The sequence below is a fragment of the Pseudomonas sp. FW305-25 genome (assembly GCF_017351415.1).
GTDB lineage: Bacteria > Pseudomonadota > Gammaproteobacteria > Pseudomonadales > Pseudomonadaceae > Aquipseudomonas > Aquipseudomonas chlororaphis.
Genome location: NZ_JACNDE010000015.1, coordinates 54019 through 110720 on the forward strand (window position 1 = coordinate 54019; position 56702 = coordinate 110720).

The window sequence follows — 56702 nt, forward strand, 5'->3', positions numbered from 1 at the left end:
CAGGCGCTGACGGATGCTGGTCTTGAGCACTGGCCGTTGCAGCACCAGGGAGAAGATGCTCACCGCTTCGGGGGCGCTGAACTCGCTGCCGAGAAACATCAACGGCAGGCTGCTGTACAGGGATTTGGAAAACAGCCGCTCGTGCACCTGGGCCACCAGGCTGTTGTGGTCGAAGGGCAGCTTGAAGCTGCCGCTGGCCACGTCGCCGAGGGTAAAGAAACCCTGCTGCGGGCCGGGCTCCACCGGCTCGCTGACGATCCCCAGGTAGAAGGTCGAGGACGACCAGCAGCGCGGGTCGCGAAAGGCGTCGCCGACCGTCCCCACCTGCTCCAGCCAGGCCAGGGGCATGTCCACCTTGCTGGAGCGCCGCAGCCGCTGCACCGCATCATTCAGGCTGCGGTCCTCGACATCGCCGTTGACCACGATGCCCGGCAGGGCCCAGTGCCCGGCGAAGGGCTCGCTGTCGCGTTGATGGAGGAGGATTTCCAGCTCGGAGCGTTCGCGGTTATAGCGCAGCAGGCACAGGTCGATGGTGTGCAGGTAGGCGCTGGGGGAGAGGGGGCGATCGGGCATATCAACTTCCGTGGACGGCGTAGAGGCCGTAGTTTAGCGGATTCATGCCCGGTGCCAGCCATTGGCTTGGCGGGGTTTCGCCGCGGGCCAGGCATTGGCGCAATACGCTGCTGCGCACCCCCGGTTGTTCTTCGATCCGCAGGATGGAAAAGCGCTGCAGCAACTCCTCGCCGCGATGGAATCCGGGCAACTGGCGCGCCACGTCTTCACCCACCACCAAGGCAATGCGCTTGCCGTCCAGAGCCAGGTCGTCCGCCAGCCGTTGCAGCAGGGTGTAGCTGTAGACCGGGGCGGGATCGGCCAGGCCCAGTTGCTGCTCCAGGCGGCTCACTGCCAGTTCGGCGGGGCACTCGGGTTGCAGATGCCGGGTGATGGCCTGCAACCAGTTCACCCGTTGCTCGAAGTCGGCCATGCGCTTGCCGTCCGGATGGCGAAAGCTGGGGGCCACCAGCACGCGCCGGGCGTGGCGGGCGGCTTCAAGCATGACCCGGGCGTGACCGGCGTGGGGCGGGTTGAAGGCACCGCCATAGAGGGCCAGTTCAAACATCTGCATCTCCTGATTTGGTACATGACGTGTACCTTATCATTGCTTGTGTGCGCAGGGAATTGGCATGCCATGCACTATTTGTATTGTTTGATTTGGATCGCTGAAATAAAAACAGAGTCAAAGGGGGTTGTCATGAAAGTACATGACATGTACTTTGTGTTCCATGCAAAGGAGAGAACCAGCATGAACAGCCAAACGATGAAGACCGCTTCCTTCGATGTCGATGCACAAAAGAGCTTTACCCCGCTGTGCCCGGACGAGCTGCCCGTGGCCGAGGGCGACCGCATCGGTGGCGAGCTGAACTTCATGGCGACCCTGGCCAGCCTGCGCATCGGCAGCAAGGACGCCCACAGCCCCCAGGCCCCCTGGGTGGTGAACGAGCCCGGGCAGATGCTCCAGCCCACCGGCCTGGAGCATGCCGACCTGACCTGGGTCAGCCACTGCGTACCGGGCACCGAAGGGTTCGCCCTGCTGGACGAATTGCCGACGCCCTATGACTACGACTACTTCGTGTGGAAGGGCGTGGAGCCGGACCTGCACCCCTACGGCGCCTGCTACCACGACCTGCACGGCAAGCTGTCCACCGGGGTCATCGAGTACCTCGCCAGCCAGGGTGTGCAACGGGTCATCGTCGGCGGCCTGGCCCTGGATTTCTGCGTCAAGACCACCGCCCTGCAACTGGCCGCCGCCGGCTTCAAGGTGATCATCCATCTGCCGGCATGCCGCGCCATCAGCGCAGAGGGCGCCACCCAGGCGATCGACGAGATGCAACAAGCGGGTATCACGGTGGCCGCGACCCGCGAAGAAACCGCCAGATTGGCCAGTGCCTGAGGGGTCACCATGGAAAGTGCATTTGACCGTAACAATGGCGTGATCCAGGGCCTGCTGGACACCGACTACTACACCTTCACCATGATGCAGGCGGTGCTGCACCAGCACCCCAATGTCGATGTGGAATACCAGTTCATCGTCCGCTCCAGAGAGTCCCTGGTGCATCTGATCCCGGAGATCCGCCAGGAACTGGAAAAGCTCGCCAGCCTGCAGATGCGCGAAGGCGAACAGCGCTTTCTGTTCAACAAGCGTTTTCGCGAGTACCTGACCCCGGACTTCGAGCAGTTTCTCGGCCTGTTCCGTTTCAACCTGCGCTACATCCACGTGGCGGCGGTCGATGGCCAACTGAGCATTCGCGTCCGTGGCCCGATGTTGCACTGCATCATGTTCGAACAGCCGGTGCTGGCCATGGTCAGTGAGTTGCGCAACCGCGACAGGTATCCGGAGGTGGAGCTTGCGGACGTTACCCGCCGGCTCTATCAGAAGTTCGAATGGCTGGAGAAAAACGCCAGCCGCGAAGAACTCGCCGGGCTGCGGGTGTCGGACTTCTCTACGCGTCGGCGTCTGTCGTTCAAGGTCCAGCGCGAGGTGGTGAAGATCATGCGCAGCGACTTCCCCGGGGTCTTCGTCGGCACCAGCAACGCCCACCTGGCCTATGAGTTCGACCTGCCGCTGATCGGCACCATGGCCCACCAGTGGCTGATGGTGCACCAGCAACTGGGACGGCTGCGGGAGAGCCAGAACGCGGCCCTGGAAAACTGGGTGCGCGAATACCGCGGACGCCTGGGCATTGCCCTGACCGACTGCATCAGCACGGACTTCTTCCTCAAGGACTTCGACCTGTACTTCGCCAAGCTCTACGACGGCCTGCGCCAGGATTCCGGGGACCCGATTGCCTGGGCCGACAAGGTCCTGGCGCGCTACCGGGAACTGGGCATCGATCCACGGACCAAGGACCTGATGTTCTCCGACGGCCTGAACTTCGAGAAATGCCTGCCGATCCTGCGTCACGTGCGTGGCCAGGCCCGGTTCGGTTTCGGCATGGGCACCAGCCTGGCCTGCGATGTCGAAGACGTCGAGCCGCTGAGCATTGTGATGAAGCTGGTGCGAGTGCATGGCGAACCGGTGGTGAAGTTCTCCGATGACCCGATCAAGAACGTCTGCGAAGACCCGTCGTTCCTCAGGTACGCGGCGCAGGTGTTCAACGTCAACCTCAGTAACTCGCCCCTGGAGGCCTGATATGAGCAGCCAAACCCAAGAACGAATTGCCCGGGAGCTGGGCATCGATCGGCAACTGGCGCGTGGAGACGAAGCCGCGGAAATCGTCCGGCGCGTGGCTTTCATCCAGCAGGTGTTGCGCGAGTCCGGCGGCAAGGCCCTGGTGCTGGGCATCAGCGGCGGCGTCGATTCCCTGACCGCCGGCCGCCTGTGCCAGCTGGCGGTGGAGCAGATGCGCGGGGCAGGGCACGACACCCGTTTTATCGCCATGCGCCTGCCCTATAAAAGCCAGGCTGACGAAAGCGATGCCCAGGCCTCCCTGGACTTTATCCGCCCGGACTCGGTCAGCACCTGCAACATTGCCGACAGCGTCGACGGTCTGATGAGCCAAGTGCGGATCGATGGCTTGCGGCCGTCGGCCGAACTGACCGACTTCGCCAAGAGCAACGTCAAGGCGCGGGCGCGGATGCTGGCGCAGTATGCGGTCGCCAACTTCAGCAACGGCCTGGTGGTGGGAACCGACCACGGTGCCGAGGCCCTGATGGGGTTTTTCACCAAATACGGCGACGGTGCCTGCGACCTGGCTCCGCTGTCGGGCCTGACCAAGACCCAGGTGCGCGCGCTGGCCGAGGCGCTTGGCGCTCCCGGGCACCTGGTGCACAAGGCCCCCACGGCGGACCTTGAAGAACTGGCGCCGGGCAAGCTGGACGAAACGGCTTATGGCTGCAGCTACGCCGAGATCGACGCCTACCTGATGGGCGAGCCGGTGTCCGATGCCGTGCGCCATCTGATCGAAACCGCCTACCACCGCACCGCCCACAAACGCGCCTTGCCGCGCACCCCTGCCTGACCCGCCTTGGCTTGCCGGCGATGGCGATCTCAAGGATGCCATCGCGAGCAAGCTTCGTTCCTACGGGAGGGTCGCGGATTGCTTCTGTAGGAGCCAAGCTTGCCGGCGATAGCGGTCTCAAGGGCGCTATCGCGAGCAAGCTTCGCTCCTACGGATACGAGGAGGGCTGGGGCCTTAGCGCAACCGTTCGAGCATCTGGTAGTACCACATGCCCGCCGCCAGCATCGGGTTGCCCAGCTGGTCGCCGAAGGGCACGCGGATGTGCCGGCAGGCGGCGAAGGTGTCGTAGTGCTCGAGGTGCCCGGTGATGGCCTGGGCCATGATCTCGCCCATGATGTGGCTGGTGGCGATGCCGTGGCCGGAGTAGCCCTGGCAATACCAGACGTTGTCCGAGAGCTTGCCCAGCTGCGGGATGCGGTTGATCACGATGCCCATGGCGCAGCTCCACTGGAAGTCGATGGCCACGCCCTTGAGCGCCGGGAAGGTGCGTTCGATGCAGGGGCGCAGTTCGCCAGCGATGTCCCGCGAATCCTTGCCGCTGTAGTTGGCGCCGCCGCCGAACAGCAGGCGGCCGTCGGCGGTCATGCGGTAATAGTCGAGCACGAAGCGGCAGTCGTAGACCGCCAGGTCCTGGGGGTTGAGGCGCTTGGCCAGGTCGCCCAGGGGCGCGGTGGTGACGATGCCGCCCATGGCCGGGAAGATCTTGCCCTTGAGCTGTTTGGGCTCCAGCTTGTGGTACACGTCGCCGGCCAGCAGCACCTGCTTGGCGTCGATGCGGCCCTGGGCGATGATCACCGCCGGGCGCTCGCCGTGGACAATCTGCAGCACTTCGCTGTGTTCGAAGATCAGCGCGCCGAGGCTTTCGGCGGCGCGGGCTTCGCCGATGCACAGGTTCAGCGGATGCAGGTGCAGGTTGCGGGTGTTCTTGATCGCGCCGTGGTACAGCTGGCTTTCCAGCACCTCGCGCACCTGTTGCCGGTCCAGCAGGCTGACCTCGTCGCCCATGCCGCGGCGCACCGCTTCTTCGTAGTCGGCGCGCAGGCCGGCGAGGTGGCTGGGCTTGTAGGCGGCGTGCAGGTGGCCGTGCTTGAGGTCGCAGGCGATGGCGTATTTGTCCACGCGCTGGCGAATGATCTGGTGCCCGCGCCAGCGCAACTGCCAGATGAAATCGTCGACTTCGTCGCCCAGGGTGCGGCGCATCTGCTTGCGCATGGCCTCGTCGCCGGACAGGCTGCCGGTGACCTGGCCGCCGTTGCGCCCGGTGGCGCCCCAGCCGATCTTGTGGCTCTCGACTATGGCCACTTTCAGGCCTTTTTCCGCCAGTTCCACGGCGCTGGCGACGCCGGTGAAACCGCCGCCGATGATCACCACGTCGACCTGATGGGTGCCTTGCAGGGGCGGGTAATGGGTTTCCTGATTCAGGGTGGCGCTGTAATACGAAGGGCAGCGTTCGGCTGCCGGTGTGACCGGATTGAGTGCGGCTGTCATGGGCTGTTCTCGAATTTTTGTTGGGGCCGGGCCGGCGCCGTGACGCCGGCCAGCGCGTCACGCCTGGGTCAGGTACCAGCGCCAGTCCTGCTCGCCGACTTCGGCCATGAACTGGCGGTATTCGGCGCGCTTGACCGCCAGGTAGACCCCGAGGAATTCGCTGCCCAGGGCGTCGAGGGCCCAGGTGGAATTTTCCAGGGCGGTCAGCGAGGTCAGCCAGTCGGTGGGCAGCAGTTCGCTGGCCTGGGCATAGCCGTTGCCTTGCACCGGATCGCCCGGATCGAGTTGTTCGCGCAGGCCGCGATGGACCCCGGCGAGGATCGCAGCCGCAGCCAGGTAGGGGTTGGCGTCGGCGCCGCAGATGCGGTGCTCGATATGCCGGCTGTTGGCCGGGCCACCCGGCACCCGCAGGCTCACGGTACGGTTGTCGACGCCCCAGGTCGGCGCCAGCGGCGCGTAGCTGTTGGCCTGGAAGCGGCGGTAGGAGTTGGCGTTGGGGCAGAACAGCAGCAGCGAGTCGAGCAACGACGCGAGCATGCCGCCCACCGCCTGGCGCAGCAGCGGGGTGCCGGCCGGGTCTTCGGTGGCGAACAGGTTGTGGCCCTCGGCGTCGGCGATGCTCACGTGCATGTGCATACCGGTGCCCGCCAGGTCATCGAAGGGCTTGGCCATGAAGGTCGCCTGCATTCCGTGCCGGTGGGCCACCGCCTTGACCAGGCGCTTGTAGCGTACCGCCTGGTCCATGGCCTCCAGGGCGTCGCCGTGTTCCAGGGTGATTTCCACCTGGCCCGGGGCGTATTCGGAGATCGCCGTGCGCGCCGGGATGCCTTGCAGTTTGCAGGCGGCGTAGAGGTCGGCGAGGAAGGGTTCGATCTGTTCCAGCTCGCGCAGGCCATAGACCTGGGTGTGCCGTGGCCGGCCGCCGTCGGCGTCCAGTGCCGGTTGCGGGCGGCCGCTGCTGTCGCGCTTGGCATCCAGCAGGTAGAACTCCAGCTCGCAGGCCATCACCGGGTAATAACCCTCGGCCTTGAGTTGGTCGATGACCTTGATCAGCAGGTGGCGCGGGTCGGCGATGCTGGCGGGCAGGCCTTCCTGCGGGTGCATGCTGACCTGCACCGCGGCGGTGGGGATCTGCCGCCACGGCAGGCGCACCAGGCTGCCGGCCAGGGGGTAGGCGCGGCAGTCGATATCGCCGACGTCCCAGACCAGTCCGGAGTTTTCCACGTCGTCGCCCTGCAGGGTCAGGCCGAGGATGGTGCTGGGCAGTGGCCGGCCGCTTTCATAGACCGCCAGCAGTTCCTCGCGGTGCAACAGCTTGCCGCGCGGCACGCCGTTGGCGTCGAGGATGAACAGCTCGATCATGTCGATATCGGGGTTGGCGGCCAGGAAGCTACGGGCCTCGTCAAGGGCTGCAAATTTCATGGTTCTCTCGCTTGCGCCATGGCGGCGCGCAGGTTCGGTTCATGCAGCGGCGCCGGCAGGGCCCGGTTGCAATGGCAGATAGCAAGGCGGCAAGGCTCGACGCGCAGAGGGGCGCGTTCAGAGCGAAAGCAAGAGGTCCGGAGGGCGCGAGGAATGACGCAGGCGGGAGCGGCACAGGGCCATGGGCAGGTTGACCAGCAGTTTCATCGCCGGGACCTGGGGTTGCCGTGGAGATCGCCGTGGGTGCGTTGCGTTGTTGCCGTTCCAATGCCGATGCCGAAGCGGCTGCACGGGGCAGCAGCGCGGGTCTGGCAGAGCGGGCGGCAACACAAGGCGTTCATCGGCCGGCGGATCTCGTCAAGAATTCACGGACATTTCGTGCAAGTGAGGCTCACCGTTTTACCGGGACTGGTCCTCGCTGCCAAGGGGCGCGTCACAAAATATTTAACACCACCCCCGGCAACACGGCGGAAAAAATCCTCAGTAAACCCACGGCACCAGGCGCCAGGTGTAGGCGCAGTAAGTGTCGTATTGCTTGCCGAATTCTTTGCGCAGCAAGGCTTCTTCGGCGTGGATGCGGGCAATCAGCGGGATCAGCATCAAGGCGGTCAGCAGCAGGCCGACCCCGGAGCGGAAGGCCAGGGCCCAGCCCACGCAATTGATCAGCAGCCCCAGGTAACTCGGGTTGCGCAGGGTGCCGTAGATACCAGTGGTCACCAACTGGTGGCCGGGCTGGATCGCCACCAGGCCACTGAAGCGCTTGCCCAGCACGAACACCGGCCACAGCCGCAATATGCCGCCGCCGATAAAGAACACCACGCCGAACCAGCGCACGTCGGCACTACCAAAGGTCCAGAAATGCAGGCGGTCGGTGTAGGCGGGGAGAAAGGCCAGCAACAGTCCGAGAATGCCGAAGGCGACGAGGACCCAGCGGTTTTCCCGGTCTTCCTGTTTGCCGGGGCTCAGGTTGCCTTCGCTGAACTGGGCAACAAAGGCCATGGCCAGCAGGGACAGGGTGATGACCCACAGCGCCGGGTGGGAGAAGAACGCCACCGGTCCGCCCATGCCGAGGATGGCCAGGCCGAGGTAGGCGAGGGTAGCGATCAGGCTGAGCGCCGCGAGTTGGGGAGAGTTACGCATGATGGCCCCTCACGAATGCCGAGGTGTATGCCTTCAGTGTAGGTCCATCGCCGCCACATCCCGCGCCGCCCGGCCTCTGTAGGAGCGAGGCTTGCCCGCGAAGCACTGTGGCTGATGCACTGCGTCGTTTGCATCGCGTGCCTACGGCAGCACGGGCGCTTTGTCGGCCAGTTGGGCGACCAGGAACTCGATAAAGGCCCGGGTCTTCTGCGGCACGCGCCGGGCGGACGGGTACACCGCGTGGATGCTGATCGGCGGCGCCTGCCATTCGCACAGCACGGGCACCAGGCGGCCGGCGGCCAGGGCGTCGGCGACGATGAAGTCGGGCAGCAGGGCGATGCCCATGCCGGCCTCGGCAGCCTGGGCCAGCAGGTCGCCGTTGTTGGCGTGCAGCGGGCCGGTGACGTGGACGCGCTGGGTGTCCTTGCCGTTGCTCAACTGCAGGCTGACCCCGCTTTGCAGGTAGCCGTAGTTCAGGCACTGGTGGGCGGTCAGGTCGCGGGGCGTCTGCGGGGTGCCGGCGCGCTTCAGGTAATCCGGCGAGGCCACCATGATCCGCGGGGCCGGGGCCAGCAGCTTGGCGACCATCGACGAGTCGGCCAGGCTGGCGATGCGGATGGTCACATCGAAACCGCCGCGCACCGGGTCCACTTGCTGGTCGCTGAGCACCAGCTGCAATTCGATGTTCGGGTGCTGCTCATGAAACAGCGGCACCAGCGGCCCGAGACGACGCAGGCCGAAGGACATCGGCGCGTTGACCCGTAGCACCCCGCGCAATTCGCCGATGCCGTCCCGCGCCCGCTGTTCGGCCTCGTCCACGGCGGCCAGGACTTCCCGCGCCGACTCGTAGTACTCGGCGCCGGCTTCGGTCAGGTGCAGGCTGCGGGTGGTGCGGTGCAGCAACTGCACGCCGATGGCTTCCTCCAGCGCCTGGATCTGTTTGCTGACTTTCGAGCGCGGCACGTCCATGGCCCGGGCTGCGGCGGCGAATCCGTTGGCATCGACCGTGACGACAAACGCGCGCATGCATTCGATGCGATCCATGACTGTCCCTTTTTTGGAATCAATGATTCTCGATTTTAGGGAATTGTTGCTTTTTATTCCAACCCCTAAATTAGCCATCAAGCCGGCCGCACAGCCTCCCGCAGCGGAACCCGCGCCGAGCTCCCGAATTGTGCAACTCAACGCTTGAACCCACTCGACAGCAAAAGGAACGCGCCATGTCTATCCGTGAACTGCTCAACCCAACCAATTCCGCCCTGATCCTGATCGACCACCAGCCGCAGATGTCCTTCGGCGTGCAGTCGATCGACCGCCAGACCCTGAAGAACAACACCGTGGGCCTGGCCAAGGCGGCGAAGATCTTCAATGTGCCGACCATTTTCACTTCGGTGGAAACCGAGAGTTTCAGCGGCTACATCTGGCCGGAACTGCTCAGCGTGTTCCCCGACCACCAGCCGATCGAGCGCACCTCGATGAACTCCTGGGAAGACAAGAAACTGGTGGACGCGGTGAAGGCCACCGGCCGCAAGAAACTGATCATGGCCGCGCTGTGGACCGAGGTCTGCCTGAACTTCCCGGCCCTGGAAGCCCTGGCCGAAGGCTACGAGGTGTACATCGTCACCGACGCTTCCGGCGGCACCACCCAGGAAGCCCATGACATGTCGGTGCAGCGCATGATCCAGGCCGGCGCGGTGCCGGTAACCTGGCAGCAAGTGCTGCTCGAATTCCAGCGCGACTGGGCGCACAAGGAAACCTACGACGCGGTGATGGACCTGGTGCGCGAGCACAGCGGCGCCTACGGCATGGGCGTGGACTACGCCTACACCATGGTGCACAAGGCGCCGCAGCGGCAGGTCAAGTAAGGCTGCCGCCAAGGGTAACGCGGTTTAGCAGAAACACCGCGTCATCCAACTAACTGGCAAGTTGCAATAAAAAAGGGACGCTCTTATTGGAGCGTCCCTTTTTATTTAATGGATCAACGGTTAGCGACAACGACAAGTTGCACTTAGCAGAACCGATCAATCACCCGAACTTCCGACTTGTTCTGCAGCGATTGCCATTCATTCTTCAGGGTATCGAATACCCGTCCGATGAAGTCCCTGTCGGCGGCGGCCTTCTTGCCGACGTAGCCCTGGCCACGGCGGTACATCTTCAGGCGGGCCAGCAGGTCCTGGTTGTTCTTGTCGAACTCTTCTTCATGGGCGTGGGGCGACAGGCAGTCGATATGGACCTGGCCAGACTTGGCAATCCACAGGATATGGCTGTCATGGCTGTCTTTCTGTGCCGCGAACAGATGAGACAGTTCATCAATAGTAGGTTGATTGTTCAGATTCATTTGTAAGCCCCTTGACCATTTCGATCTATCTAGTTGAGTCGCTAATTGATATCGCTACATCGGTAAGTTGAACCCTGATACCGGAAACAGGGCGACAGAGGGTGTCTGTCGGATACAGATAAGGCCCAGAGCCTGATGCGTGTAGTCGTCTTGATTAACTGCTACGCAATAGCGTCACAACGAAGAGAAGCAGCGTAAACCTGGATCAAGCTGCCGAAGTTTTCAGTTTCGGCCACAAGCATCTTGAGGAGTTTTCGCCAGCTTCCCGCCCTTTGTACTGGACGTTCATGCCAGGTCAGTTTCATCAATCTGCCTTGTGGGCAGTACACATCCGGGTTAACAGCTCGGCGGTCAGACGAGCTTGCTCATAACACCTTTGCCAAGTCTCCCGATCGGGGAGACGCCTGCATCATGCAAGGGCAAATTCGCCTCGTCAACGGTTTTGTAGTGAAAATTTTAAAGCACTACATATTGTCCGACAAAACCTTTCGGCACATGAGTGGAACGGGCTATCGCGACCGAGGACAGGTAGAATCGAGGCCTTGAAACAGGTGCTTGAGGTTGCAGTGGTGGATTTACAGCAGGGCTTCGTCCTGACCCGGCATTGGCGTGACACGCCGGCAGGCACGGAAGTCGAGTTCTGGTTGGCGACCGATGCCGGGCCGCGCCAGATCCGCTTGCCGGTGCAGACCTCCGTGGCTTTCATTCCCGCCGAACAGCAGGAACAGGCCCAGCGCCTGCTGGCCGACGATCGCGATGTGCAATTGCGGCCCCTGGGCCTGTGCGACTTCCAGCACCGCCGGGTGCTCGGCCTGTACTGCCCGCAGCACAATCAATTGATCCGCCTCGACAAGACCCTGCGCCGCGCTGGGGTCGAGGTGCTCGAGGCCGATGTGCGACCGCCCGAGCGCTACCTGATGGAGCGTTTCATCACCGCGCCGGTGTGGTTCGGCGGCACCCCGGGCGAGGGCGGGATACTGCTGGAGGCGCAGATGAAACCGGCGCCGGACTACCGGCCGGCGTTGAAGCTGGTGTCGCTGGATATCGAGACCAGCGAGACCGGCGAGCTGTATTCCATCGCCCTGGAAGGCTGCGGCCAGCGCCAGGTGTACATGCTTGGTCGCGCTCGCGAGGACGACAGCGCAGTGGATTTCGACCTGGAGTTCTGCGCCAGCCGCGAGCAGTTGCTCGAACGCCTCAACCAGTGGCTGGCACGGCACGATCCGGATGCGATCATCGGCTGGAACCTGGTGCAGTTCGATCTGCGGGTGCTGCACGAACACGCGCGGCGCCTGGCGGTGCCCTTGCGCCTGGGGCGCGGCGGCGAAGAGATGCAGTGGCGCGAACACGGCAGCCGTACCCATTATTTCGCTGCGGCCGCCGGGCGCCTGATCATCGACGGCATCGAAGCCCTGCGCTCGGCGACCTGGAGCTTCCCGTCGTTCAGCCTGGAAAACGTCGCCCAGACCCTGCTTGGCGAAGGCAAGTCGATCGACAACCCTTACCAGCGCATGGACGAAATCAACCGCATGTTCGCCGAGGACAAGCCCGCCCTGGCGCGTTACAACCTCAAGGACTGCGAGCTGGTGACGCGGATTTTCGCCAAGACCGAGCTGCTCACCTTTCTCCTCGAACGGGCCACCGTCACCGGCCTGCCGGCCGACCGCAACGGCGGCTCGGTGGCGGCCTTCACCCACCTGTACATGCCGCTGATGCACCGCCAGGGTTTCGTCGCGCCGAACCTGGGCGAGAAGCCGCCGCAAGCCAGCCCCGGCGGCTTTGTCATGGACTCGCGGCCCGGTCTCTACGAGTCGGTGCTGGTGCTGGACTACAAGAGCCTGTACCCGTCGATCATCCGCAGCTTCCTGATCGATCCGGTGGGGCTGGTGGAAGGCTTGCGCCACCCAACGGACGAGCAATCGGTGCCGGGCTTTCGCGGCGCGCGGTTTTCCCGCACCCGGCATTGCCTGCCGTCGATCGTCGCCCGGGTCGCCGAGAGCCGCGAAGTGGCGAAACGCGAACACAACGCGCCGCTGTCCCAGGCGCTGAAGATCATCATGAACGCCTTCTACGGTGTGCTCGGTTCCAGCGGTTGCCGCTTCTTCGATCCGCGCCTGGCGTCGTCGATCACTATGCGCGGCCACGAAATCATGCGCCGCACCCGCCAACTGATCGAGGCGCAGGGCCACAAGGTGATCTACGGCGACACCGATTCGACCTTCGTCTGGCTCGGCAGCGCCCACGCCGAGGTGGATGCCACGCGCATCGGCCGCGCGCTGGTGGCGCACGTCAACCAGTGGTGGCGCGATCACCTGCGCGATGAGTACGGCCTGGAAAGCGCCCTGGAACTGCAATTCGAAACCCACTTCTGCCGCTTCCTGATGCCGACCATTCGTGGCGCGGAGGAGGGCAGCAAGAAGCGCTACGCCGGCCTGGTGACCCGCGCCGACGGCACCCAGGACATGGTCTACAAGGGCCTGGAAGCGGTGCGCACCGACTGGTCGCCGCTGGCCCAGCAGTTCCAGCAGGAGCTGTACCAGCGGATCTTCCACCGCCAGCCGTACCAGGACTATGTGCGCGACTACGTGCGGCGCACCCTGGCCGGCGAACTGGACGAGCAACTGGTGTACCGCAAGCGCCTGCGTCGCCAACTGGACGATTACGAACGCAACGTGCCGCCCCATGTGCGCGCCGCGCGCCTGGCCGACGAATACAACCAGCGGCAGGGCCGGCCCCAGCGTTATCAGAACGGTGGCTGGATCAGCTACGTGATCACCCTGGCCGGTCCCGAACCCCTGGAAAACCGCACCGCGGCCATCGATTACGATCACTACGTGACCCGCCAATTGCAGCCTGTGGCGGATGCCATCCTGCCGTTCGTGCAGGACGACTTCAGCACCCTGGTGGGTGGGCAGATGGGGTTGTTCTAGGCAGCGTTTCGTCGTAGCCGCTGCCGATCGCAGCCTCGCAGCCTCGGCAGCGGCTACACGTGAGTGAGTTGGCTCAGTCGTCGACCGAGGTGCAAATGCCGCTGGCACCCTGTTTGCCGCTGTAGGTCACGACCACCGAGTCGTCGTCCTCCACGCTGATGTCCACCGTGATGCCCGAGCCCTTGGCCTCGAAATAACGCTCGTTGACGGTCTTGGTCTGGGCCTCTTTGCCGTTGATGAACACCGGTCCCCCTTCCTCCGCGCTGACCGGAATGTTGCCCGGGCAGTCGACGTTGAACAGCGGGATGCCTTCGGCGTGGGCGGCACTGGCAACGATCGACAGGGCGCAGCTCAGGAGGATTTTTTTCATTGTGGACTCCTTCGGGAAACAGGCAGAAGCACGAGTGTGGCAGTGGTTCCATTAGCGCTGAAGCTTAGCGTATGGCACGCCGGGGCAGGGGGTGGGTAGCGATTTTAATGAGGCGCAAAGTCGCCCGGGCATATTGTCGGACAATAAAAATCGTGGACGTCACGCCAGGGTCTGTGTCAGTTTTTCCCCGCCTTGAATAGGGCGAGTGATAGGGCGATCTCGCTAACAGGTCGCCGTGGTCTATCGGAAATTTTCAGCGTTGAACAAGGATGTAAATGATGTCAAAAGCCAAAGAAAATGCCGGTTTTTCGGCAGCTCCCGGCAGCGATGCCTACCAACTGATCACTGCCTTCAGCCATGCCTATGACCGTGGTGGCGCGGAGCTGGTGAATGGCAAGCCGTCGTACACCGCGGACCAGGCCGCCGAGCAGATCCTGCGCAAGGGCCTGTCCTGGCACGACCAGAACGGCGACGGCAAGGTCGAGCTCAGCTACAGCTTCCTCACCAGCAAGCCGGCCAACTACAACCCGAACCTGGGCAGCTTCAGCGAGTTCAGCGCCTTGCAGAAAGCCCAGGCGTTCCTGGCCCTGCAATCCTGGTCGGACGTGGCCAATGTGCGCTTCAACGAAGCCGCGAGCGGCGGCGACGGGCACCTGAGTTTCGGCAACTACAGCGTCAGCACCGGTGGCGCGGCCTTCGCCTACCTGCCTTCGGGCGGCAGCTATGACGGCCAGTCCTGGTACCTGATCAACGATCAGTACCGGGTCAACGAAACCCCGGGCAACGGCAACTATGGCCGCCAGACCCTGACCCACGAAATCGGCCACAGCCTGGGCCTGTCCCATCCGGGCACCTACAACGCCGGCAACGGCAACCCGACCTACAACGATGCCACCTACGCCCAGGACACGCGCGGCTACAGCCTGATGAGCTACTGGAGCGAGAGCAACACCGGGCAGGACTTCAGTAAGGACGGCGGTGGCGCCTACGCCTCGGCGCCGCTGATGGACGATATCGTCGCGGTGCAGAAACTCTACGGCGCCAACCACGAGACCCGCGCCGACGACACCGTGTACGGCTTCAACTCCAACACCGGGCGCGACTTCTACAGCGCCAGCTCATCTGCCTCCAAGCTGGTGTTCTCGGTGTGGGACGGCGGCGGCAACGACACCCTGGACTTCTCCGGCTTCACCCAGAACCAGAAGATCAACCTCAACGAGGGCTCGTTCTCCGACGTCGGCGGCCTGGTGGGCAACGTATCCGTGGCCCATGGTGTGACCCTGGAAAATGCCATCGGTGGTGCGGGCAACGACCTGCTGATCGGCAACGCCGCGGCCAACATCCTCGAAGGCGGTGCCGGCAACGACATCCTCTACGGTGGCGGCGGTCGCGACACGCTATGGGGCGGGGCGGGGGCGGACACCTTCGTGTTCGGCGCGGCATCCGATTCGACCTTCGACGAGCCCGACTGGATCATGGATTTCACCAGTGGCCAGGACAAGATCGACCTCAGCGGCCTGGCGCCGTTCGCCTCGGGGCAGGCGACCCTGAACTTCGTCAGCGGCTTCACCGGCCATGCCGGCGACGCGATCCTGACCTACTACGCCGAGACCGACCAGACCAGCCTGCTGGTCGACCTCACCGGTCTGGGCGCGGTGGACTTCGCCGTGGGCACCGTTGGCCAGGCGGCGACCACCGATATCGTGGCCTGATCGACAACAACGGAAGCGGCGCGCCATGGCGCGCCGTTTTTTTTGCCAGGTGCCCTTGGCTGACGCCTTGGGCCCCAAGGCCTGCAACCCTGCTTGGGGCGCTACCGTCAGCCGGGCTTTTCAGTTCTTGTCGATATCGACGTTGCGGGTCTCGCGCAGGCAGATCAGGCCGACGAGCAGGCTGACCCCGGTGATCACCACCGGGTACCACAGGCCGTAGAAGATATCGCCGGTGTACACCACCAGGGCGAAGGACACGGTGGGCAGGAAGCCGCCGAACCAGCCGTTGCCGATGTGGTAGGGCAGGGACATGGAGGTGTAGCGGATGCGGGTCGGGAACAGCTCGACCATCAGCGCCGCCAGCGGGCCGTAGCACATGGCGGCGATCAGGATCAGCGCGACGATCAGCACCACCACCATGGTTTTGTTGACGTTCTGGGTGTCGGCCTGTTGCGGGTAGCCGGCCAGGGTCACGGCACCGCGCAGGGCCGCTTCGTCGAAACCGTCGATCTGCACGTCGCCGACGCTGACCTGCACCGGGCTGCCGGCGGGCGCGGCGACGCTGGTGTAGGGCAGGCCCTGCTTGACCAGGAAGGTCTTGACCTTGTCGCACGGGCTGTCGAAACGCGCCTTGCCCACCGGGTCGAACTGGAAGGTGCAGGTGGCGGGGTCGGCCAGCACGCTGATCGGCGCCTGGCGGCTGGCCTGGTCGATGGCCGGGTTGGCGTAGTGGGCCAGGGACTTGAAGATCGGGAAGTACAGCGCGGTGGCCAGCAGCAGGCCAACCATCAGCACCGGCTTGCGGCCGATCTTGTCCGACAGCCAGCCGAAGAAGATGAAGAACGGCGCGCCGATCACCACGCTGATGATCAGCAGCATATTGGCCAGGGCCGGGTCCATCTTGAGGAACTGGGTGAGGAAGAACAGCACGTAGAACTGCGCGGCGTAGAAGGTCACCGCCTGCCCGGCGTTGATGCTGAACAGGGCGATCAGCACCACCTTGAGGTTTTCCCATTTGCCGAAGGACTCGCGGATCGGCGCCTTGCTGGCGCGGCCTTCTTCTTTCATCTTCAGGAAGGCCGGCGACTCGTGCAGGCTCAGGCGAATCCAGGTGGAAATGCCCAGCAGCACGATCGACAGCAGGAACGGCAGGCGCCAGCCCCAGACTTCGAACTGATCGCCGGTGAAGTAGCGGCAGCCCAGCACCACCAGCAGCGACAGCAGCAGGCCGAGGGTCGCGGTGGACTGGATCCAGCTGGTGTGGAAGCCGCGCTTGCCCTGGGGGGCGTGCTCGGCGACGTAGGTCGCGGCGCCGCCGTATTCACCGCCCAGGGCCAGGCCCTGGAGCATGCGCAGGGCGACCAGGATGATCGGCGCGGCGATGCCGATGCTCGAGTAGGTCGGCAGCAGGCCCACGGCGAAGGTCGCCAGGCCCATGAGAATGATGGTGGCGAGGAAGGTGTACTTGCGCCCGATCATGTCCCCCAGGCGCCCGAACACCAGCGCGCCGAACGGCCGCACCACGAAGCCGGCGGCGAACGCCATCAGGGCGAAGATAAAGGCGGTGGTGTCGTTGACCCCGGCGAAGAACTGCTTGCTGATGACCGCCGCGAGGGCGCCGTAGAGGAAAAAGTCGTACCACTCGAACACCGTCCCCAGGGACGAGGCGAAGATGACTTTCTGGCTTTCCTGGCTGGTGGGCGCGGCGACCGCCGCGTCCATCGATTGAGCATGTTCCGACATATCGATATCCCTCACAGTGATTGTTTTTGTTGTTCCACTGTCGGCGCCAGCGTGGCGTCGCTATCTGCATTTTGTCGCTGTGCATCTGTAGGTGTAGGAGCGAGCTTGCTCGCGATAATTCCTTGAGCCTTGCACCGCCCTTCAGGTCGTTATCGCCAGCAAGCTGGCTCCTACATGGATCTCATCGTTGCTGCTCCTGTGCGGATCAGGCCGGGGTAACGCTTGGTTTTTCGGCGGCAGGGCTCCTGGTCGAGGTGGCGAGAATCAGCTCGGCGGCCTTCTCGGCGATCATCAGCGTCGGCGAACAGGTATTGCCGGAGGTGATGTACGGCATGATCGAGGCATCGGCGATGCGCAGGCCGGGGATGCCATGCACCCGCAGCTCGGCATCGACCACCGCCTCCGGCCCCTGGCCCATGCGGCAGGTGCCCACCGGATGGAAGATGGTGGTGCCGATGCGCGCGGCGGCTTCGTGCAGCTGTTCTTCGCTGCGCAACTCGGCTCCCGGCAGGTATTCGGTCGGCTTGAAGGCTTGCAGGGCTGGCGCGGCGACGATGCGCCGGGTCAGGCGAATGGCGTCGGCGGCGACCCGCAGGTCCTCCGGGTGGCTCAGGTAGTTGGGCTGGATCAGCGGCGCTGCCTGCGGGTCGGCGGAGCGGATTTGCACCCGGCCACGGCTTTGCGGGCGCAGGTCGCAGACCGACGCGGTAAAGGCCGGGAAGGCGTGCAGCGGTTCGCCGAAGCGCTCCAGCGACAGCGGCTGCACGTGATACTCGAGGTTGGCCGAAGTCTGTTCCGGCCCGGAGCGGGCAAACGCCCCCAGCTGGCTCGGCGCCATGGACAGCGGGCCGCTGCGGTCGTACAGGTAGCGCAGGCCCATACCCAGCTTGCCCCACAGACTGCCGGCTATCTGGTTCAGGGTGCGGGCGTTTTCCAGTTTGTAGATCAGCCGCAGTTGCAGGTGGTCCTGCAGGTTGCCGCCGACCCCCGGCAGTTCGTGGGCGACGCCTATGCCCAAGCGTTGCAGCAGGGCGGCGGGGCCGATTCCCGAACGCTGCAGGATGCTCGGCGAGCCGATGGAGCCGGCGCTGAGGATGATTTCGCGACGCGCCTTGAAGGTCTGCTGCTGGCCCTGGTAGCGGGCGCTGAGCGCCGCCGCGCGGCCGTTTTCCAGGAGCACCCGATCGACCTCGACCCCGGTCAGCACCGTGAGGTTGGGCCGCTGGCGGATCGGCTTGAGGAAGGCCTTGGCGGCGTTCCAGCGCACCCCGGCTTTCTGGTTGACCTGGAAGTAACCGCAGCCTTCGTTGTCGCCGCCGTTGAAGTCGTCGACGCTGGCGATACCGCTCTGTTCGGCGGCGTTGCGGAAGGCATCGAGGATCGGCCATGACAGGCGCTGGCGCTCGACCCGCCATTCGCCGGCGGCGCCGTGGAATTGCGAGTCGCCGGCAAAGTGGTTTTCGCTTTTGCGAAACAGCGGCAGCACATCCTGCCAGTTCCAGCCGGGGTTGCCGTCGGCGGCCCAGCGCTGATAGTCGCCGGCCTGGCCGCGCATGTAGATCATGCCGTTGATCGACGAGCAGCCGCCCAGCACCTTGCCGCGCGGGTAGCTCAGGCTGCGGCCTTGCAGGCCGGGTTCGGCTTCGGTCTTGAAGCACCAGTCGGTGCGCGGGTTGCCGATGCAGAACAGGTAGCCGACGGGGATGTGGATCCAGGGGTAGTTGTCGCGGCCACCGGCTTCCAGCAGCAGGACGCGGTGGGCCGGGTTGGCGGACAGCCGATTGGCCAACAGGCAACCGGCGGGGCCGGCGCCGACCACTATGTAGTCGTAGGGATCAAAGGCAGGCAGCATCCATGACCTCGTTTTATCGTTCTTGTTGCGGCTCATCCTAGTTGTTAGCTTTCGTTAAAAGAATGTTAGTTTTTGCTCAGCCGCTGTGCGTTTTTAAACAGCGGCTTCCCCCCGGCATCTGCAAGGAAGAGTCATGTTCGACTGGAACGACCTGCGGTTTTTTCTCGAGCTGCAACGCAGCGGCCGCCTGCTGACCGCGGCCCAGCGGTTGAAGACCACCCACGCCACGGTGGCCCGGCATATCGAGGCGATCGAGAAAAGCCTGGGCACCGCGCTGTTCGTCCAGCATGCCCAGGGCTATGAACTGACGCCGGCCGGGGAGGCCTTGCTCAAGCACGCCGAGGCCATGGAGAACGTGGCCTTGCTGGCCCAGGAGGAAATCACCCAGTCCACGGCGCCCCTGGGCAAGATCCGCGTGGGCGTCACCGAGGGCCTGGGCATCATGTTTCTCGCCAGCCGCATGCGTGGCCTGTTCGAGCGTTATCCGGGGCTGGAGGTGGAGCTGGTGGCGGTGCCGCGTTTTGTCAGCATCCTCAACCGCGAGGCGGAAATCAGCATCCACCTGGAGCGGCCCAACGCCGACATGCTGGTGACCCGCAAGCTCACCGACTACCGCCTGGCCCTGTACGCCAGCCAGGATTACCTGGACCGCGCACCGCCCTTGCGCAGCCGCGAGGACCTGGGGCGGCATGCCTGGATCGGCTATGTCGACGACCTGCTGTTCAGCCAGGAGCTGATTTTCCTCACCAGCTTCTGCCGCAACCCTCAGGTGGTGTTCCACAGCACCAGCGTGATCGCCCAGCAACAGGCCGCGCGCTCCGGCCTGGGCATCGCCGTGCTGCCGTGCTACATGGCCGCCGGCGATCCGCAGCTGGTGCCCTTGCTGCCCAGCGAGAGCATCCAGCGCGCCTACTGGATCAGCACCCGCCGCGAGCTGCACAAGTCCGTGCGCCTGCGGGTGGTGTGGGATTACGTGGTCGAGCTGTGCGCGGCCGAGCAGGGCTTGCTGCTCGCCGAGCCGGCCTGATCGCAGCAAACACTGGCGTGCCTTTGTAGGAGCGAGCTTGCTCGCGATGGCCGCGAGAACGACGCGTTCATCCAGGCGATAGGCGTCATCGTTGACGTTTATCGCGAGCAAGCTGCGCTCCTACATGGACGGCGCCGAACTTGCAGGAGCCCAGCTTGCTGGCGGTGCAGGCGCCGCTGTGGCTCAGGCTTTCTTTGTGCCCTTGAGCTGGACCAGTTGCCGCGTTTGCTCGGCGCACGCCTTGGCCTGGCTGACCATGGTGTCGAACGGCGCGCTGACGATTTCATCGTGGCTCAGCCAGCGCTTTTTCTGGCTCAGGCGGTAGTGATAGCGGTACTCGCCCTTGACCCGTTCGCTGCTCAGGTCCATGTCGAACCAGGGCGAGCGCACGTTGCAGGCCTTGACGTCCTTGTCCAGCCGGGCACCGGAGAGGGTGAAGGTGTAGCGCAGGGTATTGGCGTCGCCGATGTACAGGTCCGCCAGCTGGCCGTTGCGGCGGTAGTTGACCAGGAAGTCCCAGTCGCCCTCCAGGGCCGGAGCCTTGTAGAAGTAGTTGCCGGAGATGTTTTCCAGGGGCTTGAGGTCGGTCAGGGAGGCCTTGATCCGGTAGGTCGCGGGCGCGACGAAGGCGGTCGGCTCGCGGCTGATCTGGCAGTCGCGCAGTTCCCGGGTGAAACGCTCGCACAGGCCCTGGTCGTTGCTGGCGATACCGTTCTGGTTGTCGGAGACCATCAGCCGCATCAGCTCCATATGGCTGAACTCGATACGCGCGTTGACCCGGGCCTGGCCGTTGCTGTCGAAGTGCTCCTGCTTGTCCAGCACGAGGCTGGTGTCCGGGGTTTCCAGGGGGATGTAGTCCTCGCGGACCTGGCCCTTGGCGTCGCTGACAAAGGCCCAGCGCTCCTGGATGTCGGGCATGCTGCGGCCCGGGTCGAACACCGGGTTGGTCGGGTCCAGCCACCACACTTTGCCATCGACCTCGGCCCGCACGATGGCGTGGTTCGGCGCATGGGTGCCGGGGATCAACAGCGGCGCGACGACGTTCTCGCGGCTGACCCAGGCCGTCTCGGCCTTGATCCCGCTGGCCTTGAGCATGGCGGCCAGGAGCACTGCCAGGTCCTTGCAGTCGCCATAGCCGCGCTGCTCGATCTGCTTCAGCTCGAAGGGCAGGTAACCGCGCTCGGTGGCACGCCAGTCGCCCAGGTAGCGGTAGTTGTCGTTGATGTGCTGCATCAGCCCGGCCACTTTCTGCGCTGGCGGCAGGTCGCGCAGGCCGGCCACGGCCTTGGCGCTGGCTGGCGGCAGGGGCGCGGCGAGGATTTGCTGGTAGCGCTGGGCCAGGGGGCCGAAGTAGTCCTGCACCTCGGTGCTGCTGCCCAGCTCGACCCGCGGCACCCGCTGGATAAAGCCGATCGAGGGTTCATTGATGTAGTTGAGGAAGATCGGCGCCTTCTGCTCGATGGTCAGCTTTTTGCGGTCGCTGGTGGCGGTAAAACGGTAGTCGTCCATCTGCTCGCTGCGCCAGACGATCGGGCGCGTGGCGCGGTAGGTGATCTTGAAGCTGTCCTGGCGCACCGGCTTGGGACCGAACTGCAGCACCGAGTGGAACTGCCCCAGCAGCGGTTTGGCCGCGTAGTGCTGCTGCACGGTGTAGCTGAGCCGGGTGCCGACCCGCAGGTTGGGGAAGGCCAGGGACGTCTGTTTCTCGCGCAGGAAACCCAGTTCCGGATTCGGCGCGGTGCGCGTATCGATCTGCGCCGGCGCCAGCGCCACGGGCTTGCCGCCCGGCTGGGTGAATTCGGCCTTGCGCAGTTCGAAGCCATCGGTTTCGGCATAGCTGAAGTCAATGCGCGAGAGCATGTCCCGGCCCGCCGGGGTGAGGATGGTGTAGTGCTGGGTGGTGGTGCAGTCGCTGCTGTGGTCGGCGTTGAACTGGCATTCCATTTCGGAATCGGCGGCCAGGGCGGCTTCCGATTGCGGTTGATAGGCAGCAAAGGCTTGCCAGGAGAGCAGTCCGAGACCGGCGCAGATCAGGGGACGGTAAAGCGGAAAACGGTACATGAGCGCCTCGGGTGAATCATTGAAATCAGCCACGTCGCACCGGTCGAATCACCTGCGCCAAGGGCGTGGCTGGCGGGGGAGGCGCCAAATGATAATTTATCGCAATACGGATTTACAGCATTGTCTGACAATTAGTCTTGGCTGAAAGTCCCGAGATAGAGCAGTTTATTTGAGTCGGTCGGGATTGTTGGACGGCTGGGAAGGGGGTCTGCAATGCTGGGATTTTTCCTCGAAATAGCGTTTTTGTCCCCGCAGATATGGCGCAAAGCCATATCTGCGGGCTGAACAGTTCCAGGCGGCTTTCCGTTGTTTCTGCAAGAAGTGGCTTGGCTGATTTTGAGAAACAATTTGTTACGAGATCGCCGCCCGCTGGCTCAGCCGTCGAGCAGGTCGGTGCCGTAGGAGTTGTCGATCACACAGCGCCAGCCATCCGCCGGCTCATGGCGAAAAACATAGGTGGCGCGTCGCTCGAGGGTGCTGGCGATGCCGTCCCGATCCAGGGTGTCGAGCAGGGTGTGCATGATCACCAGCGCGGTGCCGGCGCCTTCGATGACCTGCATCTGGCCCTGCCGGACCACCATGCTGTGGTTGAAGTGCTCGGCGATGGCCACGAAGGCCCGGCGGATCTGTTCCTTGCCCCGGGCTTCCAGGCCCGGCTTGACCACCAGCGTGGCGTCCTCGGCGTAGAAATCCATCAGGCTGTCGAAGTCTTCGGCGGTGATGGCGCGGTCGGCGGCTTCGATCAGGGTTTTCAGCGGATGGGCCGGCATGTTCGCTCCTTGCGGTTTCAGTTGTGGATCTCGAACGCCGTGCTGCCCAGGCGTTCGCCGTTGACCAGGATATGCAGCATATGGCGCCCGGGATAGTGGCGGCGGGTGCTCAGTTCGCGGATGTGCTGGGCGCGGCCAAGTTGCTCCCGGGCCTTGGCCGGCAGAGTGAAGGCCTTGAGCTTGAACACCTTGGCGCGGGTGTCGCCCGAGGCCTTGACGTAGTCGATGGCGTAATCCACCACCAGGCGCTGGCTGGCGTCGGCGGTGGACTCCAGGGCAAAGGACAGGTTGATCCGTTCGCCCAGGCGAATCACCGCCGGCTCGACCCGCAGGCCATGCAGCGTCACCTGCGGCGCATGCCCGGCGCCGACGATCGCCAGCGCCCGGCGATGGCCCTGCTTGATCAGGCTGCGCAGGGCATGGCGGGCGATCCAGGCGGTGTGCGGGTTATCCAGCGGCCAGCCTTCGAGCAACCCCAGCAGCCAGTCGGGATGGTCCTTGCTGATGTCGTTGAGGTGGTTGGCCACCGACTTGCGCACGTACAGGCTGGGGTCGGCCTTGAGGCATTCGAGGATAGGCACAGCCAGCGTCGGGTCGGCCTGGATCCGCTCCAGGCGGAACGACCATGGCAGGCGCGGGCGGCTGCCTTCGCTGGCCAGGCGGCGCACATGCTCGTTGTCGTCCCGGGCCCAGTCCTGCAGCACCGCCAGGGTGCGCGACAGGTCGCTGGCGAGGAACGGGCGGATGGCGAATTCCGAGGAGCCGAAGGCGGTGAAATACTTGAGCGCCGCCATCGAGCGCTCGAAGGCGTGGCCGCCGTAACTGGCCACATAGTGCGGCAGGAACATGCAGACGAAGCGGCTGTCCAGGCGCGGGGCGAGATCGTACAGCCGTGCGAGGTTGGCTTCGTAGTCCGCCGGCAGCACCGCGTGCAGGCTCTCGCTGACCCGCGCCAGGCGCTGCATCACCGACAACTCGGCGAGGCCCTTGTTCGCGTGGGCGAGAAAGCCGCGGCGGTCGAACGCCGGGTACACCGCGAGCATTTCTTCGGCGATGTGTTCCAGGCGTTCGGCGTTGAAGATTTCCTTGAGGGCAGGGGTGTTGCTGGTGGCGGTCATCGGCGTATCCATTCGGGACGGGGCGCCGGGCACTGTAGCGCAGCGGGCTGACAAATTGTGTCAGGAGCGCCCTGGCAAGCCCCGCTTCTGTAGGAGCGAGGCTTGCCCGCGAAAGGCCGCAGCGCGCGGCCCGAGGTTCAGCGCGGCGCCGGCAACACGCCTTCGGCCTGCTCGTCCTCGGCGTCCGCCTCGAACAGCCGCGCCAGCTCGGCCCGGGCTTCCTGGGCCGATTGCAGGATCTTGGCGTGGTCGTCGTAGATCGCGTGCTGGGCTTCGAGCACCTGTTCGTCGTGGGCGGTGAAGCGCTTGATCCGCGAGTCGGCCTGGGCGTGGGTCAGGCCCAGGCCGATCAGCGCCTTGCGGCTCATTTCCAGGCTGGAGTAATAGGTTTCCCGCACCGCTTCGGCCCCCAGGTCCACCAGCTTGTGCACGTGCTGGCGGTTACGGGCGCGGGCGATGATCTTGATGTGCGGGTAGAGCTTGCGCACCACCGCGGCGGTGTTGATGTTGGTCTGCGGGTCGTCGGTGGCGATCACGAAGTACTCCGCCTCGCCGACCTTGGCCGCCTTGAGGATTTCTGCGCGCATCGGGTCGCCGTAGAACACCGGCATGCCACCGAAGCTGCGGGTCAGCTCGATGGTGTCGACCGAGGTGTCGAGGGCCACGAAGGGGATGTTCTGCGCCCGCAGGATCCGCGCGACGATCTGGCCCATCCGGCCCATGCCGGCAATCACCACCCGCGGCGCGTCGGTTTCGATCTCGCGGTATTCGGCGGGCATCTCCAGCGGCTTGGCCTTGGGCTGCAAGAAGCGCGCGCAGGCCAGGAGCAGCAGCGGGGTCACGGCCATGGACAGGGTGATGGTCAGCACCAGCAGGTCATACAGGCGCGCCTCGAACAGGCCCTGGTCGCGGCCGATCTTGAACACCACGAAAGCGAATTCGCCGCCGGCCGCCAGCACCACGCCCAGGCGCACCGCGCTCAAGCGCCCCAGGCCACCGGCCAGGCGCCCGACCACGAACAACAGCGGCAGCTTGATGGCGATCAGCAGCAGGGTCAGGCCCAGCACCGCGATCGGCGCGCTGAACAGCAGGCCGATATTGGCGCCCATGCCGACGCTGATGAAAAACAGCCCCAGCAGCAGGCCCTTGAAGGGTTCGATCTGCGCTTCCAGTTCGTGGCGATATTCCGAGTCCGCCAGCAGCAGGCCGGCGAGAAAGGCGCCGAGGGCCATGGACACGCCAACCATGTCCATCAGCCAGGCGGTGCCGATCACCACCAGCAAGGCAGTGGCGGTGGACACTTCCGGCAGGCCGGTGCGCGCCACCACCCGGAACACCGGGCGCAACAGGTAGCGGCCGCCGATCACCACCACGGCGATGCTGCCCAGCACTTGCAGGCCATGGCGCAGGTCTTCGGCGCTGCTGGTGTTGTGGTCGGCCCCGGCCAGTACCGGGACCATGGCGATCAACGGAATCGCCGCGATGTCCTGGAACAGCAGGATGGCGAACGCCAGGCGCCCGTGGGGGCTGGTCAGCTCCTTGCGTTCGGCCAGGCTTTGCAGGCCGAAGGCGGTGGACGACAACGCCAGGCCCAGGCCCAGCACGATCGCGCTGTTGAGCGGCTGGCCAAACAGGAACAGGGCCACGCAGCCGATCACCATCCCGGTCAGCAGCACCTGGGCCAGGCCGACGCCGAACACCGCTTTGCGCATCACCCACAAGCGCCGTGGCGACAGCTCCAGGCCGATGATGAACAGCAGCAACACCACGCCCAGCTCCGACACATGGCTGATGCTCTGCGGGTTGCCCACCAGCCCCAGCACCGCCGGGCCGATGATCACCCCGGCCAGCAGGTAACCGAGCACGGCCCCCAGTTGCAGGCGCTTGGCCAGGGGAACGGTCAGCACTGCCGCGAACAGAAACACGACAGCGGCTTGCAACAGGTTGCCTTCATGGGGCATGGGCTTACTCCTGGGAAAACGGGTATTGGGTGGTGCGCGGAAAACAACGGCTGCGCCTCAGGCAACCGTTTGGCCCGCAGGTTCCATGGGGGGATGGCTGTGCAGCATAAAGTCTGGGGCTGGCGCAGTCAGCCGTTAATGGCCGATACGCCGCAGGTTGTCAGGCGCAGGTTGCAGGCGTTCGTGCTCTTCGATACTGGCGTGCCTGCACCATCGACCGTCAATGCGGCCATTGCTCGAGCAGGATCGACACGAACTTTTCCGCGGCCGGCGACAGCGACGCGCCGCGGCGGTAGACCAGGCCCAGGGTGCGGTTGACCACCGGTTCGCTCAGCGGAATGCTCACCAGGGTCGGGTGGTCGGCCGCGGGCATGGCCAGGCTGGGCATGGCCGACACCCCGAGCCCGGCCTCGACCATGCCCAGTGAGGTGGACAGGTGCTGCACCTCGTAGAACCACTGGGGACGCCAGCTCAGGCCGGACAGGGCGTGGTCCAGCAGCATCCGGTTGCCGCTCAGGCGGCCGACGCCGATCAGTCGGTAATCGCTGAGTTCCGACCAGGTGACCGAGGCCTTTTTCGCCAGTTCATGGTCACGCCGGCACGCCAGTACGAAGGGTTCGTTGACCAGGGGCACGAACTCGATGTCCGGGTGTTGCCCGCTCATCATGTTGATACCGAAATCCGCTTCGCCGCGCAGCACGGCTTCCAGCCCTTCATTGGCGCTGAGGTCGAGCAGGCGGATACGGATTTTCGGATAGCGCTCGTTGTAGAGACGGATCACCGACGGCAGGAAGTAGAAGGCCGCGGTGGGAATGCAGGCCAGGGTCACCTGGCCGATCTGCCGTTCCGCCAGTTCGCGGATATTGAGGATCGAGTCGTCGAAGTCATCCAGCAGGCGCCGGGCCTTGGGCAGGAAGTCCCGGCCGACGCTGGTCAGGCTGACCTTGCGCGTGGTGCGGTCGAGCAGGGCGGTGCCCAGGCCTTCCTCCAGCTTCTTGATCCGGCGGCTCAGGGCCGGCTGGGACAAGTGCAGGGCATCGGCCGCCTCGTGGAAACTTCCGAGTTCGGCGATTTTCACGAAGGATCTTATGTCCTGAAGCTCATATTCCATGTTTTTTGTCTCAAGCGAGGGCGGGAAGGCAGGCGCTGTTCACCTTAGATTTTTCATGTGTGAAACGCAATAATCGCTACGATATTTGCATTGGAAACATGATTTATTCCCTGACACTCTTGTGCCCAGAACATCAATTAACCCGATTGATTAACAAGAGTCTGTGTCCATGCAACGAATTCCTTGTGTGCTCATGCGCGGCGGTACCTCCAAGGGGCCGGTGTTTCTCGCCTGGGATCTGCCGGTGTCCATCGAACAGCGCGATGAGCTGCTGCTCGGCCTGATGGGCTCGGGACATGAACTGGAGATCGACGGCATTGGCGGTGGCAGCCCGCAGACCAGCAAGGTTGCGATCGTCAGCCCGTCGCTGCACCCCGAGGCCGATGTCGACTACCTGTTCGTGCAGGTGATGGTGTCCCAGCGCCGGGTCGATACCGCGCCCAACTGCGGCAACATGCTGTGCGCGGTCGGCCCCTTCGCCGTCGAACAAGGCCTGGTCAAGGCCACGGGCGAGCAGACCCAGGTGCGGATCCGCAATCTCAATACCGGCACCTTCGTCAATTCCCTGGTGCAGACGCCGGCAGGCAAGGTCAGCTACGAAGGCGATACCGCCATCGATGGCGTGCCCGGCACCGCCGCCCCCGTGCAACTGACGTTCCTCGACGCCGCGGGCAGCAAGACCGGCAAACTCTTCCCCACCGGGAACACCCGGGACCTGATCGATGGCGTACCGGTGACCTGCATCGATATGGCCATGCCGCTGCTGATCGTCGAGGCTGGGCAATTGGGCAAGCGCGGGGATGAAACCCCGGCCGAGCTGGACGCCGACAAGGACTTCCTGCGGCGGCTGGAGTCCCTGCGCTTGCAGGCGGGCCTGGCCATGGGCCTGGGCGACGTCAGCGACAAGGTGATCCCCAAGCCGGTGCTGATCTCGCCGGCGGTGGCCGGCGGCACCTTGCAGGCGCGTTACTTCATGCCGCACAGCTGCCATCGCGCGCTGGCCATCACCGGCTCCATCGGCCTGGCCACCGCCTGTGTCAGCGAGGGCAGCGTCGCCGCCGAACTGCTGGGCGGAGCCACGCAACTGAAGCAAGTGCGCCTGGAACACCCCAGTGGCGCGATCGATATCGTATTGTCCTACACCGGCAACCAGGGAGAGACCATTCGCGCCTCGGTGGTGCGCACCGCGCGAAGGCTGTTCTCCGGTTTCGTCTACGCCCCGGCGTCACAACGCCTGGCCGGATAGTCCTGCACCGCAGTGACGGTCGCTTGCATCAGAACAATTCTAAAAATGGGTGATGCCATGAAAGTCGTTAAATCGCTCTACTTCCAGATCATCTGTGCCGTGCTGCTGGGCGTGCTGGTCGGGCACTTCTGGGCCCAGCAGGCCATTGCCCTCAAGCCCCTGGGCGATGCCTTCATCAAGCTGGTCAAGATGATGATCGCGCCGGTGGTGTTCTGCACCATCGTCACCGGGATCGCCGGGATGAACGACAAGCGTTCCCTGGGCCGCCTCCTGAGCAAGACCCTGCTGTTGTTCCTGGCGCTGACGGTGGTCAGCCTGATCATCGGCCTGGTGGCGGTCTACCTGTTCAAGCCCGGCGCGGGCATGAACATTGACCCCACTCACCTGAGTACCCAGGGCTTGTCGCAGTACACCGAGTCGGCGGCGAAGCTGGGGGTGGTGGAGTTCTTCATGCACATCATTCCCGAGACCTTTATCGGCGCCTTCACCAAGGGCGAAGTGCTGCCGGTGCTGTTCATCGCGGTGCTCTGCGGTTTTGCCCTGTCGTCCCTGGGCGAGCGCGGCAAGCCCGTGCTGGATGTGCTGGAAGCCGCCTCGCACATGGTGTTCAAGATCTTTTCCTACCTGATGCGCTTTGCCCCGATCGGTGCGTTCGGCGCGCTGGCCTTCACGGTCGGCCAGTACGGCATCACCTCCCTGGGCGCCCTGGCCAAGCTGATCATGATCCTCTACATCGCCTGCGGATTCTTCGTCTTCGTGGTGCTGGGGGGGATTTGTCGCGCCCATGGGTTCAGCCTGTGGAAGCTGTTGCGCTACCTGCGTGAAGAGTTCCTGGTGGTGCTGGGCACCTCATCCACCGAGCCGGTGATGCCGCGCATGCTGGAGAAGCTCCAGGCCCTGGGTTGCAAGAAAGGCGTGGTGGGCCTGGTGCTGCCCACCGGCTATTCGTTCAACCTCGATGGCACGGCCATCTACCTGTCGCTGGCGGCGATTTTCATTGCCCAGGCCTGCAACATCGACTTGAGCCTGGGGCAGGTGATGACGATGCTGGCGATCATGCTGCTGTCGTCCAAGGGCGCGGCGGGAGTGACTGGCAGCGGCTTCGTCGCCCTGGCCTCGACCCTGACGGTGATCCACGACATCCCCTTGGCGGGGCTGGCGCTGTTGATCGGCATCGACCGCTTCATGTCCGAGGCCCGTGCGCTCACCAGCCTGGCCAGCAATGCCGTGGCCACGGTGGTGATCTCGCTGTCGGAAAACGCCTGCGATCGCCAGGTGCTGCTACAGACCCTGGATGGCAAGGCGACACCCAACGCCCAGGCCAGTGACCCAGCCTGGGAGCCGGCGCAGGCCGGCAAACACCTCTAGCCGCTTGCGGCTTCCTGCTCCTTCCGTTTTTTGACCCCGGTTGAAACCCTCGCCAGGCCCCGCCTGGCGGGTAGGGGGCCGTGCGCCTGGGCGTCGGCCATGCTTGTCCATAACAACAAGAGAATCCCTCATGCTTGCATTACTCGGCCTGGCCATGGTGGTCGTGTTCACCTTCCTGATCATGACCAAGCGCTTGTCCCCGATCGTTGCCCTGACCCTGGTGCCGATCGTCTTCGCGGTGATCGGCGGGTTTGCCGGCAGCACCGGAAAAATGATGCTCGACGGCCTGAAAATGGTCGCCCCCTCCGCGGCGCTGCTGCTGTTCGCGATTCTGTTCTTCGGCCTGATGATCGACGCGGGCCTGTTCGACCCGCTGATCCGCAAGATCCTCAAGCGGGTCAACGGCGACCCGGTGAAGATCGCCGTCGGCACCGCGTTGCTGTCGCTGCTGGTGGCCCTGGACGGCGACGGCACCACCACCTACATGATCACCTGCGCGGCGATGCTGCCGCTGTACAAGCGCATCGGCATGAACCCGATGATCCTCGCCACCATCGCCATGCTGTCCCTGAGCATCATGAGCGGCATGACCCCCTGGGGCGGTCCGGCCACCCGGGCCATCGCCGCCCTGGGGCTGGATGCCGGCGAGTACTTCGTGCCGTTGCTGCCGACCATGATCGGCGGTGCGGCCTGGGTGGTGTTCAGCGCTTTCCTGCTGGGCCGCGCCGAGCGCAAGCGTATCGGCAACACCCAGCTGCAGAGCGGTGGCGGCAACTGCTACATCAAGGCCATTGTCGAAGACACGCCCTGCAAGCGACCGAAGCTGGCCTACGTCAATCTGTTGCTGGTGGTGGCGGTGATGGTGGCGCTGGTGATGGGCCTGATGCATTCGGCGATCCTGTTCCTGATCGGCTTCGTGCTGGCACTGATGATCAACTACCCGCAACTGGAGATGCAGAAAGAGCGGATCCTCGCCCATTCGGGCAACGCCATGACCGTGGTGCTGCTGGTGTTCGCCGCCGGCATCTTTGCCGGGATCTTCTCCGGTACCAAGATGGTCGATGCCCTGGCGCAGACCCTGGTGGACTGGATTCCGCCGTCGTGGGGGCATCTGTTCCCGCTGGTGGTGGCCATCACCAGCATGCCGCTGACCTTCGTCCTGTCCAACGATGCCTACTACTTCGGCGTGGTGCCGATCCTCGCCAATGCCGCGGCGGCCTATGGCATCGATCCGCTGGAGATCGCCCGGGCCTCGATCCTCGGCCAGCCGGTGCACCTGATGAGCCCGCTGGTGGCCTCGACCCTGCTGCTGGTGGGGATGGTCGACCGCGACATCGGCGACTTCCAGAAAGCCACCGTCAAATGGGCGGTCCTGACCTCCCTGGTGATTACCGCCCTGGCCCTGCTGACCGGCGCGCTGACCCTGTTTTCCTGAGCCTGTTCCCCTCAGGCACCCCTGAACCATCAGGTGTTCCCTGGCGCGCCGGGTTCATGGCGCGCGGCACCTGCACCTTGAATAACGGCACCTCGAATAGCTGCACCTTAAAAAAACAACAACTCGAATAACAACAACTTGAATAACAACAATGAGTAGTCCGATATGAGCCGTTCGATCACCCCTGGGGCGTGGTTTCCTCTGGTCGCCCTGTTGCCGCTGACGACCGTCGGCGCGGCAGGCTTTGGCGACGACAGCACGCTCAAGCTGCAACTGCGCAATGTTTACTTCAATGAGAACTTCCGTGACGAGCATGGCCTGAGCGCCCGGGCGGCACGCACGGCCAAGAGCGAGCGCACGGAGTGGGCCCAGGGCCTGCTGCTGGATTTCCAGTCGGGTTTCACCCCCGGCACCCTCGGCCTGGGTATCGACGGGCTGGCCCTGCTCGGGGTCAAGCTCGACTCGGGGCGGGGCCGCAGCGGTACCGGCTTGCTGCCGGTGCATGACGACGGTCGCGCCGCCGACGCGTTCGCCAGTGCCGGTGTCACGGCCAAGGCCAGGCTGGCCGGGACCACGCTCAAGCACGGCACCTTGCTACCGAGGAACCCGGTGCTGATCTACAACGACGCGCGACTGTTGCCGCAGACCTACCAGGGCACGCAGCTCACCAGCAGCGACATCGACAACCTGACGCTCACCGCCGGCCGGCTGGATCGCTTCAAGCTGCGCGATTCCAGCGACAGCGTGCCGATCGTGGCGGACGGTTATGCCGGCGACAAGTCCGGGGACTTCACCTATGCCGGAGCCGACTACAAGCTCGGCAAAGACTTGCGCCTGAGCTACTTCTACGGCGAGCTCGAGCACTTCTACCGGCAGCACTTCGCCGGTCTCCAGCACGACCTGAAGCTGGGCGCCGGCGTGCTGACCAGTGACTTGCGTTACTTCCACAGCAGCGACAGCGGTTCGGCCTACGGCGGCAACATCGACAACGATATGCTCAGCGGCCTGCTGTCCTATGCCGTGGCCGGCCATACCTTGAGTGGCGGCTATCAGGTGCTCAGCGGTGATGCCGGCTTGCCTTATATCAGCGGCGCCACGGTGTACTCGTTCAGCAACGTGGGCATTGGCAAGTTCATCGAGGAGGACGAGAAAACCTGGATGCTCGGCTACGGCTACAACTTTGCCGGGCTCGGGGTGCCGGGGCTGGCGTTTTCCACCCGCTACCTGAGCGGCAGCGATGGCCGGTCAAACTCGGCGATCAAGGAATGGGAACGCGATGCCGAACTGGCCTATGTGGTGCAGCAAGGCCGCTTCAAGGGCCTGGGGGTGAAGCTGCGCAACTATGTGTACCGCTCCGACTTCGCCCGGGGGCGCGACAGCAATCGCCTCTATTTCACCTACGAGGTCTCGCTCTGGTAAGGATCGCGACGCCTGCCCGGGCTGGCGTCAGCCGCTGGGCAGGGGGCGCGGGTCGTGGCTCAGAGCGTGGCGGCCTGGGGGGCGCTGGCAGATGCCTGGGAAGGCGCGGGCTCGGCGACTGCCGGGGGCAGCAGCGGCGGCATCGGGCAATCCAGCACATCGGCCACGGCGCGCATCAGCTCGGCTTCGGCCACGGTGACCTGGCCGTCGTAGCAGACGCAGCGGGCCATGGCCTGCAGCAGCGTCGGCCGTTCCTCGGGCATCAACTGGCGCAGGCGCACCAGGGCGGCATCCAGGTGTTCGAGGTCGACCTCCGCCGGTTGCGGCTGGGCGAAGGGCAGGCCGCTCCAGGCATGGGCCAGGGCCAGTTGGGCCTGCTGCGCGGTCTTTTGCCCGGCACTGGCCAGGGCGCCGAGCAGGACCGCCAGTTCTTCGCTGCGCTGGAACAGCCCCCATTTGTACTCGGGTGCCGGCAGGCCTTCGACATTGCGTTGCACGATGCGCAGCAGCGTCCACTCCAGCAGCTCGACCTGATCGTCGGCGTCGATCAGTTGCCGCAGGTTGTCCATGAACAGCTTGCAGGCTTGCTTGTCCAGCTGCTGCAGGGCCGGTATCGACAGGTCCAGCAGCGGCAGGCGCAGGTTCGGGTCGAGGGCCGCCAGTTGTTTTTGCAGGGCTTGCAGGCAACCAAAGACCTCGGTGGGGCTGTTGGCGTCCAGCTGCGCGAGTTGTCGGCGGCGCATCGAATCGTTGGCGGACAGCAGCAGGCCATAGACCAGCGCCTGGGCGCCAGTGGTGCTGTGGGCGCTGCGCTGGAGCGCCGGGTCGAGGCTGACCAGCGTTGCCTGGGCCGCCAGCAGATGTTGCGCGTTCGGGCTGCCGATGCTGGCAATCGACTGCTTGATCGCATTCAGGTCGAACACCAGGGCGCTGGTCGCTTGCGACTGGCGGCTGAACACCCCGGAGCTGTCCAGGCCGGAGCGGGCGGGTTCGGCCGGCAGTTCGATGGCTTCGATGGTGGGCAAGCGGCCGTCCCAGCCGGGTTCCAGGCGCCGGATCCGCGCCGAGAGGGGCGGATGGGTCGCAGACTGGCCGTAGACGGAGAGGGTGGCCCCTTCACTGAAATACAGGTGGCTGTATTCAGCGCTGAAGGCGCTGTCGAGTTTCGAACTGGCGGCGTAACCGCCGATTTTTTTCAGCGCACCGGCCAGGCCGGCCGGGTTGCGGGTGAACTGCACCGCCGAGGCATCGGCGAGGAACTCGCGCTCGCGGCTGATGGCGCCCTTGATCAGGTTGCCGAAAAAAGTCCCGACCGAGCCCAGCAGGATCAGCGCCAGGCCACTCCACATCGCCAGCCCGCCGACCCGGTTTTGCGCCAGCCGGCCAGCCTGGTTGACCCCTTCGGCCATCGCCTCGCCGGTCAGGCCGATGACCAGGATGCCGTGGACAATCGCCACCAGCCGGGTGTTGAGGCGCATGTCGCCGTTGTAGATGTGGCTGAACTCATGGGCGATCACCGCCTGCAGTTCCTCGCGGTTGAGCACCATGATGGCGCCGCGGGTGACCCCGATCACTGCTTCTTGTGGCGTGAAGCCGGCGGCGAACGCATTGATCCCGGCATCGGGCAGCACGTACACCTGTGGCACCGGCGTGCCCGAGGCCAGGGCCATTTCCTCGACCACATTGAGCAGCCGTTGTTCTTCCAGGCCGTCCGGGTGCAGGTTGATCAGCCGGCCACCCAGGCGCTTGGCGACCACCTTGCCGCCGGCCTTGAGTTCGGCGTGCTTGCCCATGCTGCTGCCGATCACCACCAGGAACACCACCGCGGCGATCATCGCCGTCAGGTGCCAGTCGAAGCTCGGCGACTGCTTCATCTCCTTGAGAAATTGCAGCCAGAGCAGATTCAGCGCCAGGCTGGTGACAGCCACCAGACACAGCACGGCCAGGATCATCAGCAGCACCAGGGTGCCGGTACGCCGTTTGGCCCGGGCCTGGTGTTCAAAAAAATTCATCGGACCATCCAGGGTGACAGAGGGTTAGAACGCGACCTTGGGGGCTTCCTGGATCAGGGCGCTGTCGGCGAATTGCAGCAGGCTGGCATCGGCGCCATGGCCGAACAGGCCGGCCAGGATCACCGGCGGGAAACTCTGCTTGTAGCTGTTGTAATCCATCACCGTGTCGTTGAAGGCCTGGCGGGCAAAGGACACTTTGTTTTCGGTGCTGGTCAGCTCTTCGCTCAGCTGTTGCATGTTCTGCGACGCCTTGAGGTCCGGGTAGGCCTCCATGCTCACATTCAGCCGGCCCATGGCGCTGGACAGTACGCCTTCGGCCTGGCCCAGTTGCGCCATGTGCTGCGGGTTGCCGGGCTCGGCCGCGACGGCCTTGAGACCCGCCAGCGCGGCATTGCGCGCCGCGGTCACGGCTTCGAGGGTGTCGCGCTCGTGCTTGAGGTAGGCCTTGGCGGTTTCCACCAGGTTGGGGATCAGGTCGTAACGGCGCTTGAGCTGGACTTCGATCTGCGCAAAGGCGTTCTTGAAGCGGTTCCGGCGGGCCACCAGGCCGTTGTAGACGGTGATGACGTAGATCACCAGCAGGGCCAGAACGAGCAGAATCACAATAGTTGAAACAGCCATACGGATGTCCTTATCGGCGTGCGGATTTCAGGGGGGCGCCATGGTAACCGAATTCATGGCGGGCGCAGCCATGGGTAACCGTCGACCTGCGCTCTTCGGCAGCGCCTCGCACGCGCAGGCGCAATCGGCGCCAGCGCGTTGTGAATGATTGCCGGCCGCTGTGGTCGGACCTTGCATGGCGTGTCGTCGATCCCGGAGTTCGCGGCAGGCGCGCCACCCAACCCTGGGCCCGCCAGCCACGCCGCGGGCGTCACCTTGTGAAGGATCATCCCGACCATGCTCGAACCCACCTGGACGGCACTCAAACACCATAAGCGGGTGCACCAGATTGTCGCCGTGCTGGCGGCCTTCGGTGCCCAGGACGTTTTACTGCGCCTGGGCCTGGGGCGCCTGTTGGGCGAGTCGCCAGCCGCTGGTGAAGCGCAGCCACAGGGCTCGACGCCGCAACGGGTGCGCCTGGCCCTGGAGAAACTCGGGCCGACCTTTATCAAGCTCGGGCAGATCCTCGCCAGCCGCAGCGACATCCTGCCGCCGCACTGGATCAGCGAGCTGGAGGCGTTGCACAGCAGTGCCGCGACCCTGCCCTGGAGCGAGCTGGAAGATCAGGTGCGCGACGACCTGGGCTGCGAGCTGGACCAGGTGTTCGCCGAGTTCGACAGCGAGCCCCTGGCCGCGGCCTCCATCGCCCAGGTTTATCGCGCGCGCCTGCTCAGTGGCGAGGCGGTGGTGGTCAAGGTGCAGCGCCCCGGCCTGCGGCGCAAGATGAGCGCCGACCTGCAATTGCTGGAAGGCGTGGCGATGCTGGTGGAAGAGAACGCGTCCCTGGCCCATTACCAGCCGCGGCAGATGGTCCGGCAACTGGCCCGGGCGATGCTCGAAGAACTGGACTTCACCCACGAGGGGCGGCACTGCGACGCAGTGGCGGCGAATTTCGCCGAGCATCCGCAGATCGCCATTGCGCGTATCCACTGGCTGCACAGCAGCGAGCGTCTGCTGGTCCAGGAATTTTTACCCAGTCACACGCCGCTGGAACGCCAGGCCCTGATCGAGCAGGGCCTGGACCCGAGCCTGCTGGCGCAGCGCGGGGCCCAGGCGTTCATCAAGATGCTGCTGGAGGACGGCCTGTTCCACGGCGATCCGCACCCCGGCAACCTGCGGGCCATGGATGACAATCGGGTCGGCTTCATCGACTTCGGCATGGTCGGGCGCCTCGACGAACGCCGGCGCCTGGAGGTCATGAGCTTCATGCGGGCCATGACCGAAGGCAGTACCGAAGCGCTGGTGGCGGTGCTGATCGACTGGAGCGGCGAGCAGGTGCGCGACCTGTCCGCCATCGAACAGGCCGCCCGGGAATTCATGGGCCGACACGGCGGCAAGGCACTGAACATGAGTGCGATGATCGAGGACTTCCTCGGCCTGATGCGCGAATACCAACTGCTGTTGCCGGCCGACCTGCTGGTGCTGTTCAAGGCGCTGATCACCGCCGATGGCGTACTCACCCGGCTCGACCCGCAACTGGACCTGATAGCCACCGCGCGCCCGGCCATCAGCAAGATGCTCAAGCAGCAGTTCAGCTGGAAACTCGCCCGCCGCCTGGGCCTCGACGGCCTGGAGCTGGGCCGCGGCGTCGCCGTCGAACTGCCGCAACTGACCCGCCTGCTGATCAACCGCCTGAAACACGGCGTGGTCGACCTGCGCCTCGACATGCCGGGCATCGAGCGCCTGGAAAAATCCCTGCGCCTGGCCTCCACCCGCTTATCCCTGGCCCTGCTGATCAGCGCGCTGCTGATCGCCTTCGGCCCACAAATCGCCGCGGCCGGCCCGGCCTGGCAGGGGTTGTCGGTGGTGGGCTGGCTGGCGGCAGCGGCGACCGTGGGTGGGGTGGTGGCGTTTGTCTGGAGTTTGTTCAAGCGGTCTTGAGGGGGGAGTGGGGGATCAGGGCTTTGCCAGATCCCATTGGCACTCTTTCAACCGATCGACATTGGTGCCGCTGTCTTTCATTTGGGCGTGGCCCTTGTTCACATGCTGCGTATTGTCTCGTTTTCATCAAGCACGAACTCTAGTCCAATACCAACCTCTTTCAGCACCTCAGTAGCACGATCAATGAAGAGCTCACCTTGCTCTGGTAGTTCATGCAGTCCATTGATGCGAATGATGGGGGACTTACCAAGTGCACCGGGAATCTCAGTGTAGATTTCCCCGCTCTCAATGAAAGCAACATATGTGTTGATCTTGTCTTGTAGTAGTTGCAGATGTTCGCCTTGTTGGGCTTTATCGCCCCATTCAAGGTGGTCAGAGATAATCAGCACAATGTTATTGGGCTCCCAGGTGGGGATGACCCAGATATCGATTACCTGCGGATTCGTAATAGACATGTCTGTTCCCTCAGGGCTTTGGTCGAATAATTTCGACTTTGGTTGGTGGGATTTCAGTACCACCGGGGAACCCCGGCTTCCCTTTGCCTACAACTATTGCACCACTTTCTTGGATTTCAGGGAAAGCAACTTTCTGGTTCTTGGTCAGTGGTGCTGTGTCTGATGATTTGCACTCGATACAGGAAAGTTTGCCATCAGCATCACGCCCCAGCATGTCGAGCCTTGTACGGGCTCCGCTTTTGGTCTTGATCGTCACCTCTCGGCCAAGCTCGGGTTGAGTCTGGCTGAGCTCATCATATTTGGCATCTTCAAACGCCTTGCCCTGCTTCCTGTTCTTCTCCAACTGAATGTTGAACACGATGTACAGAGGCTGAATCCCGGACCCTGGCGGGAAGACCAGGATGAAGTCTTTGTACTCGGGCGGGTAGATCGGATTGACGATGATGCTATCCGCCTGTTCGGTGGGCGGATAAATCCAGATGTGGGGAGCCTGTGGTGCTGCCTCTAATGGAGGGATCCCCGAAGCACTGGACGGGTCAATGGCTGGTGTCCAGGTCAGGGTGATCCCGTCTCCGAAATCGGCCACCTGCTGAGAGCCCTGAGTCTCGAACCGGGCAACAGGGATCATTTCCCAGTCGCTGCGCTTCTCAGTGTTGTATCCGTAGCCTTTCAGCGTACCGTCGGCCTGCTGTTCCACATGCAACCGGACACGTGTGCGGCCTTCCTTGAGCGCTTTGAGCTGTTCGGTTGTGTACAGGCTGCTGTCGCCCAAGCTCGATGGCCAGAGCAACGCGGCTATGCCCGCCAATCCACCTGCAATAACACCCGTGGTAAAAAACGTGGCACCTGCACTCGCGCCCGTTGCCGCAGTACCCGTGCTGATTCCAGCACCGGCTCCAGTGCCAACCCCTGTAGCAGCACCAGCAGTAGCAGCCACTCCACCTAATAGAAGTGTTCCAAGTGCAGCAGGTAACGCGTGACCACTGATTTGCTGGAGAGGGATTTTCCCTGTTGCATCCGTTTCGCGTCCGCCCAGCAAAACGAGCTGCCCGTATTCGCTGATGGCATTGGTGGGGATGACACGAGTTGCGTAGTTGATAACCCCATCTGGGAGCTTGCAGGGCTTGGTAAAAGTGCACCCAGCTGTCTGGGGTTTGGCTTCTGCCTTCGGTGGCAGGTCCGGGTATTGCGCCCAGCGTTGGGCGCCCAGATCGACGGGCTCTATACCCTTGTTGCGATAGCCCTTCGGGGTGTTCGGTACGTAGCCACTCATCCGTGTTCGCGTCCACATTGTCCATAAAGAAGCCCCCGTCAGAGGGGGAGCGAAGAGCATTCGCAGTTGGCTTAGGGACGCTATTGGATTTGGCTATGGAGGGTCTGTAGGGACAATCTGAAAAATGGTGGCTGGGTCAGGAGGCATCGATAATGTGCCCTGCCTCAGCCCCCTCCAGGAGCATGCCTTACGAGTCGCGAGGCCGAAAATTTGCTATTTTCCGCACCTTCGGTGGCCACTGCCGGCTGCCATCAGTCAGAGAGTGAGTGGATGAGCGACCAGTTGCAGGTGATCGATATCGAAGTGGGCGAGGGCAAGGCGGCGGTCAAGGGCGCCTTGATCACCACCCAGTACCGCGGTTTCCTGGAAGACGGCACGCCCTTCGATTCATCCTGGGAGCGCGGCAAGCCTTTCCAGTGCGTGATCGGCACCGGACGGGTAATTAAAGGCTGGGACCAGGGCCTGATGGGCATGCAGGTCGGCGGCAAGCGCAAGCTCTTGGTGCCGGCGCACCTGGGTTACGGCGAGCGGTCGATGGGCAAGATTCCGCCGAATGCCAACCTGGTGTTCGAGATCGAGCTGCTGGAAGTCCTGACCCGCGACGATTGATCCCGCGTACTGGCCAGGTCGAGGCGCTGTCTGATCTGGCTGCCTTCACGGTCTTCCTCGGTAAATCCCTCTTTGAAATCGTGTCTCCGTGCTTCGCCTGGCGGGGCTGGGCCGTGGCTGATCGATAGGCTGTGGCGGACGACCGGTGTCATCAAGCCCTTGCGTAGGCCCGTGGCATCGGCCAGGATAGGTGCCCTATAGGTATAGGGGGTATGGGTATGTCGCACACGCACGCACAGAAAGACGATCTGCTCAAACGGGTCCGGCGCATCCAGGGCCAGATGCAGGCCGTGGAGCGGGCCCTGGAGTCCGGCGCGGAGTGCGCCAAGACCCTGCACCTGGTGGCGGCCACCCGTGGCGCGATCAACGGCCTGATGGGGGAAATCATCGAGGCCCATGCCCTGGAGCATGTGGCCCATCCTGAACTCAGCGATGCCGAACGGGCCAAGGGCGTGAACGAACTGCTCGAAGCCATTCGCCGTTATTCCTGACTGGAGGCCACACCATGCGCCCGACCTTGCCAGCGGCAGGCTTGACCCACGACCACCACTTCCTCGGTGCCGCCCACGATGAAAACGCCCGTCGCACCCTGTGGGTGGTGGTGCTGACCTTCGTCATGATGATTGGCGAAATCGCCGCCGGTTATCTCACCGGTTCCATGGCCTTGCTCGCCGATGGTTTCCATATGGCGACCCACGCCGGGGCCCTGGGCATCGCGGCGGCGGCCTACGGTTTTGCCCGGCGCAATGCCGACAATGCGCGTTTCAGCTTCGGCACCGGCAAGGTCGGCGACCTGGCGGGGTTCGCCTCGGCGCTGATCCTCGGCCTGGTGGCCATCGGCATTGCCGGCGAGTCGTTGCTGCGGCTGTTGCAGCCGACCCAGGTGGCCTTCACCGAGGCGACCGTGATCGCCGTGGCCGGGCTGCTGGTGAACATCGTCAGTGCCTTGCTGCTTTCCGGCGGCCACGCCCATCACGGCCACGACCACGTTCATCAGCAGGCTCATGAGCATCCGCACGAGCATTCACACGGGCACGGCCATCACCACGACAACAACCTGCGCTCGGCCTACGTCCATGTACTGGCCGATGCCCTGACGTCGGTCCTGGCCATCGCCGCGTTGCTGGCGGGGCGTTACCTGGGATGGGTCTGGCTCGACCCGGTGATGGGCATCGTTGGCGCGGTGGTGATCGCCCGTTGGGCGTATAGCCTGATGAAGTCCAGCGCGGCGGTGCTGCTCGACACCACGGACGAACAGCTGGCCGGCGAGATTCGCCAGTCGGTGGAAGCCGCCGGCGATGCGCGTATCACCGACCTGCATGTGTGGCAGGTCGGCCCGCAGGCGCGGGCGGCGATTGTCAGTGTGGTGGCGGCCGCTGGTGTCAGCGCCGAAACCATCCGCCAGCGCCTGGCGCCGGTCCACGAACTGTCGCACCTCACCCTCGAATATCGCAGCCTGTAACACTAGGCCCCTGTCTGCACCGTAGGCGGGCAGGGGTAGTTTCTCCCAAGAAAGTCCAGTAACCGCAGATTGACCTCTGCGGCTTTTTCGCTCTGGATCCAGTGCCCGCAATCCGCCAGCCGATGCTGTTCCAGGCGCGGCACCTTGCCGGGCATGCGCTCCATCGTGCGGGCTTCCAGCTGGCCCACCGGGTCGCGGTCGCCGATCATGAACAGGGTGGGTTGGCTCACCTGGCATTCGCCCAGGTGTTCGGTCCGTTGCCAGTTGCGCTCGAAGTTGCGGTACCAGTTCAAGGCGCCGCGAAAACCTCGCCCTGCAAAGGTGCGCCGGTACACCGCAAAATCCTCCGGCGTGCACCAGGCGGGCGGTGCGTGGCGCGCAGGCATGCCCTCGAACAGCTGGGCCGACGGGCTTTTTTCATCCAGCAGGTGTTCGCAGTCGTGCATGAAATGCAGCAGGCTGCGGTCGATGTCGGCGTCCAGTTCCCGCTCGGCGATGCCGGGTTCCTGGAAGTACAGGATGTAGTTGAAACGCTCGGCGAACAGCTCGCGCATGATCTCCACGGCCGGGCGTTTCGGGCGGCCGGCGAACGGCACCGACAGGGTCACCAGGGCCTTGACCCGCTGCGGCTCCAGCAGCGCCAGGTGCCAGGCCACCACCGCGCCCCAGTCGTGACCGACGATGCAGGCCTGCTCCTGGCCCAGGGCATCCATCGCCTGCTGGATATCGGCGCACAGGGTCAGCACGTCATAGGCCGCCACCTCCTCGGGGGCGCTGCTGTCGCCGTAGCCGCGCATCTGCGGGATCAGCACCCGGTAGCCGGCGGCCGTCAGCGGCGCGACCTGCCGGCGCCACGAATACCAGCACTCGGGAAACCCATGCAGCAGCCACACCGGCGGTCCGTCCAGCGGGCCGGCGGCATTCAGGTGCAATTCGATGCCATTGAGCTTCAGGGCATGTTGGGTGATCTGGCTCATGATCCTGTCCTCCCGGGTCCAGGCATGACCCTAGCAGAAGCCCGATGACCTTCTGAGCACCATTCATTGGTCGAATAGGCGCCCAGCAGTGTTACCCGGCATGGGCCCGGCGGCTGTCCGCCGGCGCCTGCTCGCGCCGGGTCAGCCCGTAGTCGCGCGCCACCTCGGCGACCCGCAGCCGGTAGTCGGCGAACACCTGGGTCCGCCCCAGGGCCTGGGCCGTGCGATGGCGTTCCAGGGTGCGCCAGGCTTCCACCGCTTGCTCGTCGCGCCAGAACGACAGGGACAGCAGCTTGTCCGGCTCGCTCAGGCTCTGGAAACGTTCGATGGAAATGAAGCCGTCGATCTCCAGCAGCAGCGGTTTCAGCGCGGCGGCGATGTCCAGGTAACGCTGGCGATGTTCCGGGCGGGGCAGGGCTTCGAATATCACGGCGATCATCAGTGCGACTCCGGCAGGCTAGTGAACAAGGGGATGCGCCCGTTGAGCGAGGGTTTGTAAGTCCAGGTTATGGGCTGGTCGAGGGTCGATTGCCGCAGCAGCGCACCGACCACCGCGCCGGCTGTGGCCAGGGCCAACTCTTGGCCGGGGCATTGGTGGCGACCGCTGCCAAAGCTGAAACTGCGCCGCGCCTCGCGTTCGAGCAGCAGGCGATCCGGCTGCGGGTTCAACTGCGGGTCGCGATTGGCCGAGGCCAGCAGCAACAGCACCACTGCGCCGGGCTCCAGCGTCACCCCGGCGACGCTGCAAGGGGCGGCGACGAAGCGCCGGGTGTTCTGCACCGGCGGATCGTGGCGCTGCACTTCGGCCAACAGGTCGGCGACCCGCTCAGGGGCCGCCCGCAGGTCCGCGAGCAACCGGCGATCGCCCAGCAGGGCGCAGAGGGTATTGCCGATCAGCCCGGCGCTGGCTTCGAAGGTCTGGGACAACAGGCCGATCAGGTTGGCGATCAGGCTGTCGCGATCTTGAGCGTCGAAGCCTGCGACGATCCGTTGCAACAGTGGGCTGACGGGCGGCTGATCGAGCAGAACCTCAAAGCGTCGAGTCAGCTGTCCGGCTGCCCGGTGGGCGGTATCCCGTTGTGCCCGGTCGCTGGCTGGCGACAGGCAGGCGACAAAGTCCCGGGTCAGCTCGGCAATTGCTGGCAACTGATGCGCGGCAAAGCCCAGCAGCCCGGCGACCACCGCCACCGGCAGGTGGAACTGGCAGTCATGCAGCCTGGCCGCGGTATCGCTTGGCAGGCCCAGCAGCAGGGCGGCGACCCGCTGGCTGACTTCCTCGGCATGCACCTGTTGCAGGCCCGGCTCGATGGCGGCCCGGGGGCAACGCTGGCGCTCACCGTCGTTCATCCGCATCAGGCGGCCGAATACTTGACCGGCGGCGCCGTCGACTATCGCCCGCGGCACTGGCTCGTGCGCAGGACGTACCCGACACTCGGGATGGGCCAGCACCGCGGCCACCGCTGCGGCGCTGCTGGCCAGCCACATCCCCAGTCCGGGGTCGAAGGCCAGCCCGCCCCGGGCCCGCAGGCTGGCGTAGTAAGGGTAGGGATCGACGTGGGTGACGGCGGTGATCGGGTCCATGATGGGCGGCCTTATTCGCGGGGGAGAAGTGTTGCTACTATCGGCAACCTGCGAGGGGCACGATTCGTTCGGGAGCGAAATATGAATGCACAGCAGCACGACAACGCCGTATCCCAGGTTGCTGCGGCCATTGCCGAGCCGGCGCGGACGAAAATGCTCTGCGCGCTGATGGACGGCCACGCGCGCACCAGCACCGAGCTGGCGGCGATCGCCGATGTCAGCACCTCCACCGCCAGCGCGCACCTGGGCAAGCTCAAGGAACTGGCCCTGGTGCGCCTGCATGTGCAGGGCCGCCATCGTTACTACAGCCTCGCCGACAAACGCGTAGCCCAGGCCCTGGAAGCGCTGATGGTGATCGGCCGCAACGCCACGCCCGCGTTCAGCCCGCGCACCCCGGACCGCCTGCAGTTCGCCCGCACCTGCTACGACCATATGGCCGGCACCCTGGCGGTGCAGCTGCATGACCGCCTGCTCGAGGCCGGCTGGTTGCAGGCGCCGCAGGAGGGCGCCCAGGAGTACGTTCTGAGCCCGGCCGGCGAAGGGTTTTTTGTTGGGCTGGGCATCGATGTGCAAGCTCTGGCCGGCCTGCGCCGGCGCTTTGCCTGCCCGTGCCTGGACTGGAGCATGCGCCGCCCGCACCTGGGCGGGGCGCTGGGGGCGGCGTTGTTGCAGGAGGCGATCCGGCGCAAATGGCTGACCCAGGACCTGGACAGCCGGGCGCTGGGCTTGACCGCCCTGGGGCGCAAGGAGATCGCCAGTCGGTTCGACGTCCAGCTCGAAGAACCGGACAGCCCGGCCCGGCGTGTCGGGAACACTGCCAAACCGGGGCGGCCGGCCGTTACCCAGGCTTCATAGCGGTTATCAACCCCAGGGCTGGCGTTACCGTCAGCCTCCGAATGCAGTCCTGGCTTGGAGTCTTCAGCATGCTTATCGTCTTCAGTGGCCTGCCTGGCAGCGGCAAGACCACCATCGCCCGGGCCCTGGCCAGCCATCTGCGGGCCACCTATCTGCGCATCGACAACATCGAGCAGGCACTGCGCAACGGCGGGCTGGCGGAAGTCGGCAAGGCCGGGTACGACATCGCCAATGCCCTGGCCCGCAGCAACCTGGCCCTGGGCAACCGGGTGGTGGCCGATTGCGTCAATCCGGTCGCCGAGAGCCGCCAGGCCTGGCAGGACATCGCCAAGGCCGAGCAGAGCCCGCTGCTCAATATCGAGGTGGTCTGCACGGACCTCGCCGAGCACCGGCGCCGGGTGGAAAACCGTGAGACGGATGTCCCCGGGTTGCGCTCACCCAGCTGGCAGTCGGTGCTCGATCACGATTACCAGGCCTGGAGCGGCGAGCGCTTGATGCTGGACAGTTCGCTGTCGTCGCCGGCGGAGGCGGTGCGGATCATCGTCGAACACCTGGAAACCTTGTAGTACCTGACCCACCGCGGCGCCTGGATCGCCAGCAAGCTGGCTCCTACACATTTTACGCTGTGTGCGAGTAGCTATTTATCCGCGAATCCCTGTAGGAGCGAGCTTGCTCGCGGTGGCGGCGTGCCTGATTCACCGTGGTGCCTGCATCGCGAGCAAGCTGCGCTCCTACAGGTTCGGTGGTGGGGGTAGGGCGGCGATAAATCCTGGCTGATTGTACTGAATCAATAAAAAGTGGAATGAAGACTTCAGCGGATAACGTCGGCGAACGTTATTCCTTCGGGCGCGAACCGTACAAAGTCGGAAGTGCCCGGTTCAATCCTGTCCGACACTTTTACAAACTAGCGCTGGCGAAAAGCTGAAATTGCGCCAATAGTTGGCGCTATTGGGTGTTTCGTTCGCCGTTGGTGCGTTTTTCGGACCGCTAATGGTGCGCTGTTCTTTCTCTCGGCAGGCCGCGTCAACTCTTGCTTTGTGCAAAGCGATAACAGCTGCTTTGCCAAAAATCCCCGTGTCAGGGCAAAAAAACCTTCCTCGACAGTTTCTGCACTTTTTTCGTTCGCGCCAGTGTTGTGCAAAGCCGTTCAGGCGGCTTTCCGGATAAAACGTTTCAGCGTCAACCGGGGATGGGGCCCCGTGGTTGAGTGAAAAATGCCGTCAAGCGGGTGTTTTTTCACCCTTGGGGACTTTATTCGCAAGGAGGCGGGGTTTGGGCACAGCGATTGCTACAGCAGATAAACAGCCTTCGGATTCCAGTGAAGTGTGCTGTTGAAGTTTCGGATAACTTTCAGATTGAAAGTTCACATTAAAACGAAAAAGGAGGTGACGAGTTCCACAACCAATGGACGTCATCGCGGGCGCTCCATTGCCGAAAATCCATACGGGAAGTTTCGCCAGACAACTGGCGTCAATAAGTGGGGGTATTTCCGCCAGCATCGAGCGGAATATTCAAGCCGCACAATGAGGTGCTCAACAGAACAGTTTCTATCGCACAGCGTAAGGCCCGATTTATTGAAACAGAGAGTTTAAATAAAAAAGCCGTTTAAACCACGGCGAGGAGTTGGGGTATGTCCCGTGCTTTTTTTAACGAAATGTATGATGCGAGTGGTGGCTGCCGCCCACATTACCAGGAGTTCGCCCGCTGGCTGGCGGACACTCCCGTGGAGCTGCTGGACCAGCGTCGGCGCGAAGCCGACCTGCTGTTCCACCGCGCTGGCATCACCTTCACGTTGTACGGTGACGAGCAAGGCACTGAACGGCTGATTCCCTTCGACATCATCCCGCGCAGCATCAAGGCCAGCGAATGGCGGAACGTCGAGCGCGGCTGCATCCAGCGGGTCCAGGCCCTGAATATGTTCCTGGCCGATATCTACCACGGGCAACGCATTCTCAAGGAGGGCATCATCCCGGCCGAGCAGGTGCTGGCCAACGAGGGTTACCAGGTGGCGATGCGCGGCCTGGATTTGCACCGCAATATCTATTCGCACATCTCCGGCGTCGATCTGGTGCGCGACGGCGACGGCAGCTACTACGTGCTGGAAGACAACCTGCGCACCCCCAGCGGCGTGAGCTACATGCTCGAAGACCGCAAGATGATGATGCGCCTGTTCCCCGAACTCTTCGCCGCGCAGCGCGTGGCGCCCATCGACCACTACCCGAACCTGCTGCTCGATACCCTGAAAAGCTCCAGCCCGCTGGACAACCCGACGGTGGTGGTGCTGACCCCGGGGCGGTTCAACAGCGCCTATTTCGAGCATGCGTTCCTGGCCCGGGAGATGGGCGTGGAGCTGGTGGAAGGCGCCGACCTGTTCGTGCGCGACGACCGCGTATTCATGCGCACCACCTCCGGTGCCCAGGCGGTGGACGTGATCTACCGCCGCCTCGACGACGCCTTCCTCGACCCCTTGTCGTTCAACCCCGATTCCATGCTCGGCGTGCCCGGGCTGATCGCCGCCTACCGTTCCGGCAACGTGGTGCTGGCCAACGCTGTGGGCACCGGGGTGGCGGACGACAAGTCGATCTACCCCTATGTCGACGAGATGATCCGCTTCTACCTGAGCGAGGAACCGATCCTGAAGAACGTGCCGACCTGGCAATGTCGCAAACCCGAGGAACTGTCCCACGTACTGGCTAACCTGCCGGACCTGGTGGTCAAGGAAACCCAGGGTTCCGGCGGCTACGGCATGCTGGTGGGGCCGGCGGCCACCGCGGCGGAGATCGAAGACTTCCGCGCCCGGCTCAAGGCCCGCCCCGAGGCCTATATCGCCCAACCCACCCTGTGCCTGTCGACGTGCCCGACCTTTGTCGAGAACGGCATCGCGCCGCGGCATATCGACCTGCGTCCGTTCGTCCTGTCGGGCAGCGAAACCCGCCTGGTGCCGGGCGGCCTGACCCGCGTGGCCTTGCGTGAAGGCTCGCTGGTGGTGAACTCGTCGCAGGGCGGCGGCACCAAAGACACCTGGGTCGTGGAGGATTGACCGATGCTTTCAAGAACCGCTGCAGACCTCTACTGGATGTCCCGTTACCTGGAGCGCGCCGAGAACCTGGCGCGCATGCTCGAAGTCAGTTACTCGCTGTCGCTGATGCCCCAGGCGGGGCGTAGCGACGGCCATGCCGAACTGGCGATGTCGCTGCTGGCCGCCGGTACCCTGGACGACTACAACCAGCGTTACGGCGAGCTGAACACCGAGCGCATGCTGCATTTCTTCGCCCTCGACGAGACCAACCCCGGCAGTATCTATTGCTGCCTGCGGGCGGCGCGGACCAACGCCCACGCGGTGCGCGGGCGCATCACCGCCGACATGTGGGAAAACATCAACGCCACCTGGCTGGAGATGCGCAACATCGCCAAGAGCGGCCTGGGGCGCTACGGCATCAGCCATTTCTGCGAATGGGTCAAGGAGCGTTCGCACCTGTTCCGTGGCGCGACCTCGGGCACCATCATGCGCAACGACGCCTATTGCTTCATTCGCCTGGGCACCTTTATCGAGCGGGCCGACAACACCCTGCGCCTGCTTGACGCGCGCTACGAAATGTTCGGCGAGGAGTCGGAGGAGGTCAGCGACAACTCGGCCCGCGGCTACTACCAGTGGAGCGCCTTGCTCCGCGCCCTGTCCTCGTTCGAGGCGTTCAACGAGATCTACCGCAACGCGCCGGGGGCCGAGCAGGTGTCCGAGATGCTGCTGTTGCGCGCCGACGTACCACGTTCGCTGCATGCCTGCGTCGAGGAGCTGGACCAGATCCTCGCCAGCCTGCCGGGCAACAACGGCCGTCCGGCCCAGCGCCTGGCCGCCGAGCTGAATGCGCGGCTGCGCTACACCGGGATCGACGAAATCCTCGCGTTGGGCTTGCACCTGTGGCTGAGCGATTTCATCGCGCAGATCCGTCACCTGGGGCAGACCGTCCACGAATCCTATCTGGAGGTTGTATGAAACTTTCCATACGCCACGACACCACCTACAGCTACGCCGACGAAGTCTGCACCAGCATCCAGTTCCTGCGCCTGACCCCGCAGAACAGCGAGCGCCAGCACATCCTCGAGTGGCACCTGGAACTGCCGCGCCTGGTGCGCAGCCAGCTCGATCCCTACGGCAATATCCTGCACGTGCTGACCATGGACGAACCCCATGGCGCCCTGGTCCTGAGCGCCTATGGCCAGGTGGAGATCGACCAGGCCCGGGAGGTGGAACACGACAGCCAGTCACCGCTGCCGTTCCTGCGCAGCAGCCCGCTGACCAAGGCCGACGCGGCCCTCGGCGCCTTTGCCGCGCAGCACTGCGGCACCCGGCGCGACCGCGCGGCGCTGATCGAGCTGATGCATGCCCTGGCCGCGCACATGGTCTACAGCCCGGGCGCGACCACGGTGGACACCACCGCGGCCGAGGCTTTCGCCGGCCGGGTCGGGGTCTGCCAGGACCACACCCATGCGTTCCTGGCCTGCGCCCGCGGCCTGGGGATTCCCGCGCGTTATGTCTCCGGCTACCTGTGCACCGAAGACGAAAGCCACCTGGCCAGCCATGCCTGGGCGGAGGCCTGGATCGACGACGGCTGGTACAGCTTCGACGTGACCAACCGCCTGGCGCGGCCCGAACGGCACCTGAAACTGGCGGTCGGCCTCGACTACCTCGACGCCTGCCCGGTGCGCGGCATGCGTCGCGGCGGTGGCGCCGAACACATGCTGGCACAGGTCCAGGTGAACTCGATGTTCCAGGTCCAGCACCAGTAGCCGCGACCTTTCCCGCACTATCGGGCATGCCGGCCCCGGCATGCCCACCCCTTGGGGCGCAGTAGCCCTGCGTGGCCCATCATCTGTGCTCTCTGTCGTCGGACTTTCTCAGCGACTTTCGGACTTTTCCTAAAGACAGTCTTTCCTCCCGGTCCCTAGCATGCGCCGCTCCGCAGGCCTGCAACGCAGCAAGCCAGGCGGGGAAAGGAAAGCAACGTTCAAGGGCAAGTCATGAAGAAATACACCACGGTCTTAAGCCTCTTGCTGGCGATGACCGGTTGTACCAGCAGCAACCAAGACACCTCCGAGGCCAGGCTTACGGAGAAAGAGGGCTACGTCCTTTCGAAAGGCGAAAGGGCGGTGGCGAAGAACCATCGGATCCGTTTCCTGGTCCTGCACTACACCGCGCTCGATCAGGCGCAGTCCTTCGAAACGCTGACGCGATCGGAACACGTCAGCGCCAACTACCTGATTCCCGACCGGCCGAAGACCTACAAGGGCCTGCCGGTGGCCGACCAGTTGGTCGATGACCACGACCGGTCCTGGCATGCGGGAGTGAGCCAGTGGAAGAACCGCAGCAACCTGAATGACACCTCGCTGGGGATCGAGATCGTCAACGCGGGCTGGGACCAGGACACCGGCCAGTTGCTGGGCGAGCCCTACAACGAGCGCCAGATAGAACTGCTGATCAGCCTGACTCGGGACCTGGTCAGGAAGTACGACATACAGCCGACGGACATCGTCGGGCACTCGGATATCGCCCCCGGGCGCAAGATCGATCCGGGGCCGTTCTTTCCCTGGAAACGGCTTGCCGAAGCCGGCATTGGCGCCTGGCCCGACGAGCGCACCATTGACGACTACCTGACTCGCTTCAGCGTGGCGCCGCCGAGCATGGTCCAGGTCGCGAAGGCGCTGCAAACCTATGGTTATGGCTATCTGGAGCAACAACCGGAAAGGGTGGTGGAAGCCTTCCAGATGCGATTCAACCAGGAGAATGTCAGCGGGATCGTGGATATCCGCACGGCGGCCATCCTGTTTTCCCTGATCGACAAATATCACGGCAAGGACAAGGCGAGCGCCATTCTGCTGCCGCCGGAAGTGGCGGCTTTCGGCTAGGGGCACAGGTTTTCAGAACCGTGTGGCCACCATGAAAAAGCCCGCCGATCACGCAAGTGAAAGGCGGGCTTTTTGCTGCCGGGGGGCGTCAGGTCAGACCTTGACGATCCAGCCAGCTGGCGCTTCGACGTCGCCGGTCTGTACGCCGGTCAGCTCTTTGTAGAGCTTCTGGGTGATCGGGCCGACTTCTTTTTCGCTGTAGAACACGTGCAGCTTGTCCTGGTACTCGATGCCGCCGATCGGCGTGATCACCGCGGCGGTACCGCAGGCGCCGGCTTCCTTGAAGTCCGACAGCTTGTCGATCAGCACGTCGCCTTCGATCACTTCCAGGCCCAGGCGGGTTTTGGCCAGTTCGATCAGCGACAGGCGGGTGATGCCCGGCAGTACCGACGGCGACTTCGGCGTGACGAATTTGTTATCAACGGTGATGCCGAAGAAGTTGGCCGAACCGACTTCCTCGATCTTCGAGTGGGTCAAAGGGTCCAGGTAGATGCAGTCGGCGAAGTGCTTCTTCTTGGCTTCCGAACCGGGCATCAGGCTGGCGGCGTAGTTGCCACCGACCTTGGCCGCGCCGGTGCCTTGTGGCGCCGCGCGATCGTAGGTGGAGATCAGGAAGTTGTGCGGGGTCAGGCCGCCCTTGAAGTAGGCGCCGACCGGAATGGCGAAGATCGAGAAGATGAACTCGGGGGCGGTACGCACGCCGATGTTGTCACCCACGCCGATCACGAACGGGCGCAGGTACAGCGCGCCGCCGGTGCCGTAAGGCGGGATGAAGCGTTCGTTGGCGCGCACCACTTGCTTGCACGCTTCGACAAACTGCTCGGTGGACACCTGCGGCATCAGCAGGCGCGCGCAGCTGCGCTGCATGCGGGCGGCGTTCTGGTCCGGGCGGAACAGGTTGATCGAACCGTCCTTGCAGCGGTAGGCCTTCAGGCCTTCGAAGCACTGCTGGCCATAGTGAAGGGCGGTGGAGCCTTCGCTGATGTGCAGCACGTTATCTTCGGTCAGGGTGCCTGTGTCCCACTCGCCGTTCCGCCAGTGCGACAGATAGCGCTTGTCTGTCTTGATGTAGTCAAAACCCAGCTTGTCCCAATTGATGCTTTCGTTACCCATGACACCCTCTATCGCTTAACAACCGTCGCAACGGCTCAAGGCTTCTGACGTTTTTTGGATGGGCACAACAATACTGCATTCCGGGGGGGCACCGCATCCCGGGCGATGGGAGGGGCAGCAAAAAAACCTGGCCTGCTCATGAACCCTCCTGTCGCCCTGTGGAGCGCCCTGTAGCCGCTGCCGAAGGCTGCGATCGGCCTCGAAGAGGACGTGCTCTTGAGATCCTTGAAGGCCCTGCGGGCCTTATCGCAGCCTGCGGCAGCGGCTACAGGGACGGGGCTGCCTCCCGGTGTTGCGTTTTTACAGATGCAAGGCGTGGCCCAGGGCCCGCAATGCCGCTTCCTGCACCGCCTCGCCCAGGGTCGGGTGGGCGTGGATGGTGCCGGCGATATCTTCCAGGCGCGCGCCCATTTCCAGGGACTGGCCGAAGGCCGTGGACAGCTCGGACACGCCGACGCCCACCGCCTGCCAGCCGACAATCAGGTGATTGTCACGGCGTGCCACCACCCGCACGAAACCGCTTTTCGATTCCAGGGTCATGGCGCGGCCGTTGGCGGCGAACGGGAAGCTCGACACGATACAGTCCAGGCCGGCGGCCTTGGCCTCGTCCGGGGTCTTGCCGACCACCACCAGTTCCGGGTCGGTGAAGCACACCGCGGCAATGGCCGTCGGGTTGAATTCCCGGTGCTGGCCGGCGATCAGCTCGGCGACCATCTCGCCCTGGGCCATGGCCCGGTGTGCGAGCATCGGTTCGCCGGCGAGGTCGCCGATCGCCCAGACATTGCGCATGCTGGTCTGGCAGCGCTTGTCGATGCGCAGGGCCGAGCCGTTCATCTCCAGGTTCAGCGCTTCGAGGTTCCAGCCCTGGGTGTTCGGCTTGCGCCCGACCGCCACCAGCACCTGGTCGGTTTCCAGCTGCAGGCTGTCGCCGTTCGGGTCACGCACCTGCAAGGTGTTGGTCCCGGCATCGAAACCTTCGACGCTGTGCTTGAGGTAGAGCTTGATCCCCAGTTGCTTCACCGATTCGAGCACCGGCTGGGTCAGCTCGCTGTCGTAGGCCGGCAGGATGCGCTCCTGGGCCTCGACCACGCTGACCTCGGTGCCGAGCTTGCGGTAGGCGATGCCCAGCTCCAGGCCGATATAGCCGCCGCCGACCACGATCAAACGCTTGGGCAGGGCCTTGGGCGCCAGGGCTTCGGTGGAGGAGATGATCGGCCCGCCAAGCGGCAGCATCGGCAGGTTGACGCTCTTCGAGCCGGTGGCCAGCAGCAGGTGCTCGCACTGGATGCGGGTGTCGGCGCCTTCGATGTCCACGGTCTTGCCGTCGACGACCTTGGCCCAGCCATGGATCACCTGGACCTTGTGCTTTTTCAGCAGGGCGGCGACGCCGGTGGTCAGGCGGTCGACGATGCCATCCTTCCATTCCACGCTCTTGCCGATGTCCAGGGTCGGCGCGGCAACGTTGATGCCCAGGGCCGAGCCCTGGCTGTGATGGCGGGTCTGCTGGAACTGCTCGGCGACATGGATCAGCGCCTTGGACGGGATGCAGCCGATGTTCAGGCAGGTGCCGCCCAATGCCTGGCCTTCCACCAGGATGGTCGAGATGCCCAGCTGGCCGGCGCGGATCGCCGCCACATAGCCGCCAGGGCCACCGCCGATGATCAGCAAGGTAGTGTTCAGAGTCTGTTGCATGAGTTACTCCAGAAACAGGCTGGCGGGTTGTTCGAGCAGGCCGCGAATGGCCTGGATGAAGAGCGCCGCGTCCATGCCGTCGACCACCCGGTGATCGAAGGAACTGGAGAGGTTCATCATCTTGCGGACCACGATCTGGCCTTTGATCACCATCGGCCGTTCGACGATCTTGTTCACCCCGACGATGGCCACTTCCGGCAGGTTCAGCACCGGCGTGCTGACGATGCCGCCCAGGGCGCCGAGGCTGGTGAGGGTGATGGTCGAGCCGGACAGTTCGTCGCGGGCCGCCTTGCCGCTGCGCGCGGCTGTAGCCAGGCGCGCGATCTCCGCGGCGCTGTCCCACAGGCTGCGGGCTTCGGCATGGCGCACCACCGGCACCATCAGGCCGACGTCGCTTTGCGTGGCCACCCCGACATGCACCGCGCCGTGGCGGGTGATGACCTGGGCTTCATCGTCGTAACGCGCGTTGATCTGTGGGAAGTCGCGCAGGGCCACGACCAGGGCCCGCACCAGGAATGGCAACAGGGTCAGCTTGCCGCGGGTGGCGCCGTGTTTTTCATTGAGGTGCGCGCGCAGTTCTTCCACGGCGGTGACGTCGATTTCCTCGACATAACTGAAGTGGGCGGCGCGCTGGGTGGCTTCCTGCATGCGCTGGGCGATCTTGCGGCGCATGCCGATCACCGGGATCTGCTCCTCGTCATGACGCTGGGTATAACCGGACGGCGCCGAGTCGCTCTGGGCGCGCTGATTGCCCTGGGCCAGGTAGGCGTCCAGATCTTCATGGAGGATGCGGCCGGCCGGGCCGCTGCCTTGCACCAGGCGCAGCTGGATGCCCAGGTCCAGCGCATGCTTGCGCACGGCCGGGGAGGCCAGCGGGCGCTCGTCGGCATCGCGGGCTACCGGCGCCTGTGGCGCGGGGCGGCAAGCGGCGGCGGGTTTGCTTTCGACCACTGGCGCGGCCTCGACCTTGGGCGCTGCTACTGCGGGTGCTGCTTCTTTAATAACCGCGGGTTCCTTGACCAGATGATCGGAGGCCTTGAGGTTGCCGGCGCCTTCGACCTCGATGCTGATCAACACACTGCCCACCGCCATTACTTCGCCGGGCTGGCCGCCCAGGGATAGGACCTTGCCGTGCACCGGGGAGGGGATATCGACCATGGCCTTGTCGGTCATGACATCGGCCAGCACCTGATCCTCGACCACCAGGTCGCCGACCTTGACGTGCCACTGCGCCAGTTCTACTTCTGCGATGCCTTCGCCGATGTCCGGCATCTTGATTACGTGCGTGCCCATTCAGACCTCCATGACCCGTTGCAAAGCCGCGCCCACTCGGGACGGGCCAGGGAAATACGCCCACTCCTGCGCGTGCGGGTAGGGGGTGTCCCAACCGGTCACGCGCTCGATAGGCGCTTCCAGGTGGTGGAAGCAGTGTTCTTGCACCAGCGACACCAGCTCGGCGCCGAACCCGCAGGTGCGGGTGGCTTCGTGGACCACCACGCAGCGGCCGGTCTTCTTCACCGACTTGACGATGGTTTCCAGGTCCAGCGGCCACAGGCTGCGCAGGTCGATGACTTCGGCGTCGATCCCGGTTTCCTCGGCGGCCACTTGCGAGACATACACCGTGGTGCCGTAGGTCAGCACGGTGACGTCCTTGCCCGGCCGGGCGATGGCGGCGACGTCCAGCGGCACCTTGTAGTAGCCGTCCGGCACCTGGGCCGAGGGGTGTTTCGACCAGGGGGTTACCGGGCGGTCGTGGTGGCCGTCGAACGGGCCGTTGTACAGGCGCTTGGGCTCGAGGAAGATCACCGGGTCATCGTTTTCGATGGAGGCGATCAGCAGGCCCTTGGCGTCGTAGGGGTTGGATGGCATCACGGTGCGCAGGCCGCAGACCTGGGTGAACATCGCCTCGATGCTCTGGCTGTGGGTCTGGCCGCCGTAGATGCCGCCGCCGCAGGGCATGCGCAGGGTCATGGGGGCGGTGAACTGGCCGGCGGAGCGATACCGCAGGCGCGCCGCTTCGGAAATGATCTGGTCCGAGGCCGGGTAGACGTAGTCGGCGAACTGGATTTCCGCCACCGGGCGCAGGCCGTAGGCGCCCATGCCGACGGCGACGCCGACGATGCCGCTTTCCGAGATCGGTGCGTCGAACACCCGCGAGGTGCCGTACTTGGCCTGCAGGCCCTCGGTGCAACGGAACACGCCGCCGAAATAACCGACGTCCTGGCCGAACACCACCACGTTGTCGTCACGCTCTAGCATCACATCCATGGCCGAGCGCAGGGCCTGGATCATGGTCATGGTGGTCGTGGTCATGGCGGTTTCCAACTGGATATTGTTGTTGTGGTCGTTCATGTCAGATTCCCAGTTGCTGGCGTTGGCGCTTGAGGTGCTCGGGCATTTCCTTGTACACGTCCTCGAACATGGTCGCGGCGCTGGGGATCTGCCCGCCGGCGAGGGTGCCGTACTGCTCGGCCTGTTTCTGCGCGGCGATGACTTCGGCTTCCAGCTCGGCGCTGACCGCGGCGTGTTCCTCTTCGGACCACTGGCCGATCTTGATCAGGTGCTGCTTGAGGCGGGCGATCGGGTCGCCGAGGGGGAAGTGGCTCCAGTCGTCGGCCGGGCGGTACTTGGACGGGTCGTCGGAGGTGGAGTGCGGGCCGGCGCGGTAGGTGACCCATTCGATCAGGGTCGGGCCGAGGTTGCGCCGGGCGCGTTCGGCGGCCCAGCGGGACGCGGCGTAGACCGCGATGAAATCGTTGCCGTCCACCCGCAGCGAGGCGATGCCGCAACCGACGCCGCGTCCGGCGAAGGTGGTGGCTTCACCGCCGGCGATGGCCTGGAAGGTGGAGATCGCCCACTGGTTGTTGACCACGTTGAGGATCACCGGCGCGCGGTACACGTGGGCGAAGGTCAGGGCGGTGTGGAAGTCCGACTCGGCGGTGGCGCCGTCGCCGATCCAGGCCGAGGCGATCTTGGTATCGCCCTTGATCGCCGAGGCCATGCCCCAGCCCACGCCTTGCACGAACTGGGTGGCCAGGTTGCCGGAGATGGTGAAGAAGCCGGCCTCTTTCACCGAGTACATGATCGGCAGCTGGCGGCCCTTGAGCGGATCGCGCTCGTTGGACAACAGCTGGCAGATCATGTCCACCAGCGGCACGTCGCGGGCCATCAGGATGCTTTGCTGGCGGTAGGTGGGGAAGCACATGTCGTCGATGTTCAGCGCCAGGGCCTGGGCGCTGCCGATGGCTTCCTCGCCGAGGCTCTGCATGTAGAACGACATCTTCTTCTGGCGCTGGGCGACCACCATGCGGTTGTCGAAGGTCCGGGTCTTGAGCATGGCGCGCATGCCCTGGCGCAGGACCTCGCTGGGCACCTCTTCGGCCCATTCGCCCAGGGCGTTGCCCTGGTCGTCGAGCACGCGAATCAGGCCACGGGCCAGGTCGGCGGTGTCGGCGGGTTCTACATCGATTGGGGGTTTGCGCACCGTGCCGGCGTCGGTCAGACGCAGGTAGGAGAAGTCGGTTTTGCAACCGGGACGGCCTGAGGGTTCGGGCACGTGCAGGCGCAGCGGTTCGTACGCTTGGGTCATGGCTTGTCTACGCTCGATCTTGTGAATTTCTTGTAGTGGGCGCGCTTAGCTGACAGTCATTCCCTGGGTAAGGGAAATCTTGTCCTACAACAATCATAGGCCGGGCCAA

Annotated in this window: 48 protein-coding genes (1 of these 48 running past the window's edge); 21 read left to right on the forward strand and 27 right to left on the reverse strand. The window is 64.4% G+C overall.

Features of this window, described 5'->3' with window-relative positions:
- Together J4E58_RS16240 and J4E58_RS16245 are read right to left on the reverse strand one after the other, a co-directional pair.
- Nucleotides 1–573: the 5' portion of an NUDIX hydrolase gene (locus J4E58_RS16240; protein ID WP_087088117.1), read on the reverse strand. It extends 135 nt beyond the left edge of the window; 573 of the gene's 708 nt are visible here — the first part of the coding sequence; the start codon lies at nucleotides 571–573; the stop codon falls past the left edge of the window.
- Between the two features lies 1 nt (nucleotide 574).
- Nucleotides 575–1120, reverse strand: coding sequence for an adenylyltransferase/cytidyltransferase family protein (locus tag J4E58_RS16245; protein ID WP_087088115.1), 546 nt, complete (start codon nucleotides 1118–1120; stop codon nucleotides 575–577).
- 183 nt (nucleotides 1121–1303) lie between these two features.
- Here J4E58_RS16245 and J4E58_RS16250 point away from each other — a divergent pair, with 183 nt between their 5' ends.
- The 3 genes from J4E58_RS16250 to nadE are packed head-to-tail and all read left to right on the forward strand — an operon-like array spanning nucleotide 1304 to nucleotide 4019.
- Complete coding sequence (locus J4E58_RS16250) at nucleotides 1304–1951, forward strand: nicotinamidase (protein WP_087088114.1); 648 nt, start codon at nucleotides 1304–1306, stop codon at nucleotides 1949–1951.
- 9 nt (nucleotides 1952–1960) lie between these two features.
- Nucleotides 1961–3190 carry a nicotinate phosphoribosyltransferase gene (pncB, locus tag J4E58_RS16255; RefSeq protein ID WP_087088111.1) on the forward strand — a complete coding sequence of 410 codons (1230 nt, stop codon included), beginning with the start codon at nucleotides 1961–1963 and terminating at the stop codon, nucleotides 3188–3190.
- 1 nt (nucleotide 3191) lies between these two features.
- Nucleotides 3192–4019 carry an ammonia-dependent NAD(+) synthetase gene (nadE, locus tag J4E58_RS16260; RefSeq protein ID WP_087088109.1) on the forward strand — a complete coding sequence of 276 codons (828 nt, stop codon included), beginning with the start codon at nucleotides 3192–3194 and terminating at the stop codon, nucleotides 4017–4019.
- A 174-nt stretch (nucleotides 4020–4193) separates the two neighbouring features.
- Here nadE and J4E58_RS16265 read toward each other — a convergent pair whose 3' ends face one another.
- From J4E58_RS16265 to J4E58_RS16280, 4 genes are all read right to left on the reverse strand, one after another.
- Nucleotides 4194–5507, reverse strand: a complete 1314-nt coding sequence (locus J4E58_RS16265; RefSeq protein ID WP_087088107.1) for an FAD-binding oxidoreductase — start codon at nucleotides 5505–5507, stop codon at nucleotides 4194–4196.
- A gap of 57 nt (nucleotides 5508–5564) precedes the next feature.
- Nucleotides 5565–6929 (reverse strand): glutamine synthetase family protein, encoded by a 1365-nt coding sequence (locus tag J4E58_RS16270; protein ID WP_087088105.1) that lies wholly within the window; start codon nucleotides 6927–6929, stop codon nucleotides 5565–5567.
- Nucleotides 6930–7409: 480 nt separating this feature from the next.
- The gene (locus J4E58_RS16275) at nucleotides 7410–8069 is read right to left on the reverse strand and encodes an isoprenylcysteine carboxylmethyltransferase family protein (protein ID WP_087088103.1); all 660 of its coding nucleotides are present in this window, start codon (nucleotides 8067–8069) and stop codon (nucleotides 7410–7412) included.
- Between the two features lie 141 nt (nucleotides 8070–8210).
- A complete protein-coding gene (locus tag J4E58_RS16280) occupies nucleotides 8211–9113 on the reverse strand; it encodes a LysR family transcriptional regulator (RefSeq protein ID WP_053260645.1) in 903 nt (300 codons plus the stop codon).
- A 176-nt stretch (nucleotides 9114–9289) separates the two neighbouring features.
- Between J4E58_RS16280 and J4E58_RS16285 the strand changes: the two genes are divergently transcribed.
- A complete protein-coding gene (locus tag J4E58_RS16285; protein WP_087088101.1) occupies nucleotides 9290–9934 on the forward strand; it encodes a hydrolase in 645 nt (214 codons plus the stop codon).
- A gap of 143 nt (nucleotides 9935–10077) precedes the next feature.
- On the opposite strand, the gene J4E58_RS16290 is transcribed toward J4E58_RS16285, so the two are convergent.
- Nucleotides 10078–10407 carry a hypothetical protein gene (locus J4E58_RS16290; RefSeq protein ID WP_009043285.1) on the reverse strand — a complete coding sequence of 110 codons (330 nt, stop codon included), beginning with the start codon at nucleotides 10405–10407 and terminating at the stop codon, nucleotides 10078–10080.
- A 569-nt stretch (nucleotides 10408–10976) separates the two neighbouring features.
- On the opposite strand from J4E58_RS16290, the gene J4E58_RS16295 reads away from it, so the two are divergent.
- Nucleotides 10977–13337, forward strand: a complete 2361-nt coding sequence (locus J4E58_RS16295; protein WP_172963062.1) for a DNA polymerase II — start codon at nucleotides 10977–10979, stop codon at nucleotides 13335–13337.
- Between the two features lie 73 nt (nucleotides 13338–13410).
- Here J4E58_RS16295 and J4E58_RS16300 read toward each other — a convergent pair whose 3' ends face one another.
- A complete protein-coding gene (locus J4E58_RS16300) occupies nucleotides 13411–13707 on the reverse strand; it encodes a hypothetical protein (protein ID WP_007925020.1) in 297 nt (98 codons plus the stop codon).
- A 278-nt stretch (nucleotides 13708–13985) separates the two neighbouring features.
- Here J4E58_RS16300 and J4E58_RS16305 point away from each other — a divergent pair, with 278 nt between their 5' ends.
- Nucleotides 13986–15419, forward strand: a complete 1434-nt coding sequence (locus J4E58_RS16305) for a serralysin family metalloprotease (protein ID WP_007925022.1) — start codon at nucleotides 13986–13988, stop codon at nucleotides 15417–15419.
- A 120-nt stretch (nucleotides 15420–15539) separates the two neighbouring features.
- On the opposite strand, the gene J4E58_RS16310 is transcribed toward J4E58_RS16305, so the two are convergent.
- Nucleotides 15540–17162 (reverse strand): MFS transporter, encoded by a 1623-nt coding sequence (locus J4E58_RS16310; RefSeq protein ID WP_053260649.1) that lies wholly within the window; start codon nucleotides 17160–17162, stop codon nucleotides 15540–15542.
- 205 nt (nucleotides 17163–17367) lie between these two features.
- Nucleotides 17368–19014, reverse strand: a complete 1647-nt coding sequence (locus J4E58_RS16315; RefSeq protein WP_087088097.1) for a GMC family oxidoreductase — start codon at nucleotides 19012–19014, stop codon at nucleotides 17368–17370.
- Nucleotides 19015–19147: 133 nt separating this feature from the next.
- Here J4E58_RS16315 and J4E58_RS16320 point away from each other — a divergent pair, with 133 nt between their 5' ends.
- Nucleotides 19148–20041, forward strand: a complete 894-nt coding sequence (locus J4E58_RS16320; protein ID WP_007925029.1) for a LysR family transcriptional regulator — start codon at nucleotides 19148–19150, stop codon at nucleotides 20039–20041.
- Nucleotides 20042–20224: 183 nt separating this feature from the next.
- Here the strand turns inward: J4E58_RS16320 and J4E58_RS16325 are convergent, their stop codons facing one another.
- The 5 genes from J4E58_RS16325 to J4E58_RS16345 form a co-directional block, all read right to left on the reverse strand.
- Nucleotides 20225–22102, reverse strand: a complete 1878-nt coding sequence (locus J4E58_RS16325) for a DUF3857 domain-containing transglutaminase family protein (protein WP_087088095.1) — start codon at nucleotides 22100–22102, stop codon at nucleotides 20225–20227.
- A gap of 374 nt (nucleotides 22103–22476) precedes the next feature.
- Nucleotides 22477–22872, reverse strand: a complete 396-nt coding sequence (locus J4E58_RS16330; protein WP_087088093.1) for an SgcJ/EcaC family oxidoreductase — start codon at nucleotides 22870–22872, stop codon at nucleotides 22477–22479.
- 17 nt (nucleotides 22873–22889) lie between these two features.
- The gene (locus J4E58_RS16335; protein WP_087088091.1) at nucleotides 22890–23990 is read right to left on the reverse strand and encodes a DNA alkylation repair protein; all 1101 of its coding nucleotides are present in this window, start codon (nucleotides 23988–23990) and stop codon (nucleotides 22890–22892) included.
- Between the two features lie 137 nt (nucleotides 23991–24127).
- On the reverse strand, nucleotides 24128–25951 hold the full coding sequence (locus J4E58_RS16340) for a monovalent cation:proton antiporter-2 (CPA2) family protein (protein WP_087088089.1): 1824 nt from the start codon (nucleotides 25949–25951) through the stop codon (nucleotides 24128–24130).
- Between the two features lie 220 nt (nucleotides 25952–26171).
- Entirely contained in the window at nucleotides 26172–27062 is an 891-nt protein-coding gene (locus tag J4E58_RS16345; protein WP_009043295.1) for a LysR family transcriptional regulator, read from the reverse strand.
- Nucleotides 27063–27231: 169 nt separating this feature from the next.
- Between J4E58_RS16345 and J4E58_RS16350 the strand changes: the two genes are divergently transcribed.
- From J4E58_RS16350 to J4E58_RS16365, 4 genes are all read left to right on the forward strand, one after another.
- Nucleotides 27232–28308, forward strand: coding sequence for a 4-oxalomesaconate tautomerase (locus J4E58_RS16350; RefSeq protein WP_087088087.1), 1077 nt, complete (start codon nucleotides 27232–27234; stop codon nucleotides 28306–28308).
- A 45-nt stretch (nucleotides 28309–28353) separates the two neighbouring features.
- Entirely contained in the window at nucleotides 28354–29676 is a 1323-nt protein-coding gene (gene dctA, locus J4E58_RS16355; RefSeq protein WP_087088085.1) for a C4-dicarboxylate transporter DctA, read from the forward strand.
- A gap of 130 nt (nucleotides 29677–29806) precedes the next feature.
- Nucleotides 29807–31111 carry a CitMHS family transporter gene (locus J4E58_RS16360; protein WP_053260658.1) on the forward strand — a complete coding sequence of 435 codons (1305 nt, stop codon included), beginning with the start codon at nucleotides 29807–29809 and terminating at the stop codon, nucleotides 31109–31111.
- A gap of 165 nt (nucleotides 31112–31276) precedes the next feature.
- On the forward strand, nucleotides 31277–32530 hold the full coding sequence (locus J4E58_RS16365) for an OprD family porin (protein WP_087088084.1): 1254 nt from the start codon (nucleotides 31277–31279) through the stop codon (nucleotides 32528–32530).
- 59 nt (nucleotides 32531–32589) lie between these two features.
- Here J4E58_RS16365 and J4E58_RS16370 read toward each other — a convergent pair whose 3' ends face one another.
- Together J4E58_RS16370 and J4E58_RS16375 are read right to left on the reverse strand one after the other, a co-directional pair.
- Nucleotides 32590–34542, reverse strand: a complete 1953-nt coding sequence (locus tag J4E58_RS16370) for a M48 family metallopeptidase (protein ID WP_087088082.1) — start codon at nucleotides 34540–34542, stop codon at nucleotides 32590–32592.
- Between the two features lie 24 nt (nucleotides 34543–34566).
- Entirely contained in the window at nucleotides 34567–35163 is a 597-nt protein-coding gene (locus J4E58_RS16375; RefSeq protein WP_087088080.1) for a LemA family protein, read from the reverse strand.
- Between the two features lie 276 nt (nucleotides 35164–35439).
- Between J4E58_RS16375 and J4E58_RS16380 the strand changes: the two genes are divergently transcribed.
- On the forward strand, nucleotides 35440–37083 hold the full coding sequence (locus tag J4E58_RS16380) for an AarF/ABC1/UbiB kinase family protein (protein WP_087088078.1): 1644 nt from the start codon (nucleotides 35440–35442) through the stop codon (nucleotides 37081–37083).
- A 98-nt stretch (nucleotides 37084–37181) separates the two neighbouring features.
- Here the strand turns inward: J4E58_RS16380 and J4E58_RS16385 are convergent, their stop codons facing one another.
- Complete coding sequence (locus J4E58_RS16385) at nucleotides 37182–37538, reverse strand: DUF6572 domain-containing protein (RefSeq protein WP_087088076.1); 357 nt, start codon at nucleotides 37536–37538, stop codon at nucleotides 37182–37184.
- Between the two features lie 10 nt (nucleotides 37539–37548).
- Nucleotides 37549–38811 (reverse strand): S-type pyocin domain-containing protein, encoded by a 1263-nt coding sequence (locus J4E58_RS16390; protein WP_172963061.1) that lies wholly within the window; start codon nucleotides 38809–38811, stop codon nucleotides 37549–37551.
- 270 nt (nucleotides 38812–39081) lie between these two features.
- On the opposite strand from J4E58_RS16390, the gene J4E58_RS16395 reads away from it, so the two are divergent.
- The 3 genes from J4E58_RS16395 to dmeF all read left to right on the forward strand — a co-directional run bounded on the left by J4E58_RS16395 (nucleotide 39082) and on the right by dmeF (nucleotide 40882).
- Nucleotides 39082–39420: an FKBP-type peptidyl-prolyl cis-trans isomerase gene (locus tag J4E58_RS16395; RefSeq protein ID WP_087088072.1), complete on the forward strand. Its 339-nt coding sequence runs from the start codon at nucleotides 39082–39084 to the stop codon at nucleotides 39418–39420.
- 218 nt (nucleotides 39421–39638) lie between these two features.
- Entirely contained in the window at nucleotides 39639–39911 is a 273-nt protein-coding gene (locus tag J4E58_RS16400; protein WP_053260665.1) for a metal/formaldehyde-sensitive transcriptional repressor, read from the forward strand.
- Nucleotides 39912–39925: 14 nt separating this feature from the next.
- Nucleotides 39926–40882, forward strand: coding sequence for a CDF family Co(II)/Ni(II) efflux transporter DmeF (gene dmeF / locus J4E58_RS16405; RefSeq protein WP_087088070.1), 957 nt, complete (start codon nucleotides 39926–39928; stop codon nucleotides 40880–40882).
- A 2-nt stretch (nucleotides 40883–40884) separates the two neighbouring features.
- Here dmeF and J4E58_RS16410 read toward each other — a convergent pair whose 3' ends face one another.
- From J4E58_RS16410 to J4E58_RS16420, 3 genes are all read right to left on the reverse strand, one after another.
- Entirely contained in the window at nucleotides 40885–41859 is a 975-nt protein-coding gene (locus J4E58_RS16410) for an alpha/beta fold hydrolase (RefSeq protein WP_087088068.1), read from the reverse strand.
- A gap of 91 nt (nucleotides 41860–41950) precedes the next feature.
- Complete coding sequence (locus J4E58_RS16415; RefSeq protein WP_087088066.1) at nucleotides 41951–42298, reverse strand: antibiotic biosynthesis monooxygenase; 348 nt, start codon at nucleotides 42296–42298, stop codon at nucleotides 41951–41953.
- The gene (locus J4E58_RS16420; RefSeq protein ID WP_087088064.1) at nucleotides 42298–43440 is read right to left on the reverse strand and encodes a cytochrome P450; all 1143 of its coding nucleotides are present in this window, start codon (nucleotides 43438–43440) and stop codon (nucleotides 42298–42300) included. Before J4E58_RS16420 ends, J4E58_RS16415 begins: the two co-directional genes overlap by 1 nt.
- An 81-nt stretch (nucleotides 43441–43521) precedes the next feature.
- Here J4E58_RS16420 and J4E58_RS16425 point away from each other — a divergent pair, with 81 nt between their 5' ends.
- The 6 genes from J4E58_RS16425 (at nucleotide 43522) to J4E58_RS16450 (ending at nucleotide 50199) form a co-directional block, all read left to right on the forward strand.
- Nucleotides 43522–44295, forward strand: a complete 774-nt coding sequence (locus J4E58_RS16425) for a helix-turn-helix transcriptional regulator (RefSeq protein ID WP_087088062.1) — start codon at nucleotides 43522–43524, stop codon at nucleotides 44293–44295.
- Between the two features lie 68 nt (nucleotides 44296–44363).
- A complete protein-coding gene (locus J4E58_RS16430; RefSeq protein WP_087088060.1) occupies nucleotides 44364–44861 on the forward strand; it encodes an AAA family ATPase in 498 nt (165 codons plus the stop codon).
- 1064 nt (nucleotides 44862–45925) lie between these two features.
- Nucleotides 45926–47335, forward strand: a complete 1410-nt coding sequence (locus tag J4E58_RS16435) for a circularly permuted type 2 ATP-grasp protein (RefSeq protein WP_009043313.1) — start codon at nucleotides 45926–45928, stop codon at nucleotides 47333–47335.
- A gap of 3 nt (nucleotides 47336–47338) precedes the next feature.
- A complete protein-coding gene (locus J4E58_RS16440) occupies nucleotides 47339–48289 on the forward strand; it encodes an alpha-E domain-containing protein (protein WP_087088058.1) in 951 nt (316 codons plus the stop codon).
- Nucleotides 48286–49083 (forward strand): transglutaminase family protein, encoded by a 798-nt coding sequence (locus J4E58_RS16445; RefSeq protein WP_087088056.1) that lies wholly within the window; start codon nucleotides 48286–48288, stop codon nucleotides 49081–49083. The genes J4E58_RS16440 and J4E58_RS16445 overlap by 4 nt, the downstream gene beginning before the upstream one ends.
- 231 nt (nucleotides 49084–49314) lie before the next feature.
- The gene (locus tag J4E58_RS16450; protein WP_087088054.1) at nucleotides 49315–50199 is read left to right on the forward strand and encodes an N-acetylmuramoyl-L-alanine amidase; all 885 of its coding nucleotides are present in this window, start codon (nucleotides 49315–49317) and stop codon (nucleotides 50197–50199) included.
- Between the two features lie 93 nt (nucleotides 50200–50292).
- Here J4E58_RS16450 and J4E58_RS16455 read toward each other — a convergent pair whose 3' ends face one another.
- The 5 genes from J4E58_RS16455 to J4E58_RS16475 form a co-directional block, all read right to left on the reverse strand.
- Nucleotides 50293–51312, reverse strand: coding sequence for a branched-chain amino acid aminotransferase (locus J4E58_RS16455; protein WP_087088052.1), 1020 nt, complete (start codon nucleotides 51310–51312; stop codon nucleotides 50293–50295).
- Nucleotides 51313–51612: 300 nt separating this feature from the next.
- Entirely contained in the window at nucleotides 51613–53004 is a 1392-nt protein-coding gene (gene lpdA, locus J4E58_RS16460) for a dihydrolipoyl dehydrogenase (protein WP_087088050.1), read from the reverse strand.
- 3 nt (nucleotides 53005–53007) lie between these two features.
- Complete coding sequence (locus tag J4E58_RS16465) at nucleotides 53008–54297, reverse strand: dihydrolipoamide acetyltransferase family protein (protein ID WP_087088048.1); 1290 nt, start codon at nucleotides 54295–54297, stop codon at nucleotides 53008–53010.
- The gene (locus tag J4E58_RS16470) at nucleotides 54298–55356 is read right to left on the reverse strand and encodes an alpha-ketoacid dehydrogenase subunit beta (protein WP_087088046.1); all 1059 of its coding nucleotides are present in this window, start codon (nucleotides 55354–55356) and stop codon (nucleotides 54298–54300) included.
- A 1-nt stretch (nucleotide 55357) separates the two neighbouring features.
- Complete coding sequence (locus tag J4E58_RS16475) at nucleotides 55358–56593, reverse strand: 3-methyl-2-oxobutanoate dehydrogenase (2-methylpropanoyl-transferring) subunit alpha (protein WP_087088044.1); 1236 nt, start codon at nucleotides 56591–56593, stop codon at nucleotides 55358–55360.
- Between the last annotated feature and the right edge of the window lie 109 nt (nucleotides 56594–56702).

Excerpts from the sequence above, each read along its gene's own strand:
- J4E58_RS16380 (WP_087088078.1), top strand. The coding sequence starts at position 35,440 with ATGCTCGAACCCACCTGGACGGCACTCAAACACCATAAGCGGGTGCAC.
- J4E58_RS16330 (WP_087088093.1), bottom strand. The coding sequence starts at position 22,872 with ATGCCGGCCCATCCGCTGAAAACCCTGATCGAAGCCGCCGACCGCGCC.
- J4E58_RS16470 (WP_087088046.1), bottom strand. The coding sequence starts at position 55,356 with ATGAACGACCACAACAACAATATCCAGTTGGAAACCGCCATGACCACG.
- dmeF (WP_087088070.1), top strand. The coding sequence starts at position 39,926 with ATGCGCCCGACCTTGCCAGCGGCAGGCTTGACCCACGACCACCACTTC.
- J4E58_RS16455 (WP_087088052.1), bottom strand. The coding sequence starts at position 51,312 with ATGGGTAACGAAAGCATCAATTGGGACAAGCTGGGTTTTGACTACATC.
- J4E58_RS16335 (WP_087088091.1), bottom strand. The coding sequence starts at position 23,990 with ATGACCGCCACCAGCAACACCCCTGCCCTCAAGGAAATCTTCAACGCC.
- J4E58_RS16350 (WP_087088087.1), top strand. The coding sequence starts at position 27,232 with ATGCAACGAATTCCTTGTGTGCTCATGCGCGGCGGTACCTCCAAGGGG.
- J4E58_RS16310 (WP_053260649.1), bottom strand. The coding sequence starts at position 17,162 with ATGTCGGAACATGCTCAATCGATGGACGCGGCGGTCGCCGCGCCCACC.
- J4E58_RS16375 (WP_087088080.1), bottom strand. The coding sequence starts at position 35,163 with ATGGCTGTTTCAACTATTGTGATTCTGCTCGTTCTGGCCCTGCTGGTG.
- J4E58_RS16270 (WP_087088105.1), bottom strand. The coding sequence starts at position 6,929 with ATGAAATTTGCAGCCCTTGACGAGGCCCGTAGCTTCCTGGCCGCCAAC.
- J4E58_RS16325 (WP_087088095.1), bottom strand. The coding sequence starts at position 22,102 with ATGTACCGTTTTCCGCTTTACCGTCCCCTGATCTGCGCCGGTCTCGGA.
- J4E58_RS16275 (WP_087088103.1), bottom strand. The coding sequence starts at position 8,069 with ATGCGTAACTCTCCCCAACTCGCGGCGCTCAGCCTGATCGCTACCCTC.
- J4E58_RS16365 (WP_087088084.1), top strand. The coding sequence starts at position 31,277 with ATGAGCCGTTCGATCACCCCTGGGGCGTGGTTTCCTCTGGTCGCCCTG.
- J4E58_RS16435 (WP_009043313.1), top strand. The coding sequence starts at position 45,926 with ATGTCCCGTGCTTTTTTTAACGAAATGTATGATGCGAGTGGTGGCTGC.
- J4E58_RS16305 (WP_007925022.1), top strand. The coding sequence starts at position 13,986 with ATGTCAAAAGCCAAAGAAAATGCCGGTTTTTCGGCAGCTCCCGGCAGC.
- J4E58_RS16265 (WP_087088107.1), bottom strand. The coding sequence starts at position 5,507 with ATGACAGCCGCACTCAATCCGGTCACACCGGCAGCCGAACGCTGCCCT.
- J4E58_RS16410 (WP_087088068.1), bottom strand. The coding sequence starts at position 41,859 with ATGAGCCAGATCACCCAACATGCCCTGAAGCTCAATGGCATCGAATTG.
- J4E58_RS16360 (WP_053260658.1), top strand. The coding sequence starts at position 29,807 with ATGCTTGCATTACTCGGCCTGGCCATGGTGGTCGTGTTCACCTTCCTG.
- nadE (WP_087088109.1), top strand. The coding sequence starts at position 3,192 with ATGAGCAGCCAAACCCAAGAACGAATTGCCCGGGAGCTGGGCATCGAT.
- J4E58_RS16395 (WP_087088072.1), top strand. The coding sequence starts at position 39,082 with ATGAGCGACCAGTTGCAGGTGATCGATATCGAAGTGGGCGAGGGCAAG.
- pncB (WP_087088111.1), top strand. The coding sequence starts at position 1,961 with ATGGAAAGTGCATTTGACCGTAACAATGGCGTGATCCAGGGCCTGCTG.
- J4E58_RS16370 (WP_087088082.1), bottom strand. The coding sequence starts at position 34,542 with ATGAATTTTTTTGAACACCAGGCCCGGGCCAAACGGCGTACCGGCACC.
- J4E58_RS16450 (WP_087088054.1), top strand. The coding sequence starts at position 49,315 with ATGAAGAAATACACCACGGTCTTAAGCCTCTTGCTGGCGATGACCGGT.
- dctA (WP_087088085.1), top strand. The coding sequence starts at position 28,354 with ATGGGTGATGCCATGAAAGTCGTTAAATCGCTCTACTTCCAGATCATC.
- J4E58_RS16420 (WP_087088064.1), bottom strand. The coding sequence starts at position 43,440 with ATGGACCCGATCACCGCCGTCACCCACGTCGATCCCTACCCTTACTAC.
- J4E58_RS16445 (WP_087088056.1), top strand. The coding sequence starts at position 48,286 with ATGAAACTTTCCATACGCCACGACACCACCTACAGCTACGCCGACGAA.
- J4E58_RS16320 (WP_007925029.1), top strand. The coding sequence starts at position 19,148 with ATGTTCGACTGGAACGACCTGCGGTTTTTTCTCGAGCTGCAACGCAGC.
- J4E58_RS16465 (WP_087088048.1), bottom strand. The coding sequence starts at position 54,297 with ATGGGCACGCACGTAATCAAGATGCCGGACATCGGCGAAGGCATCGCA.
- J4E58_RS16430 (WP_087088060.1), top strand. The coding sequence starts at position 44,364 with ATGCTTATCGTCTTCAGTGGCCTGCCTGGCAGCGGCAAGACCACCATC.
- J4E58_RS16440 (WP_087088058.1), top strand. The coding sequence starts at position 47,339 with ATGCTTTCAAGAACCGCTGCAGACCTCTACTGGATGTCCCGTTACCTG.
- J4E58_RS16250 (WP_087088114.1), top strand. The coding sequence starts at position 1,304 with ATGAACAGCCAAACGATGAAGACCGCTTCCTTCGATGTCGATGCACAA.
- J4E58_RS16315 (WP_087088097.1), bottom strand. The coding sequence starts at position 19,014 with ATGCTGCCTGCCTTTGATCCCTACGACTACATAGTGGTCGGCGCCGGC.
- J4E58_RS16285 (WP_087088101.1), top strand. The coding sequence starts at position 9,290 with ATGTCTATCCGTGAACTGCTCAACCCAACCAATTCCGCCCTGATCCTG.
- J4E58_RS16280 (WP_053260645.1), bottom strand. The coding sequence starts at position 9,113 with ATGGATCGCATCGAATGCATGCGCGCGTTTGTCGTCACGGTCGATGCC.
- lpdA (WP_087088050.1), bottom strand. The coding sequence starts at position 53,004 with ATGCAACAGACTCTGAACACTACCTTGCTGATCATCGGCGGTGGCCCT.
- J4E58_RS16290 (WP_009043285.1), bottom strand. The coding sequence starts at position 10,407 with ATGAATCTGAACAATCAACCTACTATTGATGAACTGTCTCATCTGTTC.
- J4E58_RS16400 (WP_053260665.1), top strand. The coding sequence starts at position 39,639 with ATGTCGCACACGCACGCACAGAAAGACGATCTGCTCAAACGGGTCCGG.
- J4E58_RS16415 (WP_087088066.1), bottom strand. The coding sequence starts at position 42,298 with ATGATCGCCGTGATATTCGAAGCCCTGCCCCGCCCGGAACATCGCCAG.
- J4E58_RS16300 (WP_007925020.1), bottom strand. The coding sequence starts at position 13,707 with ATGAAAAAAATCCTCCTGAGCTGCGCCCTGTCGATCGTTGCCAGTGCC.
- J4E58_RS16245 (WP_087088115.1), bottom strand. The coding sequence starts at position 1,120 with ATGTTTGAACTGGCCCTCTATGGCGGTGCCTTCAACCCGCCCCACGCC.
- J4E58_RS16425 (WP_087088062.1), top strand. The coding sequence starts at position 43,522 with ATGAATGCACAGCAGCACGACAACGCCGTATCCCAGGTTGCTGCGGCC.
- J4E58_RS16390 (WP_172963061.1), bottom strand. The coding sequence starts at position 38,811 with ATGAGTGGCTACGTACCGAACACCCCGAAGGGCTATCGCAACAAGGGT.
- J4E58_RS16345 (WP_009043295.1), bottom strand. The coding sequence starts at position 27,062 with ATGGAATATGAGCTTCAGGACATAAGATCCTTCGTGAAAATCGCCGAA.
- J4E58_RS16385 (WP_087088076.1), bottom strand. The coding sequence starts at position 37,538 with ATGTCTATTACGAATCCGCAGGTAATCGATATCTGGGTCATCCCCACC.
- J4E58_RS16475 (WP_087088044.1), bottom strand. The coding sequence starts at position 56,593 with ATGACCCAAGCGTACGAACCGCTGCGCCTGCACGTGCCCGAACCCTCA.
- J4E58_RS16340 (WP_087088089.1), bottom strand. The coding sequence starts at position 25,951 with ATGCCCCATGAAGGCAACCTGTTGCAAGCCGCTGTCGTGTTTCTGTTC.